Genomic DNA, 57,064 nt, shown 5'->3' on the forward strand with positions numbered 1-57,064 from the left:
CTGCATAAGGCCCACATTGGCCTCGGAGATCACTTCGGCCTGTGGCAGGCCATAGCCGCGATAGCCCATAGCGATCTTGGCCGCCAATCGCAGGTGCGACGTGACCATTTTATGTGCAGCTTCAGTGTCTTGCTCTTCGACCCAACGCTTGGCGAGCATGTACTCTTCTTCCGGCTCAAGCAGCGGAAATTTGCGAATTTCCTGCATATAGCGGTTCAGGCCGCCCTCGGGCGTCGGCGCGGGGAGATTTGCGTAATTTGCCATGATTCATGTCCCTCCGACAAATGTTTACTTCGTTAACATGGGATATGGGAATAAGTCCCGATCCATTCAAGAGGTACCGTTAACAGTTTGAAATTAACGATTGATAAAGGAAAGCTAAGAACGCGTTACTCACGTATGTTTGCGTATTATGTCAGCGGCGCGCGCAGTTGTTCAATCAGAAATTCCATATCATTTGGTAAATCGGCCTCAAACCGAAGATTTTCGCCTGTCACAGGGTGCTCAAAGCCTAAAACTGCGGCATGCAGCGCCTGTCGCGGAAAACTGCGCACAGCCTCGGCGGCGGCAGCACTGAAGGCTTTCGCCGCAAGCTTGCGTTTACCCCCATACACTGGATCCCCAACCAGCCCATGCCCGGCATGGGCCATATGGACACGAATTTGGTGCGTCCGGCCGGTTTCCAACCAACATTCAATCAGCGCGATGCCTGCCGGGTTGCCAAATGTCTCGACCAACCGCGCCCGAGTTACCGCATGCCGACCACCATGGAACAGAACCGCTTGTTTCTGCCGATCATTTTTGTGCCGCGTCAATTGCGTGGTCAGCCGCATGATATTGCCCGGTTCAAAGCTGACACCCTTGATGCCGCGCAAACGTGGGTCATTCGCATCCGGAACTCCGTAGCAAATCGCGCGGTAATAGCGTTCGACGCTATGCGCCTCGAACTGAGCCGCCAGACCATGATGCGCCGCGTCAGACTTGGCGACCACCAGCAAGCCGCTGGTCTCTTTGTCGATGCGGTGCACGATGCCAGGGCGTTTGACGCCCCCCACACCTGACAGGTCCTTACCGCAATGATGCAGCAAAGCATTGACCAGCGTTCCGTTGGGCGAGCCCGGCGCTGGATGAACGACAATGCCTGCCGGTTTGTTGATTACGATCAGGTCCGCGTCCTCATAGACGACGTTCAGCGGGATATCCTCGGGACCTATGTGGCTCTCTTCTGCTTCGGCGACGGAGATCGACACCGAGGCGCCTTCGGTCACCTTGGCCTTTGGGTCCCGAACTTCGACACCGTCAATGGTCACCTCGCCGTTCTCGATTAGACGGGTCAGGCGGGTGCGCGACAGGTTTTCATCCGCTGGTACATCCCGCGAAAGCGCCTTATCAAGGCGTGGCGGCGGATCGGCCGCGATCTGAAATTCAATCTGGCGGGTGCCCATGACTGTCCCTTCCGAACCCCAAGAACCGCAGGAAACACCGCAGATTCGCTTGCTGCGGCGCATGGTCATGCTGCTGACCGCGGTGATGATTGGCGGGGTTCTAGTGACATTCGCACTGATTGTCATCCGACTATCGGACAGAACCCCTACTCTGCCCGATCAAATCGAACTGCCGGATGGTGCCAAAGCTCAAGCCGTAACGATCGGCAGCAACTGGTATGCCGTCGTGACCGATGACAACCGCATCCTGATTTTTGACAAGACGACCGGAAAACAGCGTCAGGAAATCGTCGTACAAGAGTAGCGATCAGCTGTCTAATGCCATCCGGAACACGATCTCAGAGGCTTTACGCAAAGCCTCATACTCTTCGGGCGTATCCCGGCGGAACGTCTTGTCCTCATCGCTTAGCTTTGTCGGGCTGAACAGTTCGGGTCGGTCGGGAAAGAACTCTTGCTGAAAGGCGGTATCCTGCTTGGCCAGGAACTCGTCCAGCCAAGCGCGCTCATCTGGTTCCAGCACATCGTTCCGGCGCACCATGACGGGGTCATCGACAATAATTCGGCGCAACTGGCGGCTTTTCTTACGCCCCAGCGCACGGGAGATGACGCCAAAAGCTTCGCTCGCCGCGCGGGATTGCGACGGGTTGGACACGCCCCCAGCGGCAAGTTCCTCGGCCAATGGTGTGCCGATCCGCGACAGGAAATCATCGACGACGTTGCCCCGCACCATGCCCGCTCGTTCGTATAAAAGCGGAGCAACGGTGACGCCGGGAAAGGCGGTGCGTATTTCGGCCAGTTTGGCAGAAAAACTCAATCGTTCCGGGTGATTGCGGATAAGATCAAGTTGCTGGCGGATGTATTCAGTCCCGCCGTTGGACAGCCGCCCGGCCTTGGCCCGCTGTTTGTAATCGGCCTCGAAGAAATCGGAATACCGCCGGCAATAGTAGGTGATCGTCAATGCACGCGAGGGGATATCGGCAAAAACCTCGGCCAGCCGGTTCAGATTGCAGCCATAGAACATCTCGGAGGATACAACGCAGGTCTGATCCACATGCGCGTCGTATTCGGTGGTCATGGCGGACCGAAACGGATCCATCGGATCAGCGCTTTGGTTGATGTGAAAGGCGACGATGTTGTGACTTATCGCGAGACGTGTGTCGCCATCCAGCCGGCGTCGGCCGGCCTCCATATAGTGCAGGCCGATCTCGTTCATGACCGAATGTTTCCGGCGCAAAAATCCCTGCAAGGCGGTCGTGCCAGTTTTGGGCATCCCCATGTGCAGCCAAAGCATTACCTAGCTCCTGTCCCCGAACTGTCCTGCGTCATGCCTGCTGGCTGGCCGTGAAACCCGCGGTCATCTGCTGCATGAGGTCCTGCATCTCGGGCAGGTCGCGCAATTGCCCGATCTGTTGGCGGTGCAGATCGCAGGACGCATGATGCAAGCGCGCAACCTCGGGGTCAGAGAGCATTTCGTAATAAAAACCACGTTTGCGATCCAAAACCACGTCGATCGAGGTATTCGTCTCGGCGTTCTGGTTCATCATGTTCCAGTATTCCAGGCCAAGGCTTTCACCTAAATGGTGGGCACGACCGCGCATCTTTTTGACCAGATAGCTTTCACAGGACTTCAGCGCATAGTGATTGACCTGCACAAAGTCATAGCCGACCGAGTCACGGGCCGATCGCCAGCTTTTTTCATAGTATCGCTCGGGCATAAGTTGGCCTGATCCGTTATACCAATGACATTCTTCGATGGTTTCGACGGCCGGCTTTTTGGGCCGGTGAACACCCAACCCATCCCAAATCTCACGCTGGAACATGGTCTTAAAGCCCCAAGCCTGTGGCGGCCGGTAGATCTTTTCCGGAGCGGCCTGCCGGAACTGATCCGACAAAAACCGGTCTTCATACCGCACGACGCCTGCGTTTCCGAACAGCCGCCAGGTCATTGAAATCGTCTTGGCGTCAGGAATAGCATCAGTCAAAGCCCGCAGCGTGTGATCCCCGGTCTTGATGTTGATATGTTCATCGGCGTCGATCACCACGACCCAATCCTGCGGGCGTGCGACTTCCATCTTCAGGAAAGTATTATAAGCACGCTTTTGCGGGCTGGTTTTTCGGCGCGAATTGTTGTCGATATGCGTCAGCACGCCCTTTTCATCCAACCGTTGCAGCAAGACATCGGTGCCATCGGTGCAGTCATTGGTCATCACCACCATCTGGTCGATACCAATCGCACGGTTATGGGCCACCCACTCCAGCACAAACGGGCCTTCGTTCTTCATCGGGGTGACACTGATATATCGTGGGTCCTGATCGGCCATACTTGACTGCCCTGTTCGTTGTTCTTGCCCGGAACTTATCGGGATCATTCGGAATTTGCCCGTAAATTACGTTGAATTGGTGGAACTACCAAGGGGAAATCCACGCAATTCACCCTCCTGCCCGTTTAAGTTGGTTTGAGAACCGCTTGTACGTCGGGCACAAATCTCGGGCTTTTTGAAGAAACGCACGGGCAGCTTCCTTTTTGCCCTGTTGTAACAATATTCGCCCGGCCTCGCCCTGAATAGCGGCGGTGTCGTCGTCGATCTCTGCGGCCTGAATGATCTGCCTCTGGCCCTGTTCAACGGCACCGTTCATTTCCAGCATCTGTCCCATTGCAAAGATCAAAAAGGCGTTGCCCGGATCGCAAGCCAAGGCATCCGCCATGGTTATCCGCGATGCTGTTCCCTCGCCTTCTGCTTGGTACAGTTCGGCCAATCGTTTGTGATAGAGTGGATTGTCGGGCACATCCGACAGAACCTTACGTGTGATGTCAATGGCCTCAGCATTGGAAATACTCCCAATATGTGCCCCCAGTTTGGCGCTAAAACTCCGTACTCGTGGATCCTCGTCAGGCATATCGGTCATCCGAATAAGACCGTCATGCAGCTGCTTCAAACGGGGTTTGTTTTCCAAAAGCCTGCGGGCTTTTTGATCCAGAGAAAGGATCGACCAATCCAACAGAAGAAAGTCGAAATTGCACGGCAATCTCACCAGCACTTTGCGCTGTGCGACATGGGAGTTGAAATTGAACCAGGGCCTGCGGATAACCTTTTGCAGCGACCAGTCGGTAGGTGGAAACAGCCGCAATGATATCTGATCCCGGTAGACAACGCGCGACCCAAACACTAACACGTCAGGTCGGATCGGTTTGGCCCAAAATGCACGGCTGAATGCCTGGGCTGCTTGCCAGCGTTTTCGCTTTTCCCCCAACGCTGCTGCCTTCAAGGCACCACAAACCGCGTAGTCTTCGGGCCATGTATGGGGGTCCAACAAAGCCGTCTCGACCATCTCTGCAGATTCATCCCACTTGTTTGCGTAAAACAAGTTGAGCGCTTGAAGAAGTGGCAGAAACGCGTTGTCCGCCCCCTCATCCAGCAACCTTGAAGCGATATCGCTGGCCTCTTCGGTTCGATCGTCTGAATGCAGCCGGTTCATGTGGAACAGAACCTTGCCATAAATATGCGCGGCCTCGGACGTGTTCAAAAAGCCATCAAACCCAGTCTGTAGGCGCCGAATTGCACTCTCATTCGCCTGAGAAATTTCTTCTTCTGTCAGAACATCCCGAAACACTCTTCGCTGTTGACCCGAAATCCGGGCGGCCGCCATGGAAAAGGCCGAGATGACCGGCGCGATTACCTGATCTGCGCGTGACATTGTATAGAGTTCCAGAAAATCGCGTTTCGCCCGGGTCACCCCGGACAAATCGGTAATGTCTGACATCTGCAATAGATGTGGAAACTGTTTCTGAAACCGGGCAATCAGTTCCGGCTGGTCCGAGAACATAATGGCCGCTTTATCGGCGTTCTTCTCTAGATGCGCCTCATACAGTTCTTCGGGTTCGATCTTTGCAGGCCAGGTTGTGTGCTTCCACGGCAGCCCATTCAGAATATCACCGCGGCGGATGTGATAGGCCGACACGCCCTGCCCTGACAGCCTGGCATCCGCGCAATCCATGATTCCGCGTATTTCTTCGGTGAACCCGACCCGGTGAATAAAGTCGCGATATCGCGGGCGGATGGTCTCGACGTCCTCCCACGGGAAGGCCAGCACCTCGAAACCTTCCTCGACCAGCACCGACCGTCCAGCGTTGAGATGCGCAATCAGGCGGTCGGGCGACGTGTCGCTTTGGAAGGACCAGATCGGCAAGGCATTCTGCGAAAGAGCTCCGAACTCCTTAGGAGTCAGGAAATGTTCATCCATCCAGTCCTGCGCGAACAACTCTCGTGGGTGGTCCAGCTCAGGCGCGTCCGCGCCCTGCGGGAACCAATTCACCCGGTAGGTCGTGCTGAAATCTTCGGCCAGCCGGATGCAGGTCAGCATCATCAGCAACCGGGCGCCCATGCGGTCCTTGCGCTGACCGACAAACACACCTTTGGCGGTGGTCACGAGGCGTCCCTTTCCTTCTCAGCCATGGCCTGCCGGCGCAGTCGGCGGAACCGCTGCCGGGCTTTTGCCGCCAAGTCTGGGTGCCGCTCGGCGCCGATGGCCTCAATCCCCCGAATATACATAGGCAGGCGACGTCGGGCGCGCATCATCTTGTAATATCCAAGCGCATCCAATGAGCCGTCCATCGCCCCCAGCATCACGGGCTTGAGGATATCCAGCTTGCGCAGCATGGGCGCCGCGAAATGGTTTGAAAACCAGGTCTTGAGCAACATCACGTTGTCGCCCTGCAGACGCTGAACCTGCTGCCGGTCCAGATCAAAGAATGGGTCGTAAAAGACGTAAGCCTTACCAGCTGTCTGAACAGTTTGGGCCGCATCGCTCATCGGCAGGTCCCAATCCTGTACGCGGCCGAACCTATAGCGGGTTTCCCAAGGCACCAGCCGTTCATCCAGTGTTGTCTGAGGGTTGAACGCGATCACGTGCGCACCGGGTACATGCGCCGAAAAGGTCAATGCCCCAAAGCCGCCCATCGATGCGCCTGCAAAAACCACCTGATCGAACCGGTCAAAGAACCCCTCGGCGACCTTGTTTTCAAAATAGGAAATGATCTCGGGGTCGCGATACCATGCCTTGGTGCGCGCGAAGACGCCCATGTGGGACCACCCTTCGTCGCGAAAGAACTTCCAGCCCCACGGCTCGCGCGCGAAGGACAGGTCATTGGCATTGGCGATATTGTCGAAGCTGACTACCAGACGCTTCGGGTAACGCCGGTGGAACAGGATCGAGTGGCGTTCCAGCTTTTGAAAATATCCAGTGCCGTCGCCGCCGGGGTACAATTCGACAAACCACGGCGGAGCGGGATCCGTCAGAATACGCTCATACCCTGTCTTGCGGTCAGGGTGTTCCGGTTTCAGCTGCTCTTTTGAAAGATCTTCGGCCATGATGATCAGATCAGGTTATCGGCGAGCCAGACGCGAAACTCTACCCATTCCGGGCGCATCTTGATTTCCGACACTTTGGCCCGATGCCAGTCACAGGCCTGCGCATGCAATTCGTTCAACTCGTCATCCGCCTTCAGTTCGGCCAGCAGAGGTGCGGCGCGGAGCGCGGCGGGCAGGATGGATTGGTCAGACTCTTTGTTGGCATTCATGTCCTGCCAATAGGCTTGCCCCTGATCCACCTTGATGTGGTTTGTTCGACCCCGGTCGCGCTTGACCAGAAACCCATCCATGGACCGGACTGAATAATGGTGGATGCGTCCCAAGGAATGGTCAAACCCACGCCACGCCCGCCAACCGACCTTATCGGCTGGAAACAGCTTTCCGCCAGCATCTGACCAAGCGATGTCGGGCGCTACCTCCTCGTCAAACCCCTTCGGGCGATGCGGGCCAAATCGGGTGAACTTGCCATTGTTTCGGAACAGCGTCTTCAGACCGAAGGCGCGACTTGAATGATAGGGAAATTCCTGATCCCCCATCGAGAACACCTCGGTCACCGGTCTGTCTTCGAAACTGATGTTTCCCGAGCTTCCAAAAAGCTTCCACGCGAAAGATATCGCATCGACTGGTTGCCCTGCCTTTTGCTCGACCTCGGCAATAAGGTCATGAAATCCGTTGTCGCCGCAGCGAATATTCCAGAATTCATCTACATCCAGACATAACAGCCAATCGGCCTCTTTGACCTTGGGCTGGCGGCGCGCGCGGCGCAGCATCTGGTGCTGGGGATTGCCTCCTTCTTTCACTTGGTTGCTGACATGGGTGGCCAGGCCAAGCTCTTGCAACCTTGCAGCAATCTTGTCCGTTCCGTCATCACAATCGTTGGTGAAAATCACAAAATGGTCGATGCCGAGCGTTTTGTGGAACGCGACCCATTCCAGCATGTATGGGCCTTCGTTCTTCATCGTTGTGAACACGGTGATGGACTGAGACATGTTACCCTTCCCAAATAGTCTTGCCCCACTCATACACATCCCGATCCGCATGGGCGAGACACGAAATTGTAGTAAGGGCATTCCAACGAGAACTGGTGCAACACCACACGGCAGTTGCACTGAAAAATCGCTAGTTTCTGCTGGATTATGGTGCGGTCGAGAAGCATCCGGCGATTTCGAACTAGCTTCTCAAACCCCTTATATTCATAGGCGAAACACCTTAGGGCAGTCCTCGGGTCTTACCAAATGTGTGCTGTATTGATAGCTAGCGTGTGCTGTCAATGATTGTCAATTTGAATGCCACTAGGGGTTTGGGAGACGGTCACAGACATCTGTCGTGTTCCAAGTCGCCTCAACCCCAACGACACCTGCGCTTGCCGAAGCCTTGATTTCATTTGGGCGTACAGGAAGATCACATGCACCCTTCAACGCCATCATCATACCTTCCATCAGCTTATCCTGAATTGCAGTAACGGTTGACCCCAAGGAAAACGCGGCCTGCACCGGTTCGATGTTTCCGCCGGACTTAAACACATAACCTTCAACTCCATCAACATTTGGGACCGCCATGTAATCTACTAAACCCGGTCCGGCCATCGACCGATATACAGACCAGGAAACATCTGGTTTTGAAGGCAAGGTATCTACGATGTCATCGTCAACCCAACCTTGGGCCATCATTTGGGCTGCGAGATTATCAGACGACAACCCACCTGCCGCTTTCATCCATGACCGATCGTCGTAAGTGAATTCTGGTACGGTATCCAAACCCATAGTCGTTAAGCCCGACACCATCCCATTATCTTCATCGACGGTAATGGCGCCATTGCTTGTTGCTTTGACTATACCATCTAAGGCGTCCGAATTCAGTTTTTGGGCGTACAGTTCTGACGAATGAAAGGTACTCAAAACCAAAGATATTGCTGCAACTGCCTTCATAACAATTCCTCTAACTAACTGCTGGTAATGGTCTCACTTTAGGCAAAAAAAGCCACATCCGTCCAACTGAAATGAAACGCTCATCAACGACCACAAGCACTCCAGAACTTAAAGCGCCCCAAGTTTTTTAGCGAAAAAATTTGAATGCCTGAGATAGATATAGGCGCTACGCGCTACCCCCCGTCAGGGTGCCGATAGACCAAAATTCCACCTACAGGAATGCCCCTTTAGTGCCATAAAAACATAGGCTTGACGTGTGATTCTACATGATTCATCTAGGCATTGCATCGCATCGGTGCAGCACTACCAAGAATAGGAATAGTAGAATGATCGTCTTTGACTTTTGCGTCGGCCCCTTTGACTTGCTCGTCGAGCGTTACCCGCATTCAGTGCCTCTTAACGTGACCCGTGAGGGACCGGGCGAGGTATTCGTTGATGTTGGCCGCTACCAACTGATGTTCATGAACCACCGGAAGACGGCTAAGGCAGCCTGAGTACGCGCGTCTCAATTGACCGGAGTGTAACAAGACAAGTGCCAACCTCTTAATAACCGTCTCATTTAAGTGGGGTTGAAACTTAAAGTACACCTTCCTACTTAACCTTTATAGGTAAATGATACACTTTCGGAGACAGGCACATGCTCATCGGATACGCACGGACATCCACAGCAGACCAGATTGCAGGCTTTGAGGCGCAGCAGCGTGAGCTTACTGAACGTGGTTGCGAGAAGGTGTTCGCGGAACAGGTCAGCAGTGTAAAGCAGCGAGGTCAGCTTGAGGCGGCCATAGACTTTGCCCGTGAAGGCGACACTTTGGTTGTCACTAAGCTGGACCGTCTGGCGCGCTCTGTCCCTGACCTCATCGATATACGCAAGCGGCTTTCAGGCAAAGGCGTCCAACTGCACATCATGAACATGCCAATGATGAATGACAGCGCCACAGCGCAAATGCTTGAGACCATCCTTGGGGCTGTAGCTCAGTTCGAACGCGAGGTGATGCTTGAACGGCAGCGCGAAGGCATTGCTAAGGCTAAGGCAGAGGGGAAGTTCAAAGGACGTCCTGCCATGGATAAGACCAAGGCCACAGCCATCCGTGAGGCGTTCGAGAACGGTGTGAAGCCAACCCAGATTGCGAGGGACTTCGGGGTCAGCAGAGCGACGGTTTATAGGTTGGCCAAAGAGGCCGCCTAGGGTCTGGCCCCATAAAGCGCCTAAAAGCAGCCGTTCGATGCGAAGTGCTTCAACGACCGAGTTGCGGACTTAGCTGTCGTTCTCAAAACCAACGGGTTCAATACAATAGACAACCTGAGACACTACCTATTTGAGACAGTGCCCTGATAGCAGGCGCTGTCGCTATGCGGCTTCGTGCTTGCTAAAAGCTTATGCTTGAGTTCAATCTGTGCTGATTTCCGAATCCGGGTAGGCTGCTTCTTGGGACGCAGCAACTTCACCTGAATTGTTGGTCATAATACCAACCAAAAGGTTCATGTCTGCAAATACCGAATCATCGATGATGATGTAGCTCTTTTCAAGCGTAAGGGAGTCGGGCCCCTCCAACAGCGTGTAATCAAACGTCAGATTGCTGTCGGTCAGTTGGGGATTGGTGATCTCAACTATCAAAGACGTTGCTTTGCCGTCGACTTCCCCGATAACTGCAGCATTGGGCGGGTCTTCTGCAAAGCTGTCTTTGCCTTCGTTCCAGGCATCGATCAGTTTTTCAGTCGGCACAACGCTCGCGGCACGAAGCGGTCGGTCAGCGAATACAATCATGTGGTTACCCGTACCGTTCAGAGTGAGCGTTCCGTCAGACAGAGTTGCCTCATCTGCATGTTGGACAAACAGCACCTTGGGTTTTTCCTGGGTTTCATCCTCAGATTGAGCCATCGCTGATGTCGAACAAACCACAACTGCTGCCACGGCTCCGAGAATTCTCATTGAAATGCTCATTTCTATCTCCTTTAATCGCAATCATCATATTGCGCTGGTTGCACCTAGAGCTTCTCGTCATGCTGGCTCTGATTGCTTCTTCACTCCCTACATGTGCATGGCCCGCTATGCGGTTCAAGAGAACATTAATTATTCTTAAAGATGCGCCCCAATTGGAAGGCATCTTTTGGGTGGTATGCAGAGGGAAATTGACCAAAACATCGTATGTCAGTAATCAATATTAGTCCTTAAGCATCACGGTCATTTACTGACGGTGGTCGGGAATACATCCTGCGGTCGTAGTATACTGTGTTTTAATGCAAGTAAGTATAGGCTCTGAGCCGACATCTGACGGTTTCAGTAGGTCATAGGGTCGGTTCGGTCTGCATTAAGGTCGGCTGAGCGGGACAAAGCCGGCATTCGATTTCTCGCACCGAATGTCGGCTTCCGAGATCGCGCTTTTAAAAGCCACTTAGGTAGGGGGTCGGCAGTAGCCGTACCAAGCTCGATCTAACGTTGCGTTATGGGGCCGCATGTTTAGCACATACATCTGGTTCCCAAAATCAAAGTGCCAATACTCCGAGGGGTAATTTACAAACCCGGCTTCTGACATGACCCAGTACAATAAACGGCGGTGGATCAGAGCGGCATTGTCATCTTTGATATGACCAAGGTCAAACGCTTGCTCCAATTTGTCGGTATGGGCCGCAGAGCTAAGATCATCGAATGCAGCGCCCATATCCATTTCCTCACCAGTATCGAGTGAGCGGAGCATTACGTCGATTGAGGCCCCAGTTGAATGTGTCGGCCAGGTCGTCGCATCATCCAGATCGAACCTTCGAGGGTCCGAGCTGTACTGACTGGTCAGAGCTTCCAACTCAGCTTGGAGAAGATTTGGATGATCCTTTTTGACCTTTTCTAACGCCCATGCCCATAGACCGCATTGTGTATCAATTGGGCGATAGGCGTCATAAACAACAAGTTCACAACCAAAAGTTGCCAAGACTTTGTTTGCCGATAGAAGCATCGGGACCAAACTTTGACGGCACCACATGCGAGGGAGACTCCCATCAATCCTCTTGCCGTATGGAGCGTTTGAGCCGTCCGAAACGTGATAATAGGGCAAGATTGCAATACCTTGCGCGCCAATATCAATAAGCGCTTCCGAACCACGAGGATCTGAATCATCTATTTGGACAAAATGATAGTTTCGTGCGTCAAGGTCTCTATCCCTAGGCGGGATCGGCGGAAGCTCGGATTTTATCACTGACGGTTTTTCCTGTGTCGGGCTTTGGTTCAAAGCTAGAGAACGTGACTAACCCATGCAAGAAATGTTTAGCTGACACATGACATGCAGTCATTGGCGCGACGTGCAGCATCCGGCAAAATGGGCTCACAGCAGACATTTGAAAGTCAACAAATAGGAGCGACGGCCATGAAGAAGCTTTCAGCTATACTTAATAGGTGGCCGGTCTTCTACTTGTTGCTCGTATGCTCGTTGATAATTGCCATGCAGATGGGCCTGATGATGGCCTGGCATTTTGGACTCGATTTCTTTGCAGATGATAAAGAACTGTTTGTTTACATCTTTAGTTGGGCATGGGTGGCTTGGGCTGTGACAGTGGTAGTCTTACTTTTGCAATTTATGAGTAATAAGTTTGGCGACCGAAAGTAGTTGGAAAACTAGGAGCTTGCGCCGATGCCTGCTGGGCGGGTCATTGGTAGTTCACAATAGGGAGCCAAGGTTCGCTCTGCGGACCTTCCAGCCGTTCGCTGCGCCAGTTTCCAACGGCCGCTGATTGCGCATCACGACATTGCGTTCCAACAGGCGGGCGGATTGCAGACCTTCACTGCGCTTTACACCAAGGTCTCCTATGCGTCCCCAGGCTGCTCTATGCTAGTATGGTAAACTTGGTGTTGGGAGCCTGTAAAGACACAGGCTCCAGAGTTAAGATTGTTGGACCACCTGTATGGCAGAACTTGTAAGTAAGGCACCTATTCTACTTTTCGGATAAACTGGGTCATATTGTAGCCGTATTCACCGTCGCTGACCATTTGGCTGGGTCCGTAATGGCGCATGAGTACGTTGAACTTTCCTGTGGTGTTGCCTTCCACAGTCGGGATGTTGTTTGGCATCCCGGCACACCCAAAGCGCAGCGTAAACGTTCCATCTGCGTTTTGCTCCGGGTTCATTTCACTAGAGACGTTTGCTACGTCGTTAAACATGTAACCGTCGGCATTATACACGGTCGCCGACCAGAAATACTCCGCTTCCGGGTCAACGAATGTGGTCTCATAGCAGGCGTCTGCATCAAAGTAGGGACTTGTCTGGTAGATATTGTCCAGCACCATCGCGCCGCCCCAACCTCCAGCCGCACCAACATAATTCATGTAAGGTGTTTGGCCACTCTCAACGTTGCTGTAGGCTGTCGCCTGATGATAACCGTCACTAAAATCGGCGTTCCCTTTGGCCTCGATTTCTTCAAACGAGGCCTCATCCCAGTCCTGTATGATGAACTGTTGTGGCTCTGGTGCTTCAACAACGAGATTGTCGCGCAAATCCGCATCGAGTGTTCGCACGATCACAAATGCGAAATCCGTTTTTGCAGTAATATTGTAGCGACCCGGCCCATAGATCATGCGCTGCGTTTCATGGTTTTCATCGATGATCTGGGTCGTCACGTATTTGTCTGTCTCAGGGATGGTGATGTACACTTCCCGACTGGACACATCGAACACTGAGGTCGAATAGTCCGTGTCGCGGTTCATGCGTACGACAAACTGCTCAGCCGGATCGCTACTTGGCACTGGCATCTTCAGGAAGGTATTGATGCTGCCGGCCTTTTCGATGATGGCTGCAAATCGCAAGTTGGTATAAGCCTGCGGAAAGTTTTCTTCAGTTACGATGGTCGGCTCGGCTTGAGCGAAGCTCGCCATCAACGAGGCAGTTGTGGCGAGTAATAAGGTTTTTTTCATGTTGTGATCCTACGTTTTACTTCGGTTTTCACTTTGTTTGGCTTGGTATTTTAGGCTTCTGAATACTGGTTTCTGCTGATTGCGTTCCTCATAGAAACGAGGAAACAAACCAAGCAGATCGCCCAGATAACACCCTTCAGAATGACTGAATTTACGTCTTCGTGGGGGTGGTCAGGGCGGAATGTCTCCTGTCTGAGCCAAGCCTCCAGGTGCGCCGCAAACGGAACAAACATTCCTCCGGTTGCGTAGGCCCAGGCCGAGGCCATTAGCGTCGGCCCCCAAATGGCACCGCTGCGCCAGACAAGAGCTGCCGCCAAAAGCAACAAGCCACACAAATAGTCTTCGATCATTGTTGTGGCGTTGATGGAAAAGTATCCAACGCCTCTGCGCGCTGTTTCGCCAACTAGAAAAACAGCGACCATCAGCCATGTTAAGTAGTAGACAATTTTCATACTGTTTCCTGTTTCGGTTCTTTCGGAGAGCTTGGAATTCAAGACTGCGCCGGGCTCTGCGACCGCAGGCCCGGCGCACATGATCAATCAAGCAGTTCGATGTCCCCAGGACGCCAGGTTTTTTCGAACCAGGGCTCGGTTGGGCTATAGAGCCGCAGAATTGCGAAGAAGCCTTTACCGGGAACAGTTTCGATCCAGTTGGTTTCCAAGCCTTCCGGAGCTTCCGGCCCAAAGTACAGGTCTACTGAACCATCTTCGTTGTAGGTCACCGAATCTTTGTGCTTTTCGCTGTTGTAGCTCGGAAACGGCTGACTTGTTTGAAGCTGCGAACGTGTTTGCGGATCGTAGAGTACGATAGACAGGAAGTTATCCGCAGGCGGATCGGCCGGGATGTTCAACCGATAATTCTTTCCACCATCAAGGTAGTCGCCATTCTCGTCCAAAGCGCCCCACGCATATTGCGACCCTTTCCCAATTAGTTTTAAGGTCATCGCCGGGGTGTTAACAGTCGCGAAGTAGAAGAACTCAGTCCGGCCATCAAGATCACGTCCTCCCGCACCTTCATCGCGCAGGAATTCGTAGTTTCCACCCGGAAATCCAACTTTCCAATAGCTTCCTTCGTAGATGAAGTCCGCTGGATTGCGTTCATACCAAAGCAAAGTGCGCGCTGTCGCGTTTGCAACCTCGGCCGCTTTGATCAGGATGTTCTTCATCCGCAAATCCGGATTAAACGGCTTTCCTTTCTGAACACCGACGGATGCGAACAGTCCGCGCAGTTCAGGATCGAGAAACGGAACCGGCTCACGATCAATTACCGTATGCAGCTCTTTGAAAAAGTCGAAATCGGTGGAGTGGATCGTATTATACGCCACACCTGACATATTGGTGAATTCCATCTCTGGCGGGTTGTCTTTCTGCGCCAACGGATAGATTTTCAATCCCTCGCGGAACAGGTTGCTGGAGAAATCCGGCTTGCCATCTTTCAGGAAGCCACGGGCAATGAACCAATTGATCCAACTTGTAGACTGAGCGACAAAATAGGTTTCACCGTCGATCTCGGTTTCCAGGCCGCCAACCGGCCCTTCCAGATCACCTTCGTAATCCGGTGGCAGGATCAGGTATTTGCCACCTTTACCAGCATCCGGACCGGGCGCACCTGTGTCCACAACAAACCGAAAGAACGCGTCGTTGACCGTTCCCGGACCTGTGCCCGCCGGAAGTTCAATGACAGTCGGTCCGTCTTCCTCCAAATTAAGGATAGCGCTGACATAAACGGTGTCCGTATTGCCGGTCAGGAACAGAGAATTGCTGTCCATAAGATCATCGAAGATCGACACGTGGTTGGAGCTGGTCTTGCCATCGCGCATCTCGCTGCGACGGATAGCTTCGAGCGATGCGGCGGGCATACCATTCAGGAATGTTTGTACACCGCGAATGTAATCGAGGTGGTTATAAAGTGCCTCTGCTGTAGCCGTAGTGGGAATACCGTCAAAAAATTCGATGTCGCCCACCCGAGTTGGATACTTGTCGGGCGTGAGCAGTCCTTTCGGGATTTTAGTGTTATAGCCTGGTGTTGGGTCGTCGGCGTGCACCGGCCCGTTGAGCAAGCAAAACGAGAAAATCGCGGCGCTGCATATCTTTAATGTCAAAAACTTCACTTTGTTTTCCTTTATGGTCTGTTTTCGTTTTTGTCAGGATACTTCGGCCCTTGCGGTGTCCAACTACAGTTGGAGATGCAATTTCGTCTATCCGTCGCTGTTCCGGTCTTGCCGTCCGTCCTGCTTGCAATCGCGTTTGTCTTTCCCCGCACCTTCGGCCTGACGGCAGTCCTGACGATCATCGGAACGGTCATCGCGGTCGTCTTGACGGTCACCCCTGCGATCTTGCCGTCGATCAGAGCCCTGAGTTTGAGCGAATTGAATATGAGGTGAAACGCCACTGGAAAGTTCGAAATGAACCGGTATCGCAGCGCCTATGACGAGTGCAGCGGCCGCAACTAATGACATTCTCAAATGAAGCAAGAAATCCAGTGCACGTATTCCTTCTCTGCTTGGGAGAGGTATGAGCAGTCTATGGTTTCGAAGTATCCAAGCAACTCCCATGTCCTCAATCATTGTAAAATGGTATGTGGTTCTGGCAGTCGAAACAATTGATCGCTATCAATAGTGGTTATGAAGAAATTCAATATTGCCTCTCTTGATGGACAACTTCTGATCACCTTCTTGACGGTGCTGGAAGAATCTTCAGTCTCCAAGGCGGGTATTCGCCTTGGAGTTACCCAATCAACGGTCAGTCATGCGCTCGTGCGTCTCAGAGACTTTTTTGACGACCCCCTCTTTGTGCGCTCGGGTCAGGCAATGTTGCCGACGGATCGCGCAAACTCTTTGAGAATTCCCGTTCAAAACGCGCTGGATGCCCTTCAGAAGCTCACTTTCGAGCGCAGATTCGAACCCGAGACCGAAGACCTCTTCTTCATCGTTGCTGCAAATGACATGCAACGCGATTTGATCTTTCCCAAGTTGCTGCGTGAACTGCGTGACGACGGCGTGTCGGCCGCATTCGAGTTCATTCCCTCAGGTCATCCAACTTCGGGTATGATGCGCGAAGCTCGCTGTCATCTTGCGCTGACGCCATTCCCACCGGATGCAACAGACATTGTGCAAAAACCTATCCTCCACGGGCAAATGATGTGCTTTTTTGACGGTGCAGTTCGGAAAGCCCCTGCGACGTGGGAAGAATATTGTCAGGCAGACCACCTTACGGTGCGATTTCCAGATGGGGGAACATCCCTAAGGGCACTGACTGGAGTGGACAAATCAGGAATCCGCGAGGCACGGATATCCGTGCCAAACTTCAGCGCTATCCCTTCGTTCGTCAAAGGGTCAGATTATCTCGCGACAGAAATGAACCTCATGAAACTGAGTGTTCTGAGCGAGCTTGAAATGGCACCGCTACCAAACCCATCAGATTCCTTGACGATTTACATGAGCTGGCATCAACGCAGCACCAACGATCCGGCCCACTCTTGGCTACGAGAAAAGATCTCGTCCATCGCAGATGAGGTTATGGAAACTGTTGCAACCTCTTGAACCCAAGCCGTGCAGTATCGACGGTCTTTATTTAAGCCGTTTGCTGCCAACCCAGCAACAAGCGCAATTATGGCAATTGAGCAACGAGCGGAGCGCTACGCCAGGCGCCGTACCGCCCTGCCTGTACACCATGTCGGCAGAACTGAGCAGGCGCTGTACAGTCGTTTGGGCTCGTTACTGCCGTTAGCTGCGAAGATCACCAAGGTCGGCTCTGGGCCGTCCTTTCGGCGACCAAAGTCAGCAATGCGCGCTTCGCGCCATTTTAGGCGGGGCGCAGCATTCGGGACTCTGGGCTCGGAGCAGCCGTTCGCTGCAATCTGCCTGAACGCCCGCTTTTCCGCCAGTGAGCTGATTTTGTATTCATAGGTCCAGAGCCTAAGGCACTGATTTAACAACCCGCAGGTCATTTTTGTCGGTTAAGGCGGACCTTTGGCTGTGACGTGAGTGACCTTAGACACCCTCGCCCCCAAGCTGCAGCAGTAAGCAAGCGCTCGTCGGCCTTTAGGTGTCCGCAAAGGGTCGCTTAGAAAGATATTTGATATCATATAGTTATAAAAATCCCTCCCACGTGAAGTAAGTAAACGCTCGTTAGAACGACCGTTAATTGCCCTGTTGATTTCGTAAAGTGGAACCTACTGAGCACTTCATGAGCATTCCATCTAATTGTAGCAGGGTTGAGGTGTCCGATGCGCTGAACGCTTCACCCTAACCAGCCAGCTTATGATGCACTTTCGGCGTGTCTTTCTTGGTCGTGTCGTAAGGCGGCGGAACTTCGGTCCCGCCAGATTACTTCTGCGTGTCTGTGCACAAGGGCGTAATCCATTGAAAAGCCAAGTTGCACGCAATGCGTGAAGCAAACAATCAACCCATATCAAACGGAGCCAAGAGCAATGAAAGCCTCTGAACTCAATACTGAAAATGTCGTGGTCGCATGCGACGACATACCTGTCACATCAATATCAAAGGACCCCCGATTTTGGTTTCGTTCTGGTGAAGCACCGAGCGCCGACCACATCGATACCCTAGCGAAAGCCTTACGGTCTGGCCGAGAACTCGACCCGATACTGCTCTGGCGGGAATGCGATGATACCGGCAGCCATACCGGGCGATTGATCATCATGGATGGCCACCACAGGACCGAGGCATACTATCACCACTTCGAAACCCACAGGGTTGACCTAAGAGATGCTCCTCTGGTTCCCGTTCTTGTTCACGAATGCCTGCCTATGGTTGCCCGTTTGGTGGCACTGGCGGCGAACACAAAAGACAGTAAGCCCTTGATGCCAGCAGAGCGGAACAACGCCGCATGGCGGTTGGTTCGCGATAGCTTGCAGTGGACGGGTAAGAACTGGCAGAGCCAGATAACCAAGTTACAGATCGCACATGCGTCAGGGGTCTCAACACGAACCGTTCAACGCATGAACAAGGTGTTTAAGTTGATGACCGAAGCAGAGCACATTCCGACCGGGGAGTGGTGGCAGGACAATCAGTGGAAGGTCCAACTCGACGACGCTTGGACGCCTCCCAGCAGTGAGGAATTGGAAGCAATGACCAACGACGCTGCGAATGCAATCAGCAAGGTTTTGACCGATGCCAAGCTAAAGCGGGATGAGGATGTCCTTACAGTGTTGTGCAAGGTGTTCGACCCTTGGCGATTGAAGCAGATCACCGCAGAATTGTGGGAGAGCGATGTACTGGACGCTGACGAAGAATTTGCGGACACCAGCATCGTTGACCGAAGGCGCACCGCAAGGACGCCTGTAGGGGACACTGAACGACCGCTTGATGCGTTGCTGAGAGCGGCCAACGACGACGAAGGCAGCAACTTCACATACAACCCCCGGCGCAACTTCAAAGGACGCGTGGACACGTTTTCAGACGACGCTCTCAGTTTGGATTAAATCGGCTTCTGAGAGTATCCTAAACGATTACCCGAGGTGGCCGTGGTGGCGGCACGAGGGGAGACACATAGAGGGAGACATTGTCTCCCCTTAACAGCAACCGGGGGCGTCCAGAACGGGCGTCCCTTTTCATATCTGGAACACACAATGAAACTGAATGAGCAGAACCGCGTGGCCGACAAAAGGCTGCGCCGTATCGGCAATGACAAACGACGAGCGTTCACGAAACGCCTGAAGTCAACCGCACGTGCCCGTCTGGGCCGCGACAAGATTGACGATCAGCTTGCCCTTTGGGCCGACCGACAAAGCCACTGGGCCAGCATGAGAGTGCGCCCTGAAGTGGTGATTACAGTCAACACCGTGCGTGAACGCATGGTCAAACAGTTGGAGCGTGAGGTCTCACAGAGCGAAGCGCTTTCATTCTTGGTTGAGCTTGGCGTGGTCGCCATGACCAACCGCAAACAAACCAAAGCCCCCTAACGAACGAAGAAGAACCCCAAATGACAAACACTGAAATCACTATTCACACTGATGGCTCATGCCTTGGAAACCCCGGTCGCGGCGGCTGGGCTGCAACTCTCCGACGATACGAAGACGGCAAAGAGGTCAAGAAGCGGTCCATCAATGGCGGCGTCAAGCACACCACCAACAACAGGATGGAAATGACAGCCGCCATTCAGGGTCTCCGCCAAATCAGGCGTGACGAGAAAGCCCAGATCACGGTCTTTTCCGATAGCCTGTTGCTTATCCGAGGGATGACCGAATGGATGCCCACATGGCAAACTAACGGCTGGCATAAAGCAGGCGGCAAACCCGTCGAGAACCGCGACCTTTGGGAAGAACTTCTAGCCGCATCAGACGGATTGAACTTGCAATGGGAGTGGGTGCGGGGCCACGCAGTTGATCAAAAAAATGAAGAAGTCGACGCGCTGGCAGTAGCGGCAGCTATTGGTTCTACGAGTCGCTGCCCGCGAGACCGAGGCTATGCGGCTTAAGAGTGCTCTTGTGCGTCATGCTAGAAATTGAAGCTGGCTGTCGCGGAGTCGTGCTTTTCTATCTTTTGGCAGCTAATGTCTGGGCATAAAACTCCAGCCGCTGAGGTAGGCAGCACTCATTGATGCAAGAATGCCACAAAGACTCACAACTGCGCCCAATTAAACAAAAATCTTCAGTTCGCAACTTGAAGTGTTCCTAGTCCGTTCCCAAGTCGATTTCATCGTCGTCTTTAGGGCGGCGCAGTCGATCGTTTAAACTGTCAAGTCCTGTGGCCAGGTACATGCAGATTTCGAGTACCATTTGTTGGGCTCCTGTATTTATACCGGCGACGCGGCTTCGGTTTCCGGTAATCCCGGTTGTTATGTAAATGACAATATAAGCGAACACGTCGAAAAGATGGGCACCACGCAGAACAGTCGGGGCCGGAACGAATAAGGGCAAGTGTCCTGCCTAATGTTTCGGTCCCTCTCGCGTAGGAAAATGGAACCAATATTTTCACCCAAAGACCTTAAACACTACCCTCATTTTGACCGCAGACTTTCCATCAAAGAGGCCGAAGAAATTGTTTCTGACCCCGCGCGGGTCGCCGCAAATAAATTCTATCCCTTCTTTCTGTATGAAGAGACTTGGCAGCCATTTAGGATAGCTGAAAAAGAACGACCAGAGCCGAAGTCACGGCCCATCCGATATGCTGCTCGTCGGGACGCCTATATCCTTACACATTACAGAAGAATCCTCGCCGAGAGATATGAAGAACGCCTTTCCAATTTGGGTGTAGAACACTGCCCAATTGCATACCGGAAGATTCCCAAGGGTGGCGGCGGAGGCAAGTGCAACATTGACTTTGCGAAGGATGCCTTTGACGAGATTGAGAAACAAGGCGACTGCGTCGCCATCGCACTCGACATCAAAGGCTACTTCGAGAACTTGGATCACGAACGTATCAAAGCGGTCTGGTGTGACCTTCTAGCCGTTGACAGACTACCCCCCGATCACTTCACCGTCTTTAAGAATGTCACCCGGTATCACGTTGTAGACCAAAAGGATGTTTACCGCCGTCTTGGATACATTGAGACGGTCAGCGTTAATGGCTATCCCCGCGAGCGCTACACTGTTCCTTTCAAGAAGATGCCAACCCAGCTCTGTTCCCCTGCTGATTTCCGCGCCAAGATTTGCGGCGGCGACCCCACAATTCCAAGTTTGGTACGGCGCAACGCAGACGAAGAAGGCAACCTCCTCAACCATGGAGTTCCGCAAGGCGCACCGATTTCCGATTTGATTGCAAACTTCTATCTTCTCGGCTTCGATGTAGCGATGAACCAGTATGCGGAGTCCCGGGGCGGTCGTTATATGAGGTATTCAGACGACATTCTTTTGATTGTTCCGGGCGGTGAAACCGAGGCGGATGAAGCAGAGGCATTCGCTGTGGGCGAAATACGCAAATACGGTGAGGAGCTTCAGATCAAAGAAGCCAAGACTTGTATTGTTCGCTTCCTGCGCGATAATGATGCCCTAGCCTTTCAGCATGTACGCGGACCTCAGGGAAAGAACGGCTTTGAATATCTCGGCTTCCGCTTCGATGGCCGTCAGGTCTATGTCCGCGACAGCACCATATCCCGGCTGTACCGCAAGGTGGCTCTATCCGCAAAGGGCGTGGCGCGTGGCTTTGCAAAAGCGCATCCCAAAATGAACGCCTCAGAGATATTGGCTACCTTCAACTACTCCGACTTCAGCCAGAGATTCAGCCGTGTTCATCCGGAAGAACTTTCGCCAGACGACTACGGCACATGGACGTTCTACAGCTACCTAAAGCGCGCATCTGAAACATTCGGAGCGCGCGGAGCACCAATCTTGCCGCAGGCGCGTAACTTCAAAGCGATTATGAAACAGCGTATTGCCGAGGCGATGGTCAGGGCTGTGGTCCAAAGGGATAAAGCCGCAGCAGCGGCAACCGAAGCGGAAGCTGAATAGTTACTTGTGGTTACTATCGAAAACAAAGGGTTACGCCGAAAGGGCGCATGGGCATTAGCGAAGAAATGCAAAAGCGTATCCAAACTCAGATGCGTCAGCACGTCGATTAGGTGGAAGGTCTGTTGTGCCGCAGGGTTTAAAGCCCAGCCTTAACGCCCCACCTAGCGAACTCTCTCAGCCGCGCCGCACGCCCACCATAAGTACTCTCAGCGACCGACTGAGCGGAGTGCCCGAGATACCCATGACGCACCTCTACTGGTGCCCCTGCATCTCTCAACTTATCGCTTGCCCTGTGGCGCAACCCGTGGACCTTCATGCGCTTGTCGTCAGTGTTCTTTTTGACCGCTTTCATCAGCGCCGCAGAGGCAGCCGTAGGGCCACCATCACGGCCATAAGAAAGGAACAGTGGCTCGTCGCCCTTACGCCCCTCTACACGCGCCCCTAGGGATTCCCTGAGGCTTTCTGAGGCAATCGGAACATACCTGTCACTGTTGCTATTCTTGATGCCGTTGATTTCGTTTGAAGTGATCAGGATGGATGGAGTTTCCCCTTTCAGGTCCACGTCACTTACGCGCAAACCACAGGCTTCACCAAGCCGCATCCCGGTGCCTTTTAGCACCCGCCACATATCAGGAAGGTCTTTGCTTCGACCGCCCTCTAAGGTCTTCTGCACGGCGTCGACAACGCTGTCTGGTAGCGGGACGTTCTTATCCAGTGAGCTAACCTGTTCCTTGGGCCACGGCAGGCGCTCGAAATGGTTTCGCTCAGACGGAATCTCCAATTCCCTGACAGCATGGTTGTAAGCAGCGGCCACAATGATCACCTCACGCTGACACGACTTGAGGGCCAGAGGTTGTCCGTTGGCTTTCTTGAGACCTAACAAATGGTCCATAAAGCTACGCGCCGTCTGACGGTCGATGCTTTCAATGGTTACATCTTCGAGGGGCTTCTCTAGGGCCTCCTTCAGTCGGCCAAAAGTACGGTCAATTCTCACCATCGCCTTTCGATCATCGACCAACCCCTTGTCATTGGCATAGGTGTCCCTCATGTCGACCAGCGACGGCTTAGGAGGTTCTCGGTCAGGGTTCAGGACAGCAGCCACGACATCTGGGTCCTCGCCACGGGCAGCCAGACTGTGGCCCACTACCCCGCGCGTCCAACTGTCGTCGGGGTCCAAACCTTGAGCACCTGCTACGTAATGTTCTGCAAGGCGCTGCGCGTCGATAAACTTCTGAGTTGCCGACCGAGTGTCCACTTCAGGGTTCCGCCTAAGGGTGTCCTCAACGATGGCGTCAAAATTCCTCAGGTGAAACTGGTACTCGCGCTGAAAAGCTGCCCCATCACGAGCTTTAATGTGCTTCTGATAGGCATCCTCACCACGAATTTCACGCACTCGCTTGGGCCACCTTCTACGGAACCGCCACTGAGTTTCGCTGATTGCGTCGACGTAACTGATCTTCATTCTAAGGGCCATTGTGTGCTGTCCATGTGTGCTGTTTGCGTTATGCGACACACTCGGAAAATGCTGAATGCCCTTATTTATAAGGCCGGAAACCAACCGATCAAGCTGGTTCTGGTGCGGTCGAGAAGACTCGAACTTCCACGGGTGTTACCCCACAGCGACCTCAACGCTGCGCGTCTACCAATTCCGCCACGACCGCACTGCCAATGACTTGGTTGGAGGCCATATAGACGGTGGCGAACAGGATGTGAAGAGGCAAAAAACGCGCCAATTTGAATTCCGCGTTGCCATTCTTATCTTTACTGCAGACAGAGTTTAGCCCCCCTTCCCCGGAGCCCGCCCATGACCGCGCAAGATCCCCGCCCAATTGTCCAGATTGATATCGTCTCAGACGTTGTGTGCCCCTGGTGCATCGTGGGGTTTCGCCAGCTTGACCTGGCTTTGAAAGAACAAAACGTGCTCGCCAATCTCAGATGGCATCCTTTTGAGCTGAACCCCAATATGCCGCCAGAGGGCCAGAACCTGCGCGAACATATCATGGAGAAGTATGGCTCAACGGCCGAGCAGAGCCAGCAGGCCCGCGATCAGCTGACCCAGATCGGCGCCGAGCTGGGCTTTACGTTCAACTTCAATGACGACAGCCGGATGGTAAATACCTTTGCCGCGCATCAACTGCTGGACTGGGCCGAAACGCAAGGCCGCCAGCATCCGTTGAAGATGGCCCTGTTCGAGGCTTACTTTACCAATCAACAGGACGTATCCCAATCCGATGTCCTGCTTGATGCAGCCCAAGTGGCGGGTCTGGACCGGAACGCCGCCAAAGCGGCTCTGACTTCGGGCGATCACATTGCGCCGGTTCGCGAAAAGCAACAATTCTGGACCAGCCGTGGTGTTTCAGGTGTCCCGTCGATGGTGTTCGCTGGCAAGTACCTGGTGACTGGTGCGCAGGGGGTCGAAACCTATTCGGACCTGTTGCAGCGGTGCCTGACCGAGGCTGCGTGACCTCTTTTCATCGCCTCGCCCCGGCGGTAAGGAGCCCATATGGAATGGAAGATCACTGACGGGCTGACCGATTACAATGACGCCGTCGCCTTCATGGAGGCACGCGTGGCTGCAATTGCGGCCGGTGAAGCGGATGAGTGTGTCTGGCTGCTGGAGCATCCGCCGCTTTACACCGCCGGCACCTCAGCCCGGATTGAAGACCTGACCGACCCGGATCGCTTTCCGGTCTTTGAGGCCAAGCGTGGCGGTGAATACACCTATCACGGCCCCGGCCAGCGCGTGGCCTATGTGATGTTGGACCTGAACAAACGCGGCAAGGATGTGCGCCGTTTCGTCAAGCAACTGGAAGAATGGGTGATCGCGGCGCTTGCCGAGTTCAACGTGCATGGTGAAATCCGTGACGGTCGCGTAGGTGTTTGGGTTCGGCGCAATGACAAACCACTGACCGCTTCGGGCCAACCTGCCGAGGATAAGGTGGCGGCGATCGGATTGCGCCTGCGCAAATGGGTCAGCTTCCACGGCATCTCGATCAATGTCGAACCTGACCTCGAACATTTTTCTGGCATCGTCCCCTGCGGCATCACCGAACATGGGGTTACGTCGCTTGTCGATCTGGGGTTGCCGGTCACTTTGATGGACGTGGACACCGCCCTGCGTAAAACCTTCTCAGAGGTTTTTGGCCCCAATAGGCGCTAAATCCATACCTGCGAATCGTTCAGAATCAATGCGCTGTTAACAATCCCGCAATTTTTGACCCCGCTGTTTCCATACTGAGCCAAAATTTCCCAATGGCTACAGTACAAATAGGGCAAATGGGTGAAAAACTCACTCAAATGGATACATCCCGCGTGTTTGCGGGTAGTATAGATTTACCGTTCTTAGAGTGAGTGGTGTGTTTACCGGTGATCTTAGGTCATCCTGAGTAATCGGAAAATTTTTTGTTAACGAGTCTGCCGTTCCGACCCCAAATCGGAGCGGCAATTCACATCCCACTCTATAGTTTCTCTTCTGTATGCCCAAAACGAGACGACCCGACACACGCGCGGTCGATCTGCTCAAGCTCAAGCGTGGCGTGACCAATGGCAAACCGGTCGCGGAGCGATTGTCTGACGCTGGCCCTCACCCCTTCCGCATCGACCCAGGCCGCCGCGTCCACGACCAGATGGGCCGTCAATGCAGGCTCTCGCTCCTGCATGCTCCACAGGTGGACATGGTGAACCTCGGACACACCCGGTATGTCCTCGATGGCCGAGGCAACCTCCTCCGGGTCCAGTTCGGGGGGCGCTGCCATCATCAGAACGCGGATCGTTTCGCCAATTTCACTTTTGACGTGCCACAGTATGTAGACCGAAATCAGGATCGTGACGGCGGGGTCTACCCATGTCCAGTTGAACAGGATCACCGCGGTGCCGGCAATGATCACAGCCACCGATCCCAAGGCGTCCGCCACATTGTGCAGAAAGGCCGCCCGGATGTTCATGCTGTCCTTGGCCATCGAGTAAGTCAGCGCAGCCGTGACAAGGTCCACGATCAAAGCCAGTGCAGCGATCCAGACGACCATCCAGCCGTTAACCGGCTCAGGCTCAAAAAACCGCATCACGCCTTCGTAGAACAAGTACACCGACAGCACGACCAGAGTGGTATAGTTGACAAGCGCGGCGACGACCTCGGCCCGGCCATAGCCGAAGCTCATGCGTGGGTCGGCAGGTCGGCGGGCGATTTTACGGGCAAAAAAGGCGATGACCAGCGCGATGGCGTCAGAGAAATTGTGCAAGGCGTCGGCGATCAGCGCCAGCGACCCTGAAAAAATGCCCCCAATAACCTGTGCCAGCGTCAGGAACATGTTGACGGCAATAGCCCAAGCAACACGCGCGTCCCCTGCCTCCCGGTCTATGTGATGGTGCGCGTGGCTGTGCCCCTTATGAGAATGATCATGTGCCATCTGAAATGTGTGTCCCTTGTTACGGCTGCACATTGCATGTAATTCCTCTAGTAACTAGAGGTTCAAGAGCCCTGAGGAAAAAGATGTATTCGATTGGGTATCTGTCGCGTCATACGGGGGTCAAGGTTCCGACCATCCGGTTTTACGAAGACAAAGGTCTGCTGCCTCGCCCGGACCGAACAGCGGGTAATCAGCGTCGGTACGACGACACTGCATTGAAACGGCTGTTTTTTATTCGCCATTGCCGCGATCTGGGTTTACCGCTGGCCGATGTCGAGGGTTTACTGTCCCTGGAAGGCGCGTCTGGCGGCGACCTTAACCAAGCGCATGAAATTGCCGGAAGACAGCTGGCTGACCTGCGGGACCGTATTTCCCGCCTGCGTAGCCTCGAGGCGGAACTGACCCGAATTTCCAAAGCCTGCGATGGCAAGCACGACCATGTATGCGCCGTGCTTCACGCATTTGGCGATCATAGTGAGTGCGCGGGGCCACACGCGCACTCGAAGTAACTGCCTCCCAGTCAGCTCAGCGCGGCTTTGATCTTGTCGGCATGCTGCGCGATCAGGTCGAAATCGCCCATCGTTCCCGGCGCCCGTACAGCGACGCCATCATGGCGCGGCAGGATATGGAAATGCAGGTGGAACACCTCCTGCCCTCCGGCGGCCTCGTTGAATTGCTGGACAGTGACCCCGTCCGCATCAAACGCTGCGACGACAGCCTTGGCCATTTTCTGGACCGTTGCGGTCACAGCCCCGAGTTGTGCAGGCGTTGCATCCAGTATGTTGCGGCAGGGGGTTTTGGGGATCACCAGCAGGTGCCCGTCCGCGCGCGGCATGATATCCATGAAGGCCACCGTATCGTCATCTTCGTATACTCGGCTCGAAGGGATCTCTGCGCGCAAAATCTTGGCAAAAATATTCTCGGGATCATAAGCGGTCATTTCAAGTCTCCGATTAACGCGTTGCCGACAGTTCTGCGGCGCACCCCGGCCCGGGTCAAGCGGGGAACGCAATTCCCAGCCGCCCTCTTGAATTCGGGGCGCTGATCCCCAGATGAATGCGGAATTTGGTGAAAATTTCGCGGCTCGCCCTCCTGCCCGCGACAATTAATCTTGATCCAGATCAAACTCGACCATTGAAGGTCGCCCCCCCGCAATCTAAAACCAGCAGGAATCCCGCGCGTTGGAGAGGTCCAACTGCGCGGTGCAGTTGCAACAGGAGGCACCTATAATGGCAGACGCAGCCATTCATGGTCACGACCATGAAGACCAGCGCACATTTTTCCAGCGCTGGTTCATGTCGACCAACCACAAGGACATCGGGATTCTATACCTGGTCGTCTCGGCACTTGCCGGTCTGATTTCAGTTCTGATGACTGTTGTCATGCGGATCGAATTGATGGAACCCGGGGTGCAGCATATGTGCCTGGAAGGGTTCCGACTGTTCGGCAGCGGAGCCGAGCTCTGCACCCCTAACGGACACCTGTGGAACGTTATGATCACCTACCACGGTGTTCTGATGATGTTCTTTGTGGTCATCCCCGCGCTTTTCGGCGGATTTGGCAACTATTTCATGCCGTTGCAGATCGGCGCGCCGGATATGGCGTTCCCGCGGATGAACAACCTGTCCTTCTGGTTGTACGTTGCTGGTACTTCGCTGGGCGTGGCCTCGTTGCTAAGCCCCGGTGGTAACGATCAGCTCGGTTCGGGCGTCGGCTGGGTTCTGTACCCACCGCTGTCGACGACCGAAGGCGGCATGTCCATGGACCTTGCGATCTTTGCCGTGCACGTATCGGGCGCCTCCTCGATCCTTGGCGCGATCAACATGATCACCACCTTCCTGAACATGCGTGCCCCAGGCATGACCCTGTTCAAGGTGCCGCTGTTCAGCTGGTCAATCTTTGTCACCGCTTGGCTGATTCTCCTGGCTCTGCCGGTTCTGGCGGGTGCGATCACCATGTTGCTGATGGACCGCAACTTTGGCTTCACCTTCTTTGATCCGGCCGGTGGCGGCGATCCGATCCTGTATCAGCACATCCTGTGGTTCTTTGGCCACCCGGAAGTGTATATCGTAATCCTGCCCGGTTTCGGCATCATCAGCCACGTCATCGCGACCTTCTCACGCAAGCCTATCTTCGGTTACCTGCCGATGGTCTGGGCGATCATCGCGATTGGTGTGCTGGGCTTTGTCGTGTGGGCGCACCACATGTACACCGTCGGACTGTCGCTGCGTCAGCAGGCGTACTTCATGCTGGCCACGATGGTTATTGCGGTGCCGACCGGCGTTAAGGTCTTCTCGTGGATCGCGACCATGTGGGGCGGTTCGATCGAGTTCAAGACACCGATGCTGTTTGCCTTCGGCTTCCTGTTCCTGTTCACCGTTGGCGGTGTGACCGGTGTGGTTCTGTCGCAGGCCGGTGTGGACCGTGCGTATCACGACACCTATTACGTGGTTGCGCACTTCCATTACGTGATGAGCTTGGGTGCCGTGTTTGCGATCTTTGCGGGAATGTACTTCTACTTCTCCAAGATGACAGGTCGCCAGTACTCGGAATTCTGGGGCAAGGTTCACTTCTGGATGTTCTTCATTGGCGCCAACCTGACCTTCTTCCCGCAGCACTTCCTTGGCCGTCAGGGCATGCCGCGCCGCTACATCGATTACCCAGAGGCATTCGCCCAGTGGAACTATGTATCGTCGATTGGCGCGTTCATCTCTTTCGCCTCGTTCCTGCTGTTCTTCGGCATCGTGATCTACGCCCTGCTGCGTGGCAAGCGTGAGACCCGGCCGAACCCTTGGAACGAATACGCGGATACGCTGGAATGGACCCTGCCGACCCCGCCGCCCGAGCACACGTTCGAGCAGCTGCCGAAGCAGGAAGACTGGGATAAAGGCCACGCCCACTAATCCCGGCAAGATAGACTGATAAAGCCCCGCAGATGCGGGGCTTTTCATTTTTCAGGCCTCAAGAATTAAACAACGCTGGCATAGACTTGCCAGAGAATAAGCCGTTAGACTGACTAGCAATCACCAATTGCGCAGGACTCGGTCGGTCATGATCCTTCACAATGGAATTACTGTACGACAGATGGTCAAAGGCTCATTTGGCTTTATCTGCATCGTGCTGACATGGACGTTGCTGGTTGTACTGGCGGATGAGCTCACGACAATCGAGCTGATCTCGAACCCCAGCCCCCCCGTCACCATGCTCGGGCTGGCAGTGGCATTTTTCCTTGGTTTTAAAAACACATCAGCCTTTGCGCGCTGGTCCGAGGCGCGCAACATCTGGGGCGAGATCGTCAACGCCAGCCGGGACTGGGGCAACACCGTCGGCAATCTGGTGCTGTCTGACGGCACACCGATTGATCCCGCGCTGCGCGACGAACTGATCGAACGTCACATCGCATGGCTCAATATGCTTGCCTTTCAGCTGCGCCAGCCCTCGCCAACAGGACGCAGCCGACGTCCATGGATGTTTGGACACAAACCTATATCTGACCGCACCGAGCTGCATCAAAAGCCCGAATGCTGGCGTGAATGCCAGTTGCCAAGCGACTTGCCAAGGCTTGAAGGCAAGAGCAATCGCGCCTCCTATCTGTTGTTTCTTCAGGGCAAGAAACTTGCTGAGTTGGCGCGTAGCCGTGGCATTGACCCCTATTGGCACGTCGCCCTGATGGACCGCCTCGCCCGGTTGACGACGACACAAGGCCAGTGTGAGCGCATCAAAAACACGCCATTCCCAAGACAGGTTGCCGAAGTCGGCCGCGTTTTCAGTTGGATCTTCATATTCATGCTGCCACTGGCGTTCAACGACGAGCGGTCAATTATCCCCGAAACAGATATCTCCGTATGGCAGCTTGTTATCTTCGACTGGCTGACATTTGCGCCAGTTGGGGCGCTGGTCTGCTGGATCTTCTTTGTCACCGAACGCGTCAGCGCCTCGATGGAGGATCCGTTCGAAGGGGATGTGACCGATGTTCCGATCTCGGCCCTGTGTCGCAGCATCGAGATCGACCTGCGGCAGATGACCGACTGCGGTATTGCCCCTCAACCCGCGCAACCCATCGAAAAAGTTCTGTTTTAGAGCGACCCGATTTGGCGCATCCGCAACGGCATTTCAGGGTGCGTTCGATAATCTGCCCATTTTAGGGTATCATGTATCCAGAAACCCTGGGATCGGAGCCATCAGATGCCCGAAATAGATTTTTGGTTTTCCATCGGCAGCACATACAGCTTCCTGACGATCATGCGCCTGGATGATTGGTGTGATGAGCATGACGCGACCGTCAATTGGCGACCGTTCAACGTGCGCACCGTGATGTCCGAACAACAGAACATTCCCTTTGCAGGCAAACCGGCCAAATCCGCATATATGTGGCGTGATATCGAGCGGCGAGCCGCCAAGTACCACCTGCACGCCACGCTTCCAGCACCCTACCCGATCTCGGATCTTGCGCTGGCCAATCAGGTTGCCGTTTTGGGGATGTCGGATGGCTGGGGTAAATCCTTTACACAAAACCTGTACCGCATCTGGTTCGAAGAAGGGATCGAGGCGGGCAGCGAAACGGCGCTGTCAGAAGCGCTGCATCGGTGTCAGCAGGACCCGCGGCTGACCCTTGCCCGCGCCCGCAGCCCGGACACGATCTCGGCCCTAGAAACCGAAACCGAACAGGCCACAAAGCTGGGCGTTTTTGGCGCCCCCAGTCTGGTCGTTCGCGGTGAAGTTTTCTGGGGCGACGACCGGCTGGACGACGCGTTGTCCTGGGCCAAAGTTGGACACGTCATCTGATCTTTCCTGTTAGACACCGGCAGGTGTTGCGCTATTTTTGCACCATGCCGTATCGATGGAATCAAACCTCAAGTTCCGAGCAAGAGTTACGCCTGTGGCCGCATAACTCTCTGCCCCCACGCTGGGCGATGCGTGTGGTGTTGGCGGTCTTCCTGTTTGGCTTGATTCCCCTGATGGCTGTTCTTGGGTCGGTTTTGCTATGGGGTTTGCTGCCATTCATGCTGTTGACCGTTCTGGGCCTGTGGCTTGCGATCCAATCCAATTACCGGGCACGCAGCGTCTTTGAGGTGTTGACCCTGACCGGCTCGCAGGCCCGTCTGGTGCAGCATCACCCGCAAAGGGGGCAGCAGGAGTGGTCCTGCAACCGCTATTGGGCCCGTCCCGAAATGCATGAGCGCGGCGGCCCGGTCCCGAATTATGTCACACTGACCGGTGACGGTCGCGAGGTAGAAATCGGCGCGTTTCTGTCTGAGGAAGAGCGGATTTCGCTGTTTGATGAGCTCACAAAAAAACTGCGCGAACCTGTCGCGCAGCCTTAGCATCTTCGCAAACAAAAGGGCTTAGCAGCTGCCGCCTGGCGCAGCGCAGAGCTGATCTTTGACCATCGGGCCAACCTTGCCGAAATCCATCTGGCCAGTGTAGCGGGTTTTCAGCTCACCCATCACTTTACCCATATCGCGGATCGACCCGGCACCGGTGGCCGTGATTGCGGTCTGAATGGCCTTGCTCACCTCGTCATCGTCCAATTGCTTGGGCAGGAATTCCTCGATGACCTCGACCTCGCGCAGTTCCCGTTCGGCCAGATCCAACCGGCTGCCCTCTTCATAGGCACGGGCGCTTTCTTTGCGCTGCTTGGTCATTTTACCAAGAATTTCAAGCACCTCTGCGTCGCCGCAGCCTTTGGCTTCTTCGTTGTCAGACGCGCGCGAGGCGATGTCACGGTCCTTGATCGCAGCATTAATCAGGCGCAGCGTCGACAGACGCTCGGCATCCTTGTCTTTCATTGCTTGCTTCAGGGCAGTGTTCACCCGTGATCGCATATCCATATGTTCTGTCCATCCCCATGGCAAAGGAACCCCGACCATATCGAAACAAAAAGCGCGATACAACAGGGGGTGCATGTGGCTAACTTATTGATTTTAAACAATAGCCCAAAAATTGAACAGACTTGACCCGAGCGTACAACCCCCTTAGGTATGCGCCGGTTTACCTTGCAGGAGAGTCGCGCCATGGCCCAGAACGCCCCGTCCAAGCCCACCGCATGTCTGGCATTGGCCGACGGTACATTGTTCTACGGTATGGGCTTCGGTGCCACCGGCCAAACCGTGGCTGAACTGTGCTTTAACACCGCCATGACCGGATATCAGGAAATCATGACCGACCCCTCTTATGCGGGACAGATCGTGACCTTCACCTTCCCTCATATCGGCAATGTCGGCGTGAACCCCGAGGATGACGAGACCGGCGATCCGGTTGCCGCCGGGATGGTGGTCAAATGGGACCCGACCGAGCCATCGAACTGGCGCTCGGCCGAGGAATTGAAAACCTGGCTGGCCCGCCGTGGCCGCATCGCCATTGGTGGTGTGGACACCCGCCGCTTGACCCGCGCCATCCGTCAGCAAGGCGCACCTCATGTCGCGTTGGCGCATGATCCCGACGGTAACTTTGATATCGAGGCGCTGGTCGCCGCCGCGCGTGGCTTTGCCGGTCTGGAAGGTATGGATCTGGCCAAAGAGGTCACCTGCGCCCAAAGCTATCGCTGGGACGAAATGCGGTGGGCCTGGCCGGACGGGTACAAACGTCAGGAAGCTCCGGTGCATAAAGTTGTCGCCGTCGACTTTGGCGCAAAGCGCAATATCCTGCGCTGCCTCGCCTCGGCTGGTTGCGACGTCACGGTTCTGCCTGCAACGGCGACGGCCGCCGAGGTGCTGGCTCATAATCCCGATGGCGTGTTCCTGTCGAACGGCCCCGGAGACCCGGCAGCCACCGGTGAATACGCCGTGCCGATGATCAAAGAGGTTCTGGACGCCACCGACCTGCCCGTCTTTGGCATCTGTCTGGGCCACCAGATGCTGGCGCTGGCTTTGGGCGGCCATACCGTCAAGATGAACCACGGCCATCACGGGGCCAACCATCCGGTCAAAGACCTGGATACCGGCAAGGTCGAGATCACCTCGATGAACCATGGCTTCGCGGTGGACGCCCAGTCCCTGCCCGACGGCGTTGTGGAAACCCACCGCTCGTTGTTTGACGGGTCCAACTGCGGCATCCGCATGACCGATCGCCCTGTTTATTCAGTGCAGCACCACCCCGAGGCCTCGCCTGGCCCACAGGACAGCTACTACCTGTTCGAACGCTTTGCCGAAGCTATGGCAGACAAGAAAGCACAGGCTTAACCACTTCATCGTTTAGTGTTAACGCGCCGTTAACCCTGATTGAGCAATCCTGACGCGGGGTCACCGCGTCAGGATAAATTTATGGTTGAACATAGCCTGCAGCAATTCGCACGCGCCGCGCCGATTTCCAATCGGTCACGGAAACCCCTAGGCACCTGTTTGGTCGAACGTGGATGCATCACCACCGCGCAACTGGAAATGGCGCTGCATCTGCAGTCCAGACAACAGGCCCCACTGGGCGAGATCCTTGTTGGGGAGGGTTGGATCAGCCGTCAGGAGGTCATGGATGCCCTGTCCGAGCAAACCAACCTGCAAATCGCCGATCTTAAAGACACGCCCCCCTCCCCGACCTTATGTGACATCAAACCGGCCGAGTTCTGGCTGAAGCATAATGTGATCCCATGGCAACGCATCGGCCCAATCCTGCTGATCGCGACCGCGGATCCGAACCGCTTTGCCGCGGTGCGCGCCGCCCTGTCCCACACCGAACACACGATTGCACCAGTACTTGCATCGACCAGTCAGATTGATCATGCGATTGCCAGCGCGTTTTCCGACACTTTAGCAAAAGGCGCGGAAACCCGGGTCGACAAGGATCAGAGCTGTCGATCATGGACGCCGACAAAGCGCGCGGGTCCGATCGCGGCCCTTGCGGGACTTCTTTTCTTTTTTACAGCCTTTCCTCTGGTTGGTCTGGCTGCTCTTTTGACCATGGCCACAGTTTCACTGCTCTTGTTCATGGTTTTGCGCATTGCGGGCTTGGTCTCATATCTTATGAGATGCCGCCAAGTGTGCCCAACGCCCGAGCCTGACCCGCTGCGATTGCCACGCGTATCAATGATGGTGCCTCTCTACAAAGAACGAGAAATAGCAGGCGCTTTGATAAAGCGGCTGCAACGCCTGACCTACCCAAAAGCGTTGTTGGACGTCATTCTGGTGCTGGAAGCCTCAGATGAGGTCACGCGCACCACATTAAGCCGGGTGGATCTGCCCAGCTGGATCAGAACGGTGGAAGTCCCGGAACTGAACGGACTGACGACCAAGCCCCGCGCGATGAACTACGCGATGGATTTTTGCCGTGGTGACATTCTGGGAGTGTGGGATGCCGAGGACGCCCCGCAACCGGATCAGATCGAACAAGTGGTCCGGCATTTTGCGCGGGCTGACGAAGATGTCGTCTGTCTGCAAGGTGTTCTGGACTATTACAACCCGCGCACAAATTGGCGGTCACGCTGTTTTACCATCGAGTACAACAGCTGGTTTCGGATCATCCTGCAAGGCATTGCGCATCTGGGTCTGGTCGTCCCGCTTGGGGGCACAACATTCTTTTTCCGCAGGGACAAACTGCTGGAGCTTGGCGGCTGGGATGCCCACAACGTAACCGAGGATGCGGATCTGGGTGTGCGCCTCAGCCGTGCGGGCTATCGAACCGAGATGGTCGATACCACCACCTATGAAGAGGCGAATTTTCGCGCCTGGCCCTGGGTAAAACAACGTTCGCGCTGGCTGAAGGGGTTCATGGTGACCTATCTGGTGCACATGCGCGCGCCACTGCGCCTGCTAGGCGACATCGGGCTCAAGCGATTTCTTGGTGTTCAGGCGTTCTTCTTGGGGACTATTGGCCAGTTTCTACTGGCACCAGTCCTATGGCTGTTCTGGTTGGCGACACTGGGCTTGCCTGGCCCGTTCGATCCGCTTTTGTCTGATTGGGCCTTCTACGCACTCATCAGCCTGTTTCTGGTGGCCGAGATCACCAATCTGATCGTTGGAATGCTGGCCGTAGCAGCACAGGAAAGACGGTTCCTGATGCCGTGGGTTCCAACAATGCCACTATATTTTCCGCTAGGCGTATTTGCCGCCTACAAAGCCCTGTGGGAACTGGCCAGCAACCCGTTCTTCTGGGACAAAACTCAGCATGGGCAGGCCCGCGAAGAAGTACAGCCGCACTGACGGTCATTTCTCGCGCAGCACCGCATCCTGTTTCAGCCGGGTCATGAACGCCACCGAGATGTGTTCTTTCAGCGCGCGCTCTGCCGCTTCTTCATCCCGTGCGGTGATCGCTTCGACAATGCCCTTATGCTCGCTTTGCGCAATCTCGCCGCGGCCCTGAACGGCAAGAGACGTCGTAGCCATCAGCGCCATTGTGCGGTGCACAAGGTTCAGCTGCTGCACTAGATACCGATTGTGCGAAGCCAGATGGATCTGTTCATGAAACCGCCGGTTGGCCCGCGACAGTGCCGTTGGATCATTCACCAGCGCATCGTCAGCGGCGACCATGTCCTGCAGCACTTTGATCTCTTCTTCGGTGGCGTGTTTCGCGGCCAGCTTTGCGGCCAACCCCTCCAACTCGCGCCGGACCACATAAAGTTCGGCCATTTGGTTGTGATCCAATGAGGCCACGATCAGTGATCGTCCGTCACGCTCTAGCAGGGACTGCGTCTCAAGGCGCTGCAACGCTTCACGGATCGGCGTGCGGGACACGCCAAACCGTTCTGCCAGCTCACTTTCGACCAACCGGTCGCCGGGCTTGTATACGCCCACATCAATCGCTTCGAGAATAAGGCTGTAGGCGTCTTTGTTAGGCTGTCGAGACTGCGGCATGGGGTCTTTTTTCTCCTCGTTCGGACATGTCTATCCGCCTCAGGCCCATGCAATCAAGTGTAGCATTGAAAACCTGTGCATGGCGGCCTAAACCCAACCCATGGTCAAACCTTCTTTTTCGCACGTCACCCAATGGGTGTTCGACCTCGACAACACGCTGTACCCGCCTCATATGCAACTATTCGACCAGATCGAGGTTCTGATGACGGATTACGTGGTGCAGGCCATTGGCGTCGACCGGGCCGAGGCGGATCGTCTGCGTTCGCACTATTGGCGGGAATACGGCACCACGCTGGCCGGCTTGATGGCCGAGCATGACCTGGACCCCGAACCCTATCTGTACGCCGTGCATCAGGTGGACATGAGCCACATGGACCCCGACGCCGAGTTGGCCGACCACATCAGGTCCCTGCCCGGCCGTCGCGTCGTTTACACCAACGGCAGCGCGCCTTATGCAGAACGTGTACTAAAGGCACGCGGCCTCAGCGGTTTGTTCGATGCAGTTTATGGCGTGGAACACGCGGGCTATCGTCCAAAACCCGAACAGGCCGCGTTCGAGGCGATCTTTGCACAGGATGGCATCCACGCCGACAAGGCGGCCATGTTTGAAGATGATCCGCGCAATCTGACTGCTCCGCACGCGATGGGAATGCGCACAGTTCACGTCGCGCCCGAGCCGCATGAGGCCGATCATATACACCATCACACCGACGATCTGACTGCGTTTCTGTCCCGCCTGCGATAGGCTGTCACACTGCGACGATCTGCACATTCTGCAGGTGCATCATCGACCCTATATGCGCCTCAGCGACGAACAGAATCGGAGACCCCATGAGCGCGATCGAGATGCCCGGACGCCTGCCCATCTGGCAGCGCCTGTTATTTGCAGTTCCACTGTTTGGCTGGCTAGCCAAGGATGCCGCTCATGCAAAGGGCGCAGATTGGGGTTATACAGCGGCCGCGATTTTCAGCATGTGGGGCTGTTCTGCCCTGTTGTTCGGTCTGCCGGGCCTGTACATCCCAGCCGTGATGATGGTGCCGATGATGTTCCTGATCCTCATTCTGATTTCACGCGGCTGACACGCGGGACAGGATGTCACTTGGCACCCGATGCAGAACCGAACTAGGTTCTGCCCAACACTCGGAGGCCAAGGTCATGAAAGACAGCTGTGACATCCTGATTTCAGGCGGCGGAATCGCCGGTCTGACCGCTGCGGCGGCCTTTGGAACCGCCGGGTTCGATGTAATTTGTGTCGACCCGGCGCCCCCGATAACAGAGCGCAATGTAGACGGCTCTGATTTGCGGACCACCGCTTTTTTGCAACCAGCGCACGGGCTTTTGGAGCAATGCGGGTTGTGGCAACGGCTGGACTCACACGCAGCCCCCTTACAGATCATGCGGATTGTGGACGCAGGCGGAGATGTTCCTGAACCCCGCGTGGTACGCGATTTCAACGCCGCAGATATTTCGGACCAACCCTTTGGCTGGAACCTGCCCAACTGGCTGCTGCGGCGCGAGATGGTGGCCCGACTGGCCGAACTGCCGAATGTCGATTTCCGCCCCGGTACAGGCACCGTCAGCCTGTTCACCCGTACTGCCGAAGCACGCGTGGGGCTAAGTGACGGCAGCCGCGTTCGTTGCAAACTGGTGGTCGCCGCTGACGGTCGCAACTCTCCCATGCGCGAGGCGGCTGGGATCAAAGTCCATACAACGCGCTATGGCCAGAAAGCATTGGCCTTTGCGGTCACACATCCCATCCCGCACGACAATGTTTCGACGGAAATTCACCGCTCGGGTGGGCCCTTCACCCTGGTCCCCCTGCCTGACTGGCAGGGGCAACCGTCATCGGCGATTGTGTGGATGGAGCGCGGACCCCGCGCGGTTGAGTTGCTCAACACCGAGCCCGAGGCGTTTGAAGCGCTGATGACCGAACGGTCCTGTGGGTTGTTCGGACCGTTAAAACTGGCCTCGCGCCGGACCATCTGGCCGATCATCAGCCAGTCAGCAGAACGTCTGTCAGGCGAGCGAGTCGCACTGATGGCCGAAGCCGCCCATGTGGTGCCGCCAATTGGCGCACAGGGATTGAACATGTCGCTGGGCGATCTGAGCAGCTTGCTCGAACTGGCGCAGGCCCGCCCCGAAGGCTTGGGCGATGCGCAGATGCTCGATGCCTATCACAAAGCCCGTCATACCGAGATCGAGATGCGGGTCAAAGGCATCGACCTGCTGAACCGCGCCTCGATGATTGAAGCGCGGCCGTTAAGGGACGTGCGGGCAATGGGGCTAAATGCGCTCTATTCTCTACCGGCTGTTCGCAAGACCTTGATGCAAATGGGCCTCGGCGTACGCTAAGACCCGATACGGTTTCACAGAACCTGATCCAGCACGCGCTTGAGCCGCCCGATGGTGCCTTCAACGTCATACAATTTGTCCAAACCGAACAGACCAAGGCGGAAGGTGCTGAATCCTTCGGGCTCATCACATTGCAGCGGCACACCCGCTGCGATCTGCATACCCAAAGCCGCAAATTTCCTACCATTCTGAACATCTGGATCTGAGGTATAACTGACCACAACGCCCGGCGCGCCAAATCCGTCCGCCGCAACCGAGACGATGCCCTTGTCCCGCAGCATAGCCCGCACTCCATCGCCCAACGCCCATTGAGCGTCACGCAGCTTGTCGAACCCATAATCGCGGGTCTCGACCATCGTATCGCGGAACGCCTTCAACGCATCCGTGGGCATGGTCGCGTGATACGCATGCCCGCCATTTTCATAGGCCTGCATGATCTGCCGCCATTTCTTCAGATCAACGGCAAAGCTGTCCGAGGTAGTCTCCTCCAACCGCGCTTTGGCACGCTCAGATAGCATGACAAGGCCCGCGCAAGGCGATGCGCTCCAGCCTTTCTGGGGGGCCGAGATCAGAACGTCGACACCGGTGGCCTTCATATCGACCCAGGCACAACCCGACGCGATGCAGTCCAGCACCAGTAACGCCCCAACCTCATGCGCCGCCGCGGCCATGGCGGTCACGTAATCGTCGGGCAGAATGACACCGGCCGAGGTCTCCACATGTGGGGCAAATACAACATCCGGACGCTGTTCACGGATTGTTGAAACAACCTCGTCAATCGGTGCGGGGGCAAAGGGCGACGGGCTGGAATTGCCGGTTTCACGAGCCTTGAGAACCGTCGCCGACGCCGTCAGATCACCGGATTCGATAATCTGGCTCCAGCGGTAGGAAAACCACCCGTTCCGAACGACCAGTACATTGGCGTTGCGCGCAAATTGCCGGGCGACGGCCTCCATACCATAGGTGCCACCACCAGGGATAATGGCCATGCCATCCGCATTATATACATCCTTCAGCAAGCCCGAGATGTCGCGCATCACCTGCTGAAACTGAACCGACATGTGGTTCAGAGACCGATCCGTAAACACGACCGAGAACTCTTCGAGCCCAGAGGGATCGACGGTGTCCAATAGCGCTGGCATGGTTTGTCCTTTCAAATTGTCGTCAGCGGCCTCACGACCCGGGTTAATTTGCCGAGACCCGTACTGAACCCGAATATCTGACCTAAGGGAACTAAAAACAAAACACTCAAATGATATTTTGTTGGTCGAATCTGGCAAGAAATGACGCCAATTAGTGTCAGCCGCCCTTTACACTCTGACGTGTTTCTGACCAGATGCACTCACTTTGTAGAAGAAAGGTATTTCGACAGGTGAATGCGCATAAGCGGATCAGTTTTCAAGTTGTACGGGACGAAGTAAAACGGCGGATTGAAAGCCGCATTTGGCCGCAGGGATCGCTTCTGCCAACCGAAACGCAACTTGCCGAGGAATTCAATTGCGCACGCGCGACAGTGAACCGCGCCTTGCGCGAGCTTTCCGATCAAGGCTTTGTCGAGCGCAAACGCAAAAGCGGGACCCGGGTCAAAAAGGAACCCAGCAAGCATGCAAAGCTGGAATTTTCTTTGGTTCGTCAAACGGTTGAAAGCCAAAATTCAACCTATCGATACTCGCTGGTTGAACGCAACGTCGTCGCAGGCCCCGGTTGGCTGGCCTCGCAGATCGGTGTATCGGCGGACATTCGCGTCCTGCAAGTCATCTGCATGCATTATGCCGACAACCGTCCCTTCCAGTTGGAAGAACGTTGGATCAACATAGATGCGGTGCCCGAAATCGAACATGCCGATCTGACCAACCACGGCCCACATGAATGGCTACTGAACGCCTCTCCGTTTACCGAGGCTGAGGTCTCCTTTTGCGCAATCTCCGCGGACGGACGATTGGCGGAATTCATGGGAACCACCCCTGGAACTTCGATGATCCAGCTAGAGCGCACGACCTGGAAGAACGGAAATCCGATGGCATTTGCCCGGATGACGCACCATCCCGGATATTGTATCCGCACACGGTACTGAACGGGCTTATCCGATCGGTCCCGGCAAGCGTTCCTCACTCAGCAGGACGTTGGCTTCGACATCTCCTGCGCCGGGCAAGGTCATGATCCGACGGCGCAGGACCCGCTCAAAATCCGACAGGTCGCGGGCAACCACCCGCAGGCGATAATCGTACAGACCCAGCACATGCTCAACCGTCTGAACTTCGGGAATTGCACTAACGGCACGCTCAAAATCCTCCAGACTGACCTGGCCCTTGCGCGCAAGTTTTACGCCAAGGAAAACGGTCACACCAAATCCCAACGCCTCGGCATTCAGACGCAATCGGCGACCCTTGATAACGCCCGAGGTTTCCAGTCGGCGGATGCGCCGCCATGTCGCCGGTTGTGACAGGCCAAGCTTACGCCCCAACGCCCCCGCACTTTGCGATGCGTCCTGCGCCAGCGCACACAGTATCTTTCGGTCCAGCTCATCCAATTCGGTCATACCGGCAAGACCTCCTCGCTTTTCACCCTCGCGATATGCATCAGGGCTTCAATATCCGCGATATGCGGCAGGGTCAGAATGCGGTCGCGGTAGAGTTGCTGGTAGTGTGACATGTCCCTGGCAATCACCGACAGGCGCACATCCACCCTGCCCAGAAATGTCTGCAATTCGATCACCTCGGGCACCTGCCGGGCGGCGGCAGTAAATTCGTCAAACGCGCGCGATTGCGTCTTGTCCAGCGTGACCCGCAGCGAAACCTCGACCGCGTACCCAAGCGCCGCCCAGTCGATCACGGCCTCTTGCCCCTGAATTATCCCGGCGGCCTGCATCTTTTCGATCCGGCGCCAACAGACACCCTGGCTGATACGGCAACGTTCGGCCAGTTCCGCGGCAGTCAGGCTGGGATCGGACTGAAAGTGGCGCAGGATTCGACGGTCTAAGTCATCAAGCATGATTTCTTCATATTTTCTGTATTACACGAATTATTCTTCATCTTTTTCACAAATACTCAAGTGCAACCCTATCGCCAATACGACATCTGGCAGGTAAAACCCTCGGCAATCTAACCAGAAAGGACCAGCGACATGCGCGTCTATTACGATCGCGATTGCGACATCAACCTGATCAAAGACAAGAAAGTGGCAATCTTGGGCTACGGCTCGCAGGGCCACGCCCACGCACTGAACCTGCGCGACTCAGGTGCGAAGAACCTTGTCGTCGCTCTGCGCGAAGGCTCGGCATCCGCCAAGAAAGCCGAAGCCGAAGGTCTGGAAGTCATGGGTATCGCCGAAGCGGCAGCCTGGTGCGACGTCATCATGTTCACCATGCCCGACGAACTGCAGGCCGAGACCTATAAGAAATACGTGCATGACAACATCAAGCCCGGCTCGGCCATTGCGTTTGCCCACGGCCTGAACGTCCACTTCGGATTGATCGAGCCGAAAGAAGGCATCGACGTCATCATGATGGCCCCCAAAGGCCCCGGCCACACAGTGCGCGGTGAATACGTCAAAGGCGGCGGCGTGCCCTGCCTGGTCGCTGTAAACAACGACGCGACCGGTAAGGCGCTGGAAATCGGTCTGTCCTATTGCTCGGCTATCGGTGGCGGTCGCTCGGGCATCATCGAGACTAACTTCCGCGAAGAGTGCGAAACCGACCTGTTCGGTGAGCAAGCTGTTCTGTGCGGCGGTATCGTCGAACTGATCCGTTGTGGTTTCGAAACTCTGGTTGAGGCAGGTTATGCACCCGAAATGGCCTATTTCGAGTGTCTGCACGAGACCAAGCTGATCGTTGACCTGATCTATGAAGGCGGCATCGCGAACATGGATTACTCGATCTCGAACACTGCCGAATACGGCCAGTACGTCACCGGCCCACGGATCCTGCCCTATGAGCAGACCAAGAAGGCGATGAAAGAGACGCTGTCGGACATCCAAACCGGCAAATTCGTGCGTGATTTCATGCTGGAAAACGCTGTCGGTCAGCCGACCATCAAAGCGTCCCGCCGCCACAATGATGAGCATCAGATCGAACAGGTCGGTAAGAAACTGCGCGACATGATGCCTTGGATCTCTGCCGGCAAGCTGGTCGATCAGGAAAAGAACTGATCCTACCAAGTGAATGCAAAAGGGCGGCCTGATGGGCCGCCCTTTTTTTTCCAAGCCCCAAGGCGAGCCGAAGATGGTCCAGCACCCCACATCCCGCGATTGGAGCGGTGTTATTGCTCTCGGCCTGATCTGGGGCGGGACGTTCATGATCGTTGCCATGGCGTTGGAAGGGTATGGGCCTATCACAGTCGCCACCGCGCGAACCACGCTGGGTGCCGTGATGTTGCTGGGGTTGATGGCGATAACAAACCGCAAGCTACCGTCCGGATCCGCCGCCCTTTGGACCTCGATCATTGTGATCGGTATCCTGTCGTCCGCCCTACCCTTTGTTCTGCTGAGCTGGGGACAGCAATACGTACCCTCGGCCTTCGCCGGTCTGTCCATGGCCGCGATTCCGCTGATGGTGCTGCCGCTGGCGCATTTCTTTTCGGACGAGCCCTTGAACCTCAGGCGATTGGTGGGCGTGACCCTCGGGTTTTGTGGCGCTTTGGTGCTGATCGGTCCCGGTTTGACGCAACTCGGCCAGGGGTCAGAACCTCTGGCGCAGCTGGCCTGCATCGGAGCCGCTTTGTGCTATTCCTTTGCGTCGATCTTCACCCGGCAGTGCCCGCCCATTGATCCGGTGGTTCTGGCCGCCCTGACCCTGCTGGTCGGCGCAGTAATCCTGCTGCCGATCATGTTCGTGACTGAAGGCGTCCCGACATGGGAAGGTAACCGCCCAAGCATTGCCATCATCGTTTTGGGATTGGTCCCTACGGCATTCGCCACATTGCTGCGTGTTTCCGTCATTCGCAGTGCGGGATCCGTGTTCATGACACTCGTGAACTACCAAGTGCCAATCTGGTCGATGGTGTTCGGCGCATGGATTTTGTCCGAGGCGTTGCCGCTGCGCTTTTTCGTGGCACTGGCTATGATCCTGACCGGGCTGGCCATCAGTCAGTGGTTCAGCCTGCGAAAGATGCTGACCGGGCGCTAGCCTGTGACGGCCTCGACCTCGGCAACGATGCCGTCGACAACCTGGGTCAACAGCGCGTCATCTTCACATTCCGCCATGACGCGGATCAGAGGTTCGGTACCCGATTTGCGGATCAGCAACCGCCCTTGCCCGTTCAGCCGCGCCTCAGCGTCAGATATGGCGGCCTGGACATTGGCAGCCTCAAGCGGGGCTTGTCCTTCGCCATAGCGCACGTTCTTCAGCATTTGCGGTACGGTTTCGAACTGCACCGACAATTCCGATGCTTTGCGACCCGTATGAACCATCTCTGCCAGGAATTGGAGGCCCGCCATCAGGCCGTCACCTGTGGTCGCGTAATCGCTCATGACGATGTGGCCTGATTGTTCGCCGCCCAAGTTGAACCCGCCTTCGCGCATGCGTTCAACGACATAGCGGTCTCCGACGCCAGTACGCTCCAGACGCAGACCATGGCTTTCAAGATGACGTTCCAGGCCAAGGTTCGACATCACCGTTGCAACCAGCGCGCCGCCTTTCAGGCGGTCTGCCTCGGCCCAACTGGTCGCCAAAAGCGCCATCAACTGATCGCCATCCGCGACTTGGCCATTCTCGTCGATCATAACGACGCGATCGGCGTCACCGTCCAGACAAATCCCGACATCTGCACCATGGGCCACGACGGTTTCAGCAGCCATCTGCGGTTTGGTCGAGCCACAGTTGAGGTTGATATTCTTACCATTCGGCGTGATGCCGACCGGGATCACTTCGGCACCCAGTTCCCACAAAACCTCGGGCGCCGTGCGGTGCGCGGCCCCATTGGCGCAATCGACTACAACTTTTAGCCCGTCCAGCCGCAGGTCACGCGACAGCGAGGATTTGACGCGCTCGCCATATCGGAACCGAGCATCATCCACCCGTCTGGCACGGCCGATATTCTGGGCCTGCGCAGGTTTGACACCTTCTTCGATCAGCCTTTCAATCTCGAGTTCCGCCTGATCAGACAGCTTGTATCCGTCAGGGCCAAAGAACTTGATACCATTGTCTTCGGCCGGGTTATGGCTGGCCGAAATCATGACTCCCAGATCGGCGCGCATCGACCGTGTCATCAAGCCGACAGCGGGCGTCGGAACCGGCCCAAGCAGCAACACGTTCATCCCGGTCGAGGTCAATCCGGCCGTCAGGGCGTTTTCCACCATATAACCGGACAGGCGCGTATCCTTACCGATCACAACGCGGTGGACGTCGGATTGATCGCGGCGGAAGTAACGGCCAGCGGCGGCCCCGATGCGCAATGCCATTTCAGCCGTGATTGGATGGGTATTGGCGGTACCCCGCACCCCATCGGTTCCGAACAGCTTGCGCATAATGTCACTCCGTCATTTCTTGCCTGCCTCCGGCTTACCGGACGGCGGCCCAAAGGCGCAAGGCCTGAGCGGTTTCTGCAACATCGTGCACGCGCAGAATCTGAACGCCTTGTGACAATCCAGCCAACCCGACGGCGATTGATCCCGGCGCGCGGGCGTCCTTGCGCGGCTCTTTGCCAATCTGCCCAATAATACCTTTTCGGGACACGCCCAACAGGATCGGGCAACCCAAACCGTGAAACAGACTGATCCCCTTCAACAAGGTCAGGTTGTGTGCCTCGGTCTTGCCAAACCCTATGCCCGGATCAACGATGATCTGATCCCGATCCAACCCGAGGTTTTCGAGACGATCCACCTGCCCTTCAAGGAAATCGTAGACATCCAGCAGAACGTCGTCATAGGTCGGATTGTCCTGCATCGTGCCCGGATCGCCCTGCATGTGCATCACACAAACCGGAGCGCCAACTTTTGCACAAAACGGTGCCAGCTGCGGATCAAAGGTAAAGCCGGTTACGTCGTTGATCAGCCCTGCTCCGGCCTCCCACGCTGCTTTGGCGACGGCGGTTTTGCGCGTATCGATGGATATCAACGCTTCAGTGCGGGATTTGATGGCTTCGATCAGGGGGCGGGTCCGGGCGATCTCTTCATCTTCGGGCACGAAAGTTGCTCCGGGTCGGGTCGATTCGCCGCCGATATCCAGAATGGTTGCGTCTTGTGACACCATCTGTTCAGCCGCAGATTGGGCCGCGCTGACCGAATTGTGCACTCCGCCATCCGAAAAACTGTCCGGAGTTGCATTCAGAATGCCCATAATGTGCGGGCGACCCATGGCAAGGCCGGCGACATCGGCACGCGGACGCGTCAGACGGTCCAGTGCATCGTCTGGCACATCCTGCACGGCAATGACCCTTGGGGGCTCTTCACGGCCTAACCGTTCGACATGGGTAAACCACAGCGGTTGGCCGGCAATTGGGACGGCCCCCGAAGGACGGTTCGGACCATGTTGAACCAGAGGTCGAAAATACGCGGTCACAGTTGCGCCTGATCCACCGAGATCGCACGCAATGGGGTTTCAGGGGCGTCGGGCAGCGCGCCGCCGATCACCATCATCTCGCTCGCCTCAAAAGTAGCGGCAAACCATGCCGCCAACGCGACCGCATCCGAAGGTGCCGCCGATTGGCCATCAACAGCATCCAGTACGATTTTTGAGGGTGCCCAGACGCAAATCTGGCCGTTCTTCATGGCCCAATCCAGCTCGGTCCGGGTTGAAACAACAACGCAGCGGTGATCACGGGCAGCCAAAACCCAGGCGTTCTGTTCAATCGCCAACAGATCAATTCGGCGTTGGGTCATTGCGTGGCCAGTCTGTGAAACCGGCATATCCGCCGCACCGACGCACAGGATTAGGGGCCGTTCGCGGTTTTCCAACTGATCGATCCACCCGGTCAGATTGGACGAGGCAATGGCCTCGTTCGACAGGAAAGCCAGTCGGGGATGCGGGCGCTCTTCCTCTACGACGTCGTGGTGAGCCTTGTCTTTTCCGCGCACGATCTCGACACCCAAAGCGCCAGGACCACGATCCAACTTTTCTATTCTGACAAAAGCCCTTACGGCCTGCGGTTCAAGTAAAATTCGTTCAGCCACCCGGTCTGCCAAAGTCTCAAGCAGGTTAAGACGTTCCGCCGCAAGCTCATACGCGATCGCCTCAGTCACCCGGTCATAGGACAGGATGCGATCCACGTCATCGTCGATGGGATCGGTCAGCGGGCGAACCTCGACCACGATATTGAAACAGATACGCTGGGTCGTTCCACGCTCGGCCTGAAACGCGCCGATTTCAACCTCGACGATATGGTCGCGCAGAGAAATACGATCCAACGGCCCCCGGGCAGCGGTCGCTTCGGACCGCTCGGACGGGTGCGCAAAGGCAAGACGGATTTCAGAGCTCATACAGGCGGACCTTTTCGGGCTTTGTGGACGTATTTGCCCAAAATAAACGATGCGCGGGCGTATAACACCGCAACATGCGTCTTTCCAGCCATCGAATGCGGCGTCAGGTGACGCGAAACCAGCTCATCATGCCCGAGGCCGCATGCCCCAGCATATGGCAATGCAGCAGCCAATCGCCTGGATTATCTGTGACCAGCGCGATTTGACGGATCTGGCCCCGGTCCACCAGCACAGTATCGCGCCACGGCCCCAAATTGCCATCCGGCAGGATGAGCCGGAAGTGGTGGCCGTGCAGATGCATAGCATGTGCAAAGACAGTTTCGTTCACAAACTCGATCCGGTGCACTTGACCCAAACGCGCATCCAGAAACGGATCCTTGGGTCTTTCCGCGTATCCGTTCAACGCCCAGAATCGGCCCAGTTGAGCCAGCTCACGGCCTGTCAGGTCCTGATCACCAAGCTTGGCCCCTTCCAGCCATCGCATTGCACCGCCCTGCAGAGACATGCGATGCAGCGGTGCCTGATCATACTGAAATTCAGGCATATTGTTCGCAGGCAATGGCTTAATGCCCTGCCTTTGCGATGTGGACGTTTCGAACACTGGAAAGCGCACAAGACCATAGCCGCCATCCCGCTCGATACTGGCGAGACCCGCGACATCCCCGGACGCGGACGTCACATCCACGACAAGATCCGCCCGTTGTGCGGGCGCAAGTGGGAAGCTGTCCTCTATAGGCAATGGAACTGCCAGCGGCATGCCATCCAGTGCCACGATCCAACCCGCCAGCCCGTCCAACGCCAAATCAAATATCCGAGCATTCGATGCATTGATCAGACGCAATCGCAATCGTTCCCCCGATCCAACAGTGTAAGCCGGATCGAAACCGCCATTGACGGACACCAGATTACCTAGCCGCCCTGCATGGCTAAGGTCGTGCCCATTGTCAAAATCGTCCACGATATGCGCAGTTTCAGGGTCCAGCCGCCAGTCGTCCAGCATCAGCGTCAGATCCTGATCAACATCCGGCGGGCTAGATTCTTCAACGATCAGGGGCCCATAGAGGCCTCGGGCGACCTGTTCGGTAGACCGGTTATGCGAATGATACCAATAGGTTCCTGCATCGGGTGCAACAAAGTCATAGTCGAAGGATTGGCCCGTCTCGACCGCGCCCTGCGTCAACCCGGGCACGCCATCCATTGCGTTGTCGATCCGAATCCCGTGCCAATGCACTGCCGTCGGTTGAGACAGGTCGTTTATCAGCTTGCGACTAACGCGCCCGCCCTGAGGCAATCGGATGTCGACACCGGGAACGCGACCGCCATAGGTCCAAACCGGCGTAACTGGATATCCGTCAGGTGCAATCTGTTGCACCGCTTCTTGCGCGATCAGATCAGAGCTGACCGCATGAGCCCCCTTTGGCAGCAGGGCAAGCGCGGTCGAAATTTGCAGAAACCGTCTGCGGGAAAACATCATGGCGGACCTCCTGGCCCGCTACATAAGGCAGAAAACGCCCCGCGCCATCAAGGTTCCAGCGCGGGTGCGTCAATCAGTTGCTCGCGGTCCGATAGTTGTGGCGGTAGAAAATGTGAACGCCGATCCGGGCCGTTTCTTTGTAGACGCGCGACCATGACGGGCGCACCGCCTTGGTGTGGTAATGGGTCGCCCCTTCGGTCAGACCGACGCCAACGCCGTCGATTGCCGCGCGGGCAACCTTGGACACGCGCTCATAGGCTCTTTTCTCGCTGATCACTTCCTTGTGCCCATCGCAGGTGTAGGTGAACTGGCATTGATATTTCTTGCCCGTTCCCTGCTTGATCACTCCGCACAGCGAATTCGGAAAGCGGCTGCTTTTCACCCGATTCAGGATTACTTCGGCCACGGCAAACTGACCGCGAACGCTTTCACCGCGCGCTTCAAAGTACAGCGCCTCAGCCAGACATTTGAAGTTCTCGTCCCCAGCGGCATTCGGCAACTGATCCAGCCAATCCTTGGAATAGGACACCTGTTGCAGCACCGGCTCTTTGCGTGGCTTGAACAGACCCAGGTAATCACGGAACTTTTGCCCGGGCAATTCGCTCCGGGTTACAAGTTCGCGTTTGGCAGATTCGGTGGCTTCCCTCTCGGCGACGGAAACACTCGGCAGCACGGTTGCTGCCAATGTGGCAACAGCCAATATGTATCGTAGCATCAGATAACCTCGCACAGGCACATTCAGCGCCAGACCCTCCCCCGGCGGGCGCGATGAGGCTCTTACCGAATTCAAACGGCGACGTCCAGTTCTGACGGAAAAGCAAGTGGAAAATCGCCGTTTCGTCAACAATATTTGACGACGGCGCTTTCTGTTACCTACTAATTCTAGAGTGCCGCCCTTCTGTCAACCCCCAAGTCTGGACGAAATCGCCAGTTGAGCGGCAGCCAGCCGAGCGACGGGCACCCGGAAGGGCGAACAGGACACATAGTCAAAGCCCAATTCCCGGCAAATGGCGATTGATTCGGGGTTACCGCCATGTTCGCCGCAGACTGACAATGTCACTTCTGGTTGTGCTTGCCTGCCGCGTTCAGCCCCCAGTTTAAGCAATTCGCCAACTCCGTCCGCATCCAACACATGAAACGGATCTTCGACAAAGACACCCTGCCGGACATAGGCCGACATGAACCGGCCGGCATCATCGCGGGACAGGCCATAGGTCATCTGCGTCAGGTCGTTTGTTCCGAAACTTAAAAACGCGGTTTGTGGCGCGATCTCGGCTGCCCGCAAACAGGCCCGAGGGGTTTCCACCATCACGCCTAGCCGATACTCAAATTCCTGCCCGCGTTCAGCGGCGACGGCCGCTGCCACGGAATCGATGCGCGCCTTGACCAGCTCGACCTCACGCTTGGCAGATACCAGCGGGATCATCACCTCGGGCACCACCGGCGCACCATCTTTGCTGGCTTCAAGCGTCGCCTCGAAAATCGCACGCGCCTGCATGTCGTATATTTCGGGAACCGTCACGCCCAGACGCACACCGCGCAAGCCGAGCATCGGGTTGTATTCGGTCATGGCGTCGACCCTGCGTTCGACATCTGAGACCGGCAGGTCCAGCGCTTCGGCAAGTTCGCGTTGGCCGGTGCGCGTTGTTGGCAGAAATTCATGCAACGGTGGATCGAACAGGCGGATACAGACAGGCTGCCCCTCCATGATCCGGAAAAGCTGCGCGAAGTCATCGCGTTGCATCGGCAACAAGCGTTCCAACACCGCTTCGCGACCGGATGAGGTCTGCGCAAAGATCATCTCGCGCATTACGATCAGGCGGCCAGGGTCAAAGAACATATGCTCGGTCCGGCACAACCCGATCCCTTGCGCCATGAAGTTCCGCGCTGTTTGTGCGTCTGCGGGAGTGTCCGCATTGGCGCGAATTGCAATGTCCCGCTCTGCGTCAGCCCAGCCCATCAGGGTCTGAAAACAATCATCCAGCGCGGCCTCGAGCATCGTCGGCTTCCCAGCCAACACCTGCCCCGAGCTGCCGTCGATGGTCAATGTGTCGCCTGTTTTGAATACCCGCCCGTCGGGAGCCATCAGCTGTTTTTTCTTTGTCTGAAACCGCATCTCGGACGCGCCGACGATACACGGCAGACCCAAACCCCGGCCAATAACGGCCGCGTGGCTGGTCATGCCGCCCTTTTCCGTCAGGACCGCCACGGCGGCGTGCATACCGCGCACATCTTCCGGAGAGGTCTCGCGACGCACCAGAATGCACGGCTCCCCCCGCGCAGCGCTGGCTTGTGCCTCGGCCGAGGTGAACACGATCTTACCGGTCGCAGCACCCGGACTGGCGGCAATTCCGGTGGTCAGGGTGTCCCGTTCCGCATCAGGGTGAACCTGCCGGTGCAACAGCTCGTTCAGGGAATGCGGATCAACCCGCATTACAGCCTCTTGCGGCGGGATGATCCCGTCTTCCGCAAGCCGTACGGCGATGCGCATCGCCGCGCGTGCGCTGCGTTGAACCCGCACGCCGTCTAAAATGTGAACGTGGCCGTTTTCGATCACGAACTCGACCTGCATTTCCTCGCGCAGCTTGACCCGCATCAGCGCCGCATGCGTTTTGAGGTCCGCAAAAGCCTTGGGCGCCACCTCCTCCAGAGACTTTCCGCGCGGGTCCTTTTCCAGGTACAGCGCCGCAACGCCTTCCCCCAGCGCATCCCGTCCCTGACTTTGGCTCAGATACCGGCCGGTTATCTGAGGCAATCCAGTGGTCGGATCAATCAGTTGCAGAACACCCGATCCGCATTCTCCCTGCCCTACACCGGGGATCATCTCTTGGATCACCAGACCGAGCCCAGCATCTGCTGGCGCACCCTTGGCCTGACGTAACAATCGGGCCGAGGTGCCCTCCCATGCGCGTGCCATCGAACGCAGCACGGCAATCAGCTGCTCTCCGCGATCCTGTGGAAAGGCTTCGTCCGTCTCGTCTTCATAAGCCCGCAGAGATTCCTGCAGCCCCTCACGGCCATCGGCGTCAATCTCGTCAAACACATCCGGGTCCAGCCGCGCAACATGAACGGCATAGCTTTGGACAAAGCGCAGATACAACGCAGCCGCGGCCTCAACCCCCATCGAATCCGACAGATCGACATAGCGCGCGTCATTCATACCTATGTTCAGGATGGCACCCGGGCCGCCCCAATCGGGATCTTCGGAACTGGGCCGGACACACAGCAGCGCGGTATGATCAAACTGCTCAAGAACAGCGGCCAAATCCGGCACCTGCCCGTCCGATATCTGATGCACCGCATCAAACGACAACGCGACCGTTCGTGGAACCGGCAGTTCCAGGCGAACCAGACGTTGCAGACACTTCGCCCGCCCGCCATGCGTGTTGGCGGCAACGGGCGCTTCGGACGTGATGAGTGTGGTATGCGGATTATTCTGCACTGCGGCACCTTTTGATTTCACCGCAGCATAAGCCCCTGCACCAATGGCGCAAGGGCGTTCTGGATCAGCCTTCGATGCGGCTCAGATCAGCAACACTGGAGCAGACCTGACGGATCTGGCTTAGCAGGTTCAGGCGGTTACGGCGCAGGATGTCGTTGTCGGTATTGACCTGAACATCCTCAAAAAACGCATCCACCGGGCCGCGCAGGTCGGCCATGGCCGACATCGCACTTGGGAAATCCTCAGCTTTCAGCGCCGGGTCGATCTTGGCCTTTGCAGCTTCCAACGCGCCGAACAGAGCCTTTTCGCTGTCGGTCTCCGCAAACTTGATATCTGCGCCATAGGAGTATTCGACCCCGTCCTTTTCCTCGGCCTGCGTCAGGATGTTATTGGCGCGCTTGAACCCCTGCACGAGGTTCTCACCATCCTCGGTCGCGATCACCGCGTTCAGAGCACGGGCACGTTTGACCAGCAGGTTGAGATCGTCATTGCCTTCCATTGCGATACAGGCATCGATGATGTCGTGGCGAATGCCCTCGTCACGGAGGAAGGTTTTGAGGCGGTCGTGAAAGAAAGAGAGCAGGTCCGCTGCTTTGGCGAAAGCCTCGCCTGCCAATGCGCCCACGTTTTCTTGAAACAATTCGAGGTTTTTCTCCTTGGCAGCGGCAAGCGCTTCACCAGCCTTTGGACCTTCCAATTCTTTGAGCTTGTCCAAAACCCCGCCCACCGGCTGACCTTCTCGTACTGCAGCAAACTTCAAGATTGGGTTGGCCAGCGCCAGCTTGAGCTCAATGGAGAGCTCATTCTCCAACACCAATCGAATAACCCCCAACGCTGCCCGGCGCAGAGCAAACGGGTCTTTCGATCCGGTCGGTTTCTCATCAATCGCCCAGAAGCCGGTCAGCGTATCTAGTTTGTCGGCCAAAGCCACAGCTACCGACAATGGTGCCGTCGGTACATCATCCGAGGGCCCAAGCGGCGAGTAGTGGTCCTGCGCTACGACGGATACGGCGGAGTCTTCACCGGCGGCCTCAATGTAATACCGGCCCATAAGCCCCTGAAGTTCAGGGAATTCATAGACCATCTCGGAACTCAGATCGGCTTTGGCCAGACGCGCGGCTTTCTCGGCCTGATCGGCATCTGCTCCGGTCACCGAGGCCAATTCGCGGGCCAGCGCGGCGATGCGGTCGATCCGCTCGGCTTGAGTTCCCAGCTTGTTGTGGAAGGTCACATTCTCCAGTGCGCGGGTCCATTGGGCGATGTCCGATTTGGCAACGCGCAGGTCGTTCTCCCAGAAGAACTTGGCATCGGCCAAACGCGCCGACAGAACCTTTTGGTTCCCCGCCAGAATGGTCGCGCCATTGTCGGTGGTTTCGCGGTTCGCAACCGTAATGAACCGCTCAATCCGGCCCGTCTTGGGGTTCTTCACGGAAAAGAATTTCTGATGCTCTTTCATCGAGGTCTGCAGAACCTCGGGTGGCAGTTCCAGAAATTCGTCGTCGATCTGCCCCATCAGGACAACCGGCCATTCGACCAAACCCGCGACTTCGGCCAGCAGACCCTTGTCGTCGACCACTTCCAGACCTGCGGCAAAGGCCATGTTCTGGGCATCGTTCCAGATATGCTCTGCGCGTTCTGCGGGCGAAAGTACCACAAACGCGCGTTTCAGTTTTGCGGCGTAATCCTCGAAGGACGAGACCGCAAAGCGACCCGGCGCCATGAAACGGTGACCTTCGGTGGTGTCGCCGGACGTGATGCCGTCGACCTCCAGCGGCACAATCTGCGCGCCGGTTTCATCGGTCAGAATGCACAGGATCGAATGCAACGGACGCACCCAGCGCAGACCGCCACTGCCCCAGCGCATGGATTTGGGCCATGGGAAATTGCGGATCGTCCCCTCAAGCACTTCGGCCACGATCTCGGCCGCAGGACGGCCCGGTTTTTCGATGGTGGCAAAATAGACCGCGCCTTTGGGTGTTTCGCGCTCTTCCAACTGATCGCGGGTCAGACCTGCGCCGCGCAGGAAGCCTTCGATGGCTTTGTCCGGCGCGCCAACCTTCGGACCCTTGCGTTCCTCGCGTATCATGGGGCTTTCCGTCAACAACCCTTCAACCGCCAGTGTCAGGCGGCGCGGCGTCGTCAAAGCCGCCGCAGAGGCATAGGTCAGACCGGCATCGACCAAACCATCGGTGATCCGCTTTTTCAGGTCTTCGCCTGCGCGGGTCTGCATACGCGCGGGGATTTCCTCGGAAAACAATTCGATCAGCAGGTCGGGCATATTCGATCCTTAGAAATTGACGATCGTCTGAATGACGATGGCATTAGCGATATCCACAAAGAATGCGGATACAAGGGGCAATACGATAAAAGCAATAGGCGATGGGCCATATCGCTTGGTGACGGCGGTCATATTTGCAATTGCAGTCGGGGTGGCGCCCAGGGCAAAGCCCCCGAAACCGGCGGCCAGAACGGCGCCGCGATAATTGCTGCCCATGACCGGAAACAGAACCCAGATTACGAAAGCTACGGTGAACAGGGTTTGCGCGGACATGATGACTACAATCGCCAGGCCCAATTCCGCGATAGTCCACAATTGAAGGCTCATCAGCGACATCGCCAGAAACGCGCCCAGCGAGAATTCCGAGATCAACGCCAGTGAGGGTGTACGGGCCACCGGTTTTGCATTTGGGGCCAGAAAGTCACGCAAGTTGGCAACAATGATCCCCATGATAAGGCACGGGACGAACAGAGGGAGCTTCAGACCGGCATCGTCGATCACTTGCCATAGCAAATAGCCGAACAGCATGGCGATGTTCAGATACAGCAGCACCCGCATGATCGTCAGGTGATCGATCTTTGTGGCTTTCTCGTTGCCACTATCCGGCAATCCAACCGTGTGTTCTTCGTCCGGGCGTGCGGGGGACAAGCCATACCCTTCGATCAGATACCGGGCCACCGGGCCACCAACCAGAGCGGCCAAGACCAGCCCCAGCGTGGCAACTGCGACGCCCAGCTCGGTCGCGCCGGTCAGGCCGGTGACTTCGGCCACTTCGGGAGCCCACGCAATTGCGGTTCCGTGCCCGCCGATCAATGCCGCCGAACCAAACAAAACGCCGGATTGCACCGGGTACCCAAACAGCGATGCCCCAGTTGCCCCAATAACATTTTGAACCACAATTGTGGTTAACGTCAGGATCAAAAGTAAGAACAAAGGCTTGCCGCCGGAAATCAAATCGGAAAACCGTGCGTTCAAACCAATGCCTGCAAAAAATACCACCAGCAGAAAGTCCCGTGCGTCCAGGCCGAAAGACAATTCCAGATCAAACAACAGATACAACAGCAACACCACGATCGAAGCGAGCAACCCTCCGGTCACTGGTTCGGGGATGTTGAACTGCCGCAGCGTAGGGACGCGGGTGTTGATCTCGGCCCCCGCCAGATAGACGGCAAATCCAAGCGTCACGGTCAGAAAATCGTCGATCTGAACGATATCGGTCAAATCGGACTCCTCAGCTCTCGGGACGCGGCGGGCATTCCTCGCCGATCACGGTGCCGTCATAGGCCTTTTCCCCGCAATTGTTCAGTGCGTGCCAGACATAGCCTTTGCCGTCCTTTGTAACCGCAACAATTCGGTCAACGCCAAAGTGGATGTTTTTTGCGCCCAGAAAGGCCTTGGCCTCGCCTGATTTCAGGGCATCCGCAACCGCCACGGCGTCAAAGCAATCGAACCATCCGGGCGCGGTCAGCGGCTCGGCATTCTCGACCGCGACATGGGTTTCCTCAATCTGCGCAAGCGTCATATCCGTTTCGAAACAGGCGCGGTAGCGGATGGGTGAGCTGTCCGCGTCAATCGCCTGAAACGCACTGTAGGATATAGGCGTGGGCGCCTCGGCCCCTTCTGTCATCAACATGACATCCTGCCCGGGCTTGGATTCCACGTCATAATAAAATCCGTAGATCTGCAGGTAATACATCCCAAAACCGGCTACTGCCGCCGAGATCAGCACTATGATCGCAAGCACTTTTCCTGTCATCGTCTTTTCCTTTTGCTCACGATGCCTCTTTCACGAACGGTGAAAATAGGACAAGTTCCAATTGATTACAGGCCGCAAAGAGACGTTTTAAATGGACAGCACCCTTGCCGTAGGATTCTTCGGAGCGCTTTTTGCGATCATGAATCCAATCACGAACCTGCCAGTGTTCCTTAGCGTCACCGACGGCCTTGCCCCGGCTGAGCAACGCAAAGTGGCTACAAAGACGGCGCTCTACTGCCTGATCCTCGGCGCATCGTTTGCGGCTGTAGGAAGTCAAACGCTCAGCCTGTTCGGCATCAGCGTCGATGACCTGCGTGTCGCGGGTGGTCTGGTCGTTCTGATGATTGGCCTGAACATGCTGAACGGAAAGCCCAGCACGTCGCATCACGGAACCGAGGGTGAAAGGCAATCCTATCCTGAACCGGACACGGTTGCCTTTTATCCGCTGGCATTTCCGATCCTTGTCGGGCCGGGCACAATTACCACGTTGATCCTGTATGCGAGCCACATCCATAAACCGGTAGATACCATTGTTTACGCTGGCGTTTTCCTGGCCGTCTTGCTGTTGCTGTTCGTGACATTCTGGAACGCCGCAGCCATTGCCAAACGTCTGTCTGACAATGCTCGTGTTATCATGAGCCGGTTCATGGGCATGATCCTGTCGGCCATCGCAATCAGCATGATCGCGGCTGGCCTTAAGGTTCTGCTGCCCGGACTGGCTTGAGCGGCGCATTAGGCCTGGAACCCGGCGGCCTCGGTCAGCAGGAATGCGTCTGCGCATTGCTTCGCCAAGGCCCGCACGCGGCCGATATAGGCCTGACGTTCGGTTACCGAGATCACGCCCCGCGCGTCCAGCAGGTTGAACACGTGACTGGCCTTGATGCATTGATCATAGGCCGGGTGCGCCATGATGATGCGCTTGCCGGTTTTTGGGTCGTCATGCTCTTGTGCCAGAATGGCGGCGCACTCAGCCTCGGCTTCTTCGAAGTGGCGCAACAACACTTCGGTGTTGGCCACGTCAAAGTTCCAGCGGGCGTATTCTTCTTCGGTCTGTTTGAAGATGTCGCCATAGGAAAGCGGGCTTGGTGACTGCGGATCGTTGAACGGCAT

Annotated in this window: 57 protein-coding genes and 1 tRNA gene (2 of these 58 cut by a window edge); 26 read left to right on the top strand and 32 right to left on the bottom strand. The window is 56.0% G+C overall.

Annotated elements, in window-relative coordinates; genetic code table 11:
* Both rpoH and DS906_RS04605 read right to left on the bottom strand, forming a co-directional pair.
* Nucleotides 1–264: the 5' portion of an RNA polymerase sigma factor RpoH gene (gene rpoH / locus DS906_RS04600; RefSeq protein ID WP_113789033.1), read on the bottom strand. 633 nt of this gene lie to the left of the window's left edge; only the first 264 of its 897 coding nucleotides appear in the window; it begins with the start codon at nt 262–264; the stop codon falls past the left edge of the window.
* Nucleotides 265–410: 146 nt separating this feature from the next.
* Nucleotides 411–1,445, bottom strand: a complete 1,035-nt coding sequence (locus DS906_RS04605; protein WP_113789034.1) for an RluA family pseudouridine synthase — start codon at nt 1,443–1,445, stop codon at nt 411–413.
* Here DS906_RS04605 and DS906_RS04610 point away from each other — a divergent pair.
* Complete coding sequence (locus DS906_RS04610) at nt 1,444–1,749, top strand: DUF6476 family protein (protein WP_113789035.1); 306 nt, start codon at nt 1,444–1,446, stop codon at nt 1,747–1,749. The genes DS906_RS04605 and DS906_RS04610 overlap by 2 nt on opposite strands.
* A 3-nt stretch (nt 1,750–1,752) precedes the next feature.
* Here the strand turns inward: DS906_RS04610 and DS906_RS04615 are convergent, their stop codons facing one another.
* From DS906_RS04615 to DS906_RS04640, 6 genes are all read right to left on the bottom strand, one after another.
* Nucleotides 1,753–2,736: a hypothetical protein gene (locus tag DS906_RS04615; protein WP_113789036.1), complete on the bottom strand. Its 984-nt coding sequence runs from the start codon at nt 2,734–2,736 to the stop codon at nt 1,753–1,755.
* A 31-nt stretch (nt 2,737–2,767) separates the two neighbouring features.
* A complete protein-coding gene (locus tag DS906_RS04620; protein ID WP_113789037.1) occupies nt 2,768–3,766 on the bottom strand; it encodes a glycosyltransferase family 2 protein in 999 nt (332 codons plus the stop codon).
* Between the two features lie 109 nt (nt 3,767–3,875).
* Nucleotides 3,876–5,873: a hypothetical protein gene (locus DS906_RS04625; protein ID WP_113789038.1), complete on the bottom strand. Its 1,998-nt coding sequence runs from the start codon at nt 5,871–5,873 to the stop codon at nt 3,876–3,878.
* Complete coding sequence (locus DS906_RS04630; RefSeq protein WP_113789039.1) at nt 5,870–6,814, bottom strand: hypothetical protein; 945 nt, start codon at nt 6,812–6,814, stop codon at nt 5,870–5,872. Before DS906_RS04630 ends, DS906_RS04625 begins: the two co-directional genes overlap by 4 nt.
* Before the next feature lie 5 nt (nt 6,815–6,819).
* The gene (locus tag DS906_RS04635) at nt 6,820–7,803 is read right to left on the bottom strand and encodes a glycosyltransferase family 2 protein (protein WP_113789040.1); all 984 of its coding nucleotides are present in this window, start codon (nt 7,801–7,803) and stop codon (nt 6,820–6,822) included.
* A 303-nt stretch (nt 7,804–8,106) separates the two neighbouring features.
* Complete coding sequence (locus tag DS906_RS04640) at nt 8,107–8,742, bottom strand: hypothetical protein (RefSeq protein WP_113789041.1); 636 nt, start codon at nt 8,740–8,742, stop codon at nt 8,107–8,109.
* Nucleotides 8,743–9,068: 326 nt separating this feature from the next.
* Here DS906_RS04640 and DS906_RS22125 point away from each other — a divergent pair, with 326 nt between their 5' ends.
* Nucleotides 9,069–9,236 carry a hypothetical protein gene (locus DS906_RS22125; protein ID WP_158541280.1) on the top strand — a complete coding sequence of 56 codons (168 nt, stop codon included), beginning with the start codon at nt 9,069–9,071 and terminating at the stop codon, nt 9,234–9,236.
* A gap of 143 nt (nt 9,237–9,379) precedes the next feature.
* Nucleotides 9,380–9,931: a recombinase family protein gene (locus tag DS906_RS04645; RefSeq protein ID WP_113789042.1), complete on the top strand. Its 552-nt coding sequence runs from the start codon at nt 9,380–9,382 to the stop codon at nt 9,929–9,931.
* 201 nt (nt 9,932–10,132) lie between these two features.
* On the opposite strand, the gene DS906_RS04650 is transcribed toward DS906_RS04645, so the two are convergent.
* Both DS906_RS04650 and DS906_RS04655 read right to left on the bottom strand, forming a co-directional pair.
* Nucleotides 10,133–10,687 carry a hypothetical protein gene (locus DS906_RS04650; protein ID WP_158541281.1) on the bottom strand — a complete coding sequence of 185 codons (555 nt, stop codon included), beginning with the start codon at nt 10,685–10,687 and terminating at the stop codon, nt 10,133–10,135.
* A gap of 451 nt (nt 10,688–11,138) precedes the next feature.
* A complete protein-coding gene (locus tag DS906_RS04655) occupies nt 11,139–11,933 on the bottom strand; it encodes a M15 family metallopeptidase (RefSeq protein ID WP_113789044.1) in 795 nt (264 codons plus the stop codon).
* Between the two features lie 168 nt (nt 11,934–12,101).
* Between DS906_RS04655 and DS906_RS04660 the strand changes: the two genes are divergently transcribed.
* A complete protein-coding gene (locus tag DS906_RS04660; RefSeq protein ID WP_158541282.1) occupies nt 12,102–12,341 on the top strand; it encodes a hypothetical protein in 240 nt (79 codons plus the stop codon).
* Nucleotides 12,342–12,661: 320 nt separating this feature from the next.
* Here DS906_RS04660 and DS906_RS04665 read toward each other — a convergent pair whose 3' ends face one another.
* The 3 genes from DS906_RS04665 to DS906_RS04675 all read right to left on the bottom strand — a co-directional run bounded on the left by DS906_RS04665 (nt 12,662) and on the right by DS906_RS04675 (nt 15,752).
* On the bottom strand, nt 12,662–13,642 hold the full coding sequence (locus DS906_RS04665) for a DUF1214 domain-containing protein (RefSeq protein WP_113789046.1): 981 nt from the start codon (nt 13,640–13,642) through the stop codon (nt 12,662–12,664).
* A 50-nt stretch (nt 13,643–13,692) separates the two neighbouring features.
* A complete protein-coding gene (locus tag DS906_RS04670; RefSeq protein WP_113789105.1) occupies nt 13,693–14,094 on the bottom strand; it encodes a hypothetical protein in 402 nt (133 codons plus the stop codon).
* An 83-nt stretch (nt 14,095–14,177) separates the two neighbouring features.
* Nucleotides 14,178–15,752, bottom strand: coding sequence for a DUF1254 domain-containing protein (locus tag DS906_RS04675; protein WP_113789047.1), 1,575 nt, complete (start codon nt 15,750–15,752; stop codon nt 14,178–14,180).
* Nucleotides 15,753–15,827: 75 nt separating this feature from the next.
* On the opposite strand from DS906_RS04675, the gene DS906_RS04680 reads away from it, so the two are divergent.
* The 6 genes from DS906_RS04680 to DS906_RS04705 all read left to right on the top strand — a co-directional run bounded on the left by DS906_RS04680 (nt 15,828) and on the right by DS906_RS04705 (nt 22,051).
* The gene (locus DS906_RS04680) at nt 15,828–16,025 is read left to right on the top strand and encodes a hypothetical protein (protein ID WP_113789048.1); all 198 of its coding nucleotides are present in this window, start codon (nt 15,828–15,830) and stop codon (nt 16,023–16,025) included.
* A 240-nt stretch (nt 16,026–16,265) separates the two neighbouring features.
* Nucleotides 16,266–17,183: a LysR family transcriptional regulator gene (locus DS906_RS04685; protein ID WP_113789049.1), complete on the top strand. Its 918-nt coding sequence runs from the start codon at nt 16,266–16,268 to the stop codon at nt 17,181–17,183.
* Nucleotides 17,184–18,031: 848 nt separating this feature from the next.
* Nucleotides 18,032–19,084, top strand: a complete 1,053-nt coding sequence (locus DS906_RS04690; protein WP_147235170.1) for a ParB/RepB/Spo0J family partition protein — start codon at nt 18,032–18,034, stop codon at nt 19,082–19,084.
* Nucleotides 19,085–19,231: 147 nt separating this feature from the next.
* Nucleotides 19,232–19,564, top strand: a complete 333-nt coding sequence (locus DS906_RS04695) for a hypothetical protein (protein WP_113789051.1) — start codon at nt 19,232–19,234, stop codon at nt 19,562–19,564.
* Between the two features lie 20 nt (nt 19,565–19,584).
* Nucleotides 19,585–20,079: a ribonuclease HI gene (gene rnhA / locus DS906_RS04700; protein ID WP_113789052.1), complete on the top strand. Its 495-nt coding sequence runs from the start codon at nt 19,585–19,587 to the stop codon at nt 20,077–20,079.
* Between the two features lie 481 nt (nt 20,080–20,560).
* Nucleotides 20,561–22,051, top strand: a complete 1,491-nt coding sequence (locus DS906_RS04705) for a reverse transcriptase domain-containing protein (RefSeq protein WP_158541283.1) — start codon at nt 20,561–20,563, stop codon at nt 22,049–22,051.
* A 136-nt stretch (nt 22,052–22,187) separates the two neighbouring features.
* On the opposite strand, the gene DS906_RS04710 is transcribed toward DS906_RS04705, so the two are convergent.
* Nucleotides 22,188–23,444 carry a site-specific integrase gene (locus DS906_RS04710; protein WP_233494684.1) on the bottom strand — a complete coding sequence of 419 codons (1,257 nt, stop codon included), beginning with the start codon at nt 23,442–23,444 and terminating at the stop codon, nt 22,188–22,190.
* Nucleotides 23,445–23,625: 181 nt separating this feature from the next.
* Nucleotides 23,626–23,712, bottom strand: a tRNA-Leu gene (locus tag DS906_RS04715).
* 143 nt (nt 23,713–23,855) lie between these two features.
* Here DS906_RS04715 and DS906_RS04720 point away from each other — a divergent pair.
* Nucleotides 23,856–24,515 (top strand): DsbA family oxidoreductase, encoded by a 660-nt coding sequence (locus DS906_RS04720; protein ID WP_113789055.1) that lies wholly within the window; start codon nt 23,856–23,858, stop codon nt 24,513–24,515.
* Between the two features lie 39 nt (nt 24,516–24,554).
* Nucleotides 24,555–25,211 (top strand): lipoyl(octanoyl) transferase LipB, encoded by a 657-nt coding sequence (gene lipB / locus DS906_RS04725; RefSeq protein ID WP_113789056.1) that lies wholly within the window; start codon nt 24,555–24,557, stop codon nt 25,209–25,211.
* Nucleotides 25,212–25,509: 298 nt separating this feature from the next.
* Here the strand turns inward: lipB and DS906_RS04730 are convergent, their stop codons facing one another.
* Nucleotides 25,510–26,457, bottom strand: coding sequence for a cation diffusion facilitator family transporter (locus tag DS906_RS04730; RefSeq protein ID WP_113789057.1), 948 nt, complete (start codon nt 26,455–26,457; stop codon nt 25,510–25,512).
* 83 nt (nt 26,458–26,540) lie between these two features.
* On the opposite strand from DS906_RS04730, the gene DS906_RS04735 reads away from it, so the two are divergent.
* Nucleotides 26,541–26,966, top strand: coding sequence for a helix-turn-helix domain-containing protein (locus DS906_RS04735; protein ID WP_113789058.1), 426 nt, complete (start codon nt 26,541–26,543; stop codon nt 26,964–26,966).
* Nucleotides 26,967–26,977: 11 nt separating this feature from the next.
* On the opposite strand, the gene DS906_RS04740 is transcribed toward DS906_RS04735, so the two are convergent.
* The gene (locus tag DS906_RS04740) at nt 26,978–27,397 is read right to left on the bottom strand and encodes an HIT family protein (RefSeq protein WP_113789059.1); all 420 of its coding nucleotides are present in this window, start codon (nt 27,395–27,397) and stop codon (nt 26,978–26,980) included.
* A 289-nt stretch (nt 27,398–27,686) separates the two neighbouring features.
* Here DS906_RS04740 and ctaD point away from each other — a divergent pair, with 289 nt between their 5' ends.
* From ctaD to DS906_RS04760, 4 genes are all read left to right on the top strand, one after another.
* Entirely contained in the window at nt 27,687–29,360 is a 1,674-nt protein-coding gene (gene ctaD, locus DS906_RS04745; RefSeq protein WP_113789060.1) for a cytochrome c oxidase subunit I, read from the top strand.
* A 148-nt stretch (nt 29,361–29,508) separates the two neighbouring features.
* Nucleotides 29,509–30,537: a bestrophin family protein gene (locus DS906_RS04750; protein WP_113789061.1), complete on the top strand. Its 1,029-nt coding sequence runs from the start codon at nt 29,509–29,511 to the stop codon at nt 30,535–30,537.
* Between the two features lie 105 nt (nt 30,538–30,642).
* A complete protein-coding gene (locus DS906_RS04755) occupies nt 30,643–31,242 on the top strand; it encodes a 2-hydroxychromene-2-carboxylate isomerase (RefSeq protein WP_113789062.1) in 600 nt (199 codons plus the stop codon).
* Nucleotides 31,243–31,286: 44 nt separating this feature from the next.
* Nucleotides 31,287–31,781, top strand: a complete 495-nt coding sequence (locus tag DS906_RS04760) for a DUF2244 domain-containing protein (RefSeq protein WP_113789063.1) — start codon at nt 31,287–31,289, stop codon at nt 31,779–31,781.
* Nucleotides 31,782–31,802: 21 nt separating this feature from the next.
* On the opposite strand, the gene DS906_RS04765 is transcribed toward DS906_RS04760, so the two are convergent.
* Nucleotides 31,803–32,288 (bottom strand): GatB/YqeY domain-containing protein, encoded by a 486-nt coding sequence (locus DS906_RS04765; RefSeq protein ID WP_108859105.1) that lies wholly within the window; start codon nt 32,286–32,288, stop codon nt 31,803–31,805.
* Nucleotides 32,289–32,471: 183 nt separating this feature from the next.
* Here DS906_RS04765 and carA point away from each other — a divergent pair, with 183 nt between their 5' ends.
* Nucleotides 32,472–33,638, top strand: coding sequence for a glutamine-hydrolyzing carbamoyl-phosphate synthase small subunit (gene carA / locus DS906_RS04770; protein WP_113789064.1), 1,167 nt, complete (start codon nt 32,472–32,474; stop codon nt 33,636–33,638).
* Nucleotides 33,639–33,719: 81 nt separating this feature from the next.
* Entirely contained in the window at nt 33,720–35,588 is a 1,869-nt protein-coding gene (locus DS906_RS04775; RefSeq protein ID WP_199528472.1) for a glycosyltransferase, read from the top strand.
* Nucleotides 35,589–35,591: 3 nt separating this feature from the next.
* Here DS906_RS04775 and DS906_RS04780 read toward each other — a convergent pair whose 3' ends face one another.
* Nucleotides 35,592–36,239: a GntR family transcriptional regulator gene (locus DS906_RS04780; RefSeq protein ID WP_058273905.1), complete on the bottom strand. Its 648-nt coding sequence runs from the start codon at nt 36,237–36,239 to the stop codon at nt 35,592–35,594.
* A gap of 100 nt (nt 36,240–36,339) precedes the next feature.
* On the opposite strand from DS906_RS04780, the gene DS906_RS04785 reads away from it, so the two are divergent.
* From DS906_RS04785 to DS906_RS04795, 3 genes are all read left to right on the top strand, one after another.
* Complete coding sequence (locus DS906_RS04785; protein ID WP_113789065.1) at nt 36,340–36,984, top strand: pyrimidine 5'-nucleotidase; 645 nt, start codon at nt 36,340–36,342, stop codon at nt 36,982–36,984.
* 86 nt (nt 36,985–37,070) lie between these two features.
* The gene (locus tag DS906_RS04790; protein ID WP_113789066.1) at nt 37,071–37,319 is read left to right on the top strand and encodes a hypothetical protein; all 249 of its coding nucleotides are present in this window, start codon (nt 37,071–37,073) and stop codon (nt 37,317–37,319) included.
* A 76-nt stretch (nt 37,320–37,395) separates the two neighbouring features.
* Nucleotides 37,396–38,592, top strand: coding sequence for a UbiH/UbiF family hydroxylase (locus tag DS906_RS04795; protein WP_113789067.1), 1,197 nt, complete (start codon nt 37,396–37,398; stop codon nt 38,590–38,592).
* Between the two features lie 14 nt (nt 38,593–38,606).
* Here the strand turns inward: DS906_RS04795 and DS906_RS04800 are convergent, their stop codons facing one another.
* The gene (locus tag DS906_RS04800) at nt 38,607–39,734 is read right to left on the bottom strand and encodes an aminotransferase class V-fold PLP-dependent enzyme (protein WP_113789068.1); all 1,128 of its coding nucleotides are present in this window, start codon (nt 39,732–39,734) and stop codon (nt 38,607–38,609) included.
* A gap of 230 nt (nt 39,735–39,964) precedes the next feature.
* Here DS906_RS04800 and DS906_RS04805 point away from each other — a divergent pair, with 230 nt between their 5' ends.
* Complete coding sequence (locus DS906_RS04805; protein WP_199528474.1) at nt 39,965–40,666, top strand: GntR family transcriptional regulator; 702 nt, start codon at nt 39,965–39,967, stop codon at nt 40,664–40,666.
* A gap of 6 nt (nt 40,667–40,672) precedes the next feature.
* Here the strand turns inward: DS906_RS04805 and DS906_RS04810 are convergent, their stop codons facing one another.
* Nucleotides 40,673–41,131: an Lrp/AsnC family transcriptional regulator gene (locus DS906_RS04810; RefSeq protein WP_113789069.1), complete on the bottom strand. Its 459-nt coding sequence runs from the start codon at nt 41,129–41,131 to the stop codon at nt 40,673–40,675.
* Complete coding sequence (locus DS906_RS04815) at nt 41,128–41,583, bottom strand: Lrp/AsnC family transcriptional regulator (RefSeq protein ID WP_113789070.1); 456 nt, start codon at nt 41,581–41,583, stop codon at nt 41,128–41,130. The genes DS906_RS04810 and DS906_RS04815 overlap by 4 nt, the downstream gene beginning before the upstream one ends.
* 132 nt (nt 41,584–41,715) lie before the next feature.
* Here DS906_RS04815 and ilvC point away from each other — a divergent pair, with 132 nt between their 5' ends.
* Nucleotides 41,716–42,738 carry a ketol-acid reductoisomerase gene (ilvC, locus tag DS906_RS04820; protein WP_113789071.1) on the top strand — a complete coding sequence of 341 codons (1,023 nt, stop codon included), beginning with the start codon at nt 41,716–41,718 and terminating at the stop codon, nt 42,736–42,738.
* 73 nt (nt 42,739–42,811) lie between these two features.
* Entirely contained in the window at nt 42,812–43,714 is a 903-nt protein-coding gene (locus DS906_RS04825; RefSeq protein WP_113789107.1) for a DMT family transporter, read from the top strand.
* Here DS906_RS04825 and glmM read toward each other — a convergent pair.
* The 9 genes from glmM to DS906_RS04870 form a co-directional block, all read right to left on the bottom strand.
* Complete coding sequence (gene glmM / locus DS906_RS04830) at nt 43,711–45,054, bottom strand: phosphoglucosamine mutase (protein WP_113789072.1); 1,344 nt, start codon at nt 45,052–45,054, stop codon at nt 43,711–43,713. The two genes, DS906_RS04825 and glmM, sit on opposite strands and share 4 nt — an antisense overlap.
* A 34-nt stretch (nt 45,055–45,088) precedes the next feature.
* Nucleotides 45,089–46,087 carry a dihydropteroate synthase gene (gene folP / locus DS906_RS04835; RefSeq protein ID WP_113789073.1) on the bottom strand — a complete coding sequence of 333 codons (999 nt, stop codon included), beginning with the start codon at nt 46,085–46,087 and terminating at the stop codon, nt 45,089–45,091.
* Nucleotides 46,084–47,004, bottom strand: coding sequence for a dihydroneopterin aldolase (locus tag DS906_RS04840; protein WP_113789074.1), 921 nt, complete (start codon nt 47,002–47,004; stop codon nt 46,084–46,086). Before DS906_RS04840 ends, folP begins: the two co-directional genes overlap by 4 nt.
* Nucleotides 47,005–47,107: 103 nt before the next feature.
* Nucleotides 47,108–48,478: a multicopper oxidase family protein gene (locus tag DS906_RS04845; RefSeq protein WP_113789075.1), complete on the bottom strand. Its 1,371-nt coding sequence runs from the start codon at nt 48,476–48,478 to the stop codon at nt 47,108–47,110.
* Between the two features lie 73 nt (nt 48,479–48,551).
* Nucleotides 48,552–49,193, bottom strand: a complete 642-nt coding sequence (locus DS906_RS04850; protein ID WP_199528476.1) for a cell wall hydrolase — start codon at nt 49,191–49,193, stop codon at nt 48,552–48,554.
* Nucleotides 49,194–49,379: 186 nt separating this feature from the next.
* A complete protein-coding gene (locus DS906_RS04855; RefSeq protein ID WP_113789076.1) occupies nt 49,380–51,941 on the bottom strand; it encodes a putative PEP-binding protein in 2,562 nt (853 codons plus the stop codon).
* A 43-nt stretch (nt 51,942–51,984) separates the two neighbouring features.
* Nucleotides 51,985–54,198, bottom strand: coding sequence for a glycine--tRNA ligase subunit beta (gene glyS, locus DS906_RS04860; protein WP_113789077.1), 2,214 nt, complete (start codon nt 54,196–54,198; stop codon nt 51,985–51,987).
* A gap of 9 nt (nt 54,199–54,207) precedes the next feature.
* Nucleotides 54,208–55,419: a sodium/glutamate symporter gene (gltS, locus tag DS906_RS04865; RefSeq protein WP_113789078.1), complete on the bottom strand. Its 1,212-nt coding sequence runs from the start codon at nt 55,417–55,419 to the stop codon at nt 54,208–54,210.
* 10 nt (nt 55,420–55,429) lie between these two features.
* Nucleotides 55,430–55,954, bottom strand: a complete 525-nt coding sequence (locus DS906_RS04870) for a DUF6446 family protein (protein WP_113789079.1) — start codon at nt 55,952–55,954, stop codon at nt 55,430–55,432.
* A 91-nt stretch (nt 55,955–56,045) separates the two neighbouring features.
* On the opposite strand from DS906_RS04870, the gene DS906_RS04875 reads away from it, so the two are divergent.
* Nucleotides 56,046–56,678, top strand: coding sequence for a MarC family protein (locus DS906_RS04875; protein ID WP_113789080.1), 633 nt, complete (start codon nt 56,046–56,048; stop codon nt 56,676–56,678).
* A gap of 8 nt (nt 56,679–56,686) precedes the next feature.
* On the opposite strand, the gene DS906_RS04880 is transcribed toward DS906_RS04875, so the two are convergent.
* A protein-coding gene (locus DS906_RS04880; RefSeq protein ID WP_113789081.1) for a glycine--tRNA ligase subunit alpha crosses the window boundary here: on the bottom strand, nt 56,687–57,064 show its 3' end. 552 nt of this gene lie beyond the right edge of the window; 378 of the gene's 930 nt are visible here — the last part of the coding sequence; the start codon falls outside the window, past its right edge; the stop codon is at nt 56,687–56,689.

It is taken from the genome of Ruegeria sp. A3M17, from assembly GCF_003318255.1.
Lineage (GTDB): Bacteria > Pseudomonadota > Alphaproteobacteria > Rhodobacterales > Rhodobacteraceae > Ruegeria.

Bases quoted from the DNA above. Each gene is read 5' to 3' on its own strand.
- DS906_RS04610 (WP_113789035.1), top strand. From the start codon at position 1,444: ATGACTGTCCCTTCCGAACCCCAAGAACCGCAGGAAACACCGCAGATT.
- DS906_RS04605 (WP_113789034.1), bottom strand. From the start codon at position 1,445: ATGGGCACCCGCCAGATTGAATTTCAGATCGCGGCCGATCCGCCGCCA.
- DS906_RS04615 (WP_113789036.1), bottom strand. From the start codon at position 2,736: ATGCTTTGGCTGCACATGGGGATGCCCAAAACTGGCACGACCGCCTTG.
- DS906_RS04620 (WP_113789037.1), bottom strand. From the start codon at position 3,766: ATGGCCGATCAGGACCCACGATATATCAGTGTCACCCCGATGAAGAAC.
- DS906_RS04630 (WP_113789039.1), bottom strand. From the start codon at position 6,814: ATGGCCGAAGATCTTTCAAAAGAGCAGCTGAAACCGGAACACCCTGAC.
- DS906_RS04635 (WP_113789040.1), bottom strand. From the start codon at position 7,803: ATGTCTCAGTCCATCACCGTGTTCACAACGATGAAGAACGAAGGCCCA.
- DS906_RS04640 (WP_113789041.1), bottom strand. From the start codon at position 8,742: ATGAAGGCAGTTGCAGCAATATCTTTGGTTTTGAGTACCTTTCATTCG.
- DS906_RS22125 (WP_158541280.1), top strand. From the start codon at position 9,069: ATGATCGTCTTTGACTTTTGCGTCGGCCCCTTTGACTTGCTCGTCGAG.
- DS906_RS04645 (WP_113789042.1), top strand. From the start codon at position 9,380: ATGCTCATCGGATACGCACGGACATCCACAGCAGACCAGATTGCAGGC.
- DS906_RS04650 (WP_158541281.1), bottom strand. From the start codon at position 10,687: ATGAGCATTTCAATGAGAATTCTCGGAGCCGTGGCAGCAGTTGTGGTT.
- DS906_RS04660 (WP_158541282.1), top strand. From the start codon at position 12,102: ATGAAGAAGCTTTCAGCTATACTTAATAGGTGGCCGGTCTTCTACTTG.
- DS906_RS04665 (WP_113789046.1), bottom strand. From the start codon at position 13,642: ATGAAAAAAACCTTATTACTCGCCACAACTGCCTCGTTGATGGCGAGC.
- DS906_RS04670 (WP_113789105.1), bottom strand. From the start codon at position 14,094: ATGAAAATTGTCTACTACTTAACATGGCTGATGGTCGCTGTTTTTCTA.
- DS906_RS04680 (WP_113789048.1), top strand. From the start codon at position 15,828: ATGCAATTTCGTCTATCCGTCGCTGTTCCGGTCTTGCCGTCCGTCCTG.
- DS906_RS04685 (WP_113789049.1), top strand. From the start codon at position 16,266: ATGAAGAAATTCAATATTGCCTCTCTTGATGGACAACTTCTGATCACC.
- DS906_RS04695 (WP_113789051.1), top strand. From the start codon at position 19,232: ATGAAACTGAATGAGCAGAACCGCGTGGCCGACAAAAGGCTGCGCCGT.
- rnhA (WP_113789052.1), top strand. From the start codon at position 19,585: ATGACAAACACTGAAATCACTATTCACACTGATGGCTCATGCCTTGGA.
- DS906_RS04705 (WP_158541283.1), top strand. From the start codon at position 20,561: ATGGAACCAATATTTTCACCCAAAGACCTTAAACACTACCCTCATTTT.
- DS906_RS04720 (WP_113789055.1), top strand. From the start codon at position 23,856: ATGACCGCGCAAGATCCCCGCCCAATTGTCCAGATTGATATCGTCTCA.
- lipB (WP_113789056.1), top strand. From the start codon at position 24,555: ATGGAATGGAAGATCACTGACGGGCTGACCGATTACAATGACGCCGTC.
- DS906_RS04730 (WP_113789057.1), bottom strand. From the start codon at position 26,457: ATGGCACATGATCATTCTCATAAGGGGCACAGCCACGCGCACCATCAC.
- DS906_RS04735 (WP_113789058.1), top strand. From the start codon at position 26,541: ATGTATTCGATTGGGTATCTGTCGCGTCATACGGGGGTCAAGGTTCCG.
- DS906_RS04740 (WP_113789059.1), bottom strand. From the start codon at position 27,397: ATGACCGCTTATGATCCCGAGAATATTTTTGCCAAGATTTTGCGCGCA.
- ctaD (WP_113789060.1), top strand. From the start codon at position 27,687: ATGGCAGACGCAGCCATTCATGGTCACGACCATGAAGACCAGCGCACA.
- DS906_RS04750 (WP_113789061.1), top strand. From the start codon at position 29,509: ATGATCCTTCACAATGGAATTACTGTACGACAGATGGTCAAAGGCTCA.
- DS906_RS04755 (WP_113789062.1), top strand. From the start codon at position 30,643: ATGCCCGAAATAGATTTTTGGTTTTCCATCGGCAGCACATACAGCTTC.
- DS906_RS04760 (WP_113789063.1), top strand. From the start codon at position 31,287: ATGCCGTATCGATGGAATCAAACCTCAAGTTCCGAGCAAGAGTTACGC.
- DS906_RS04765 (WP_108859105.1), bottom strand. From the start codon at position 32,288: ATGGATATGCGATCACGGGTGAACACTGCCCTGAAGCAAGCAATGAAA.
- carA (WP_113789064.1), top strand. From the start codon at position 32,472: ATGGCCCAGAACGCCCCGTCCAAGCCCACCGCATGTCTGGCATTGGCC.
- DS906_RS04775 (WP_199528472.1), top strand. From the start codon at position 33,720: ATGGTTGAACATAGCCTGCAGCAATTCGCACGCGCCGCGCCGATTTCC.
- DS906_RS04780 (WP_058273905.1), bottom strand. From the start codon at position 36,239: ATGCCGCAGTCTCGACAGCCTAACAAAGACGCCTACAGCCTTATTCTC.
- DS906_RS04785 (WP_113789065.1), top strand. From the start codon at position 36,340: ATGGTCAAACCTTCTTTTTCGCACGTCACCCAATGGGTGTTCGACCTC.
- DS906_RS04790 (WP_113789066.1), top strand. From the start codon at position 37,071: ATGAGCGCGATCGAGATGCCCGGACGCCTGCCCATCTGGCAGCGCCTG.
- DS906_RS04795 (WP_113789067.1), top strand. From the start codon at position 37,396: ATGAAAGACAGCTGTGACATCCTGATTTCAGGCGGCGGAATCGCCGGT.
- DS906_RS04800 (WP_113789068.1), bottom strand. From the start codon at position 39,734: ATGCCAGCGCTATTGGACACCGTCGATCCCTCTGGGCTCGAAGAGTTC.
- DS906_RS04810 (WP_113789069.1), bottom strand. From the start codon at position 41,131: ATGACCGAATTGGATGAGCTGGACCGAAAGATACTGTGTGCGCTGGCG.
- DS906_RS04815 (WP_113789070.1), bottom strand. From the start codon at position 41,583: ATGCTTGATGACTTAGACCGTCGAATCCTGCGCCACTTTCAGTCCGAT.
- ilvC (WP_113789071.1), top strand. From the start codon at position 41,716: ATGCGCGTCTATTACGATCGCGATTGCGACATCAACCTGATCAAAGAC.
- DS906_RS04825 (WP_113789107.1), top strand. From the start codon at position 42,812: ATGGTCCAGCACCCCACATCCCGCGATTGGAGCGGTGTTATTGCTCTC.
- glmM (WP_113789072.1), bottom strand. From the start codon at position 45,054: ATGCGCAAGCTGTTCGGAACCGATGGGGTGCGGGGTACCGCCAATACC.
- DS906_RS04840 (WP_113789074.1), bottom strand. From the start codon at position 47,004: ATGAGCTCTGAAATCCGTCTTGCCTTTGCGCACCCGTCCGAGCGGTCC.
- DS906_RS04845 (WP_113789075.1), bottom strand. From the start codon at position 48,478: ATGATGTTTTCCCGCAGACGGTTTCTGCAAATTTCGACCGCGCTTGCC.
- DS906_RS04850 (WP_199528476.1), bottom strand. From the start codon at position 49,193: ATGCTACGATACATATTGGCTGTTGCCACATTGGCAGCAACCGTGCTG.
- glyS (WP_113789077.1), bottom strand. From the start codon at position 54,198: ATGCCCGACCTGCTGATCGAATTGTTTTCCGAGGAAATCCCCGCGCGT.
- DS906_RS04870 (WP_113789079.1), bottom strand. From the start codon at position 55,954: ATGACAGGAAAAGTGCTTGCGATCATAGTGCTGATCTCGGCGGCAGTA.
- DS906_RS04875 (WP_113789080.1), top strand. From the start codon at position 56,046: ATGGACAGCACCCTTGCCGTAGGATTCTTCGGAGCGCTTTTTGCGATC.